The sequence below is a fragment of the Agrobacterium tumefaciens genome (genome assembly GCF_013337285.1).
Classification (GTDB): Bacteria; Pseudomonadota; Alphaproteobacteria; order Rhizobiales; family Rhizobiaceae; genus Agrobacterium; species Agrobacterium burrii.
In genome coordinates, this window is record NZ_SUPW01000003.1 from 458,797 (window position 1) to 515,958 (window position 57,162).

53 protein-coding genes and 1 tRNA gene (2 of these 54 cut by a window edge) are annotated in these 57,162 nt (G+C 59.1%); 22 read left to right on the forward strand and 32 right to left on the reverse strand.

What is annotated here, in order from left to right; genetic code table 11:
* Positions 1-147 carry the 5' end (the start) of a tyrosine-type recombinase/integrase gene (locus tag FCH38_RS12250; RefSeq protein WP_174373931.1) on the reverse strand. 846 nt of this gene lie to the left of the window's left edge, so the window shows 147 of its 993 coding nt (coding positions 1-147); its start codon is at positions 145-147; its stop codon lies off the left edge, out of view.
* Positions 148-328: 181 nt separating this feature from the next.
* Between FCH38_RS12250 and FCH38_RS12255 the strand changes: the two genes are divergently transcribed.
* The 3 genes from FCH38_RS12255 (at position 329) to FCH38_RS12265 (ending at position 3,113) form a co-directional block, all read left to right on the forward strand.
* Entirely contained in the window at positions 329-1,603 is a 1,275-nt protein-coding gene (locus FCH38_RS12255) for a PAN domain-containing protein (protein ID WP_236776600.1), read from the forward strand.
* A 15-nt stretch (positions 1,604-1,618) separates the two neighbouring features.
* Complete coding sequence (locus FCH38_RS12260; protein WP_174373932.1) at positions 1,619-2,317, forward strand: DUF6998 domain-containing protein; 699 nt, start codon at positions 1,619-1,621, stop codon at positions 2,315-2,317.
* A 256-nt stretch (positions 2,318-2,573) separates the two neighbouring features.
* The gene (locus FCH38_RS12265; protein ID WP_174000358.1) at positions 2,574-3,113 is read left to right on the forward strand and encodes a Panacea domain-containing protein; all 540 of its coding nucleotides are present in this window, start codon (positions 2,574-2,576) and stop codon (positions 3,111-3,113) included.
* 461 nt (positions 3,114-3,574) lie between these two features.
* Here the strand turns inward: FCH38_RS12265 and FCH38_RS12270 are convergent.
* The 6 genes from FCH38_RS12270 to FCH38_RS12295 form a co-directional block, all read right to left on the reverse strand.
* Positions 3,575-3,664: transfer RNA gene (locus FCH38_RS12270), tRNA-Ser, on the reverse strand.
* Positions 3,665-3,862: 198 nt separating this feature from the next.
* On the reverse strand, positions 3,863-4,744 hold the full coding sequence (locus FCH38_RS12275) for a dihydrodipicolinate synthase family protein (protein ID WP_174373933.1): 882 nt from the start codon (positions 4,742-4,744) through the stop codon (positions 3,863-3,865).
* Positions 4,741-6,384 (reverse strand): ABC transporter ATP-binding protein, encoded by a 1,644-nt coding sequence (locus FCH38_RS12280; protein ID WP_174373934.1) that lies wholly within the window; start codon positions 6,382-6,384, stop codon positions 4,741-4,743. The genes FCH38_RS12275 and FCH38_RS12280 overlap by 4 nt, the downstream gene beginning before the upstream one ends.
* Complete coding sequence (locus tag FCH38_RS12285) at positions 6,377-7,300, reverse strand: ABC transporter permease (protein WP_149899600.1); 924 nt, start codon at positions 7,298-7,300, stop codon at positions 6,377-6,379. Before FCH38_RS12285 ends, FCH38_RS12280 begins: the two co-directional genes overlap by 8 nt.
* 15 nt (positions 7,301-7,315) lie before the next feature.
* Positions 7,316-8,230 carry an ABC transporter permease gene (locus tag FCH38_RS12290; protein WP_174373935.1) on the reverse strand — a complete coding sequence of 305 codons (915 nt, stop codon included), beginning with the start codon at positions 8,228-8,230 and terminating at the stop codon, positions 7,316-7,318.
* Between the two features lie 74 nt (positions 8,231-8,304).
* Positions 8,305-9,813, reverse strand: a complete 1,509-nt coding sequence (locus FCH38_RS12295; protein ID WP_174373936.1) for an ABC transporter substrate-binding protein — start codon at positions 9,811-9,813, stop codon at positions 8,305-8,307.
* 323 nt (positions 9,814-10,136) lie between these two features.
* Here FCH38_RS12295 and FCH38_RS12300 point away from each other — a divergent pair, with 323 nt between their 5' ends.
* From FCH38_RS12300 to FCH38_RS12310, 3 genes are read left to right on the forward strand one after another with little or no spacing between them, the layout of a single operon-like run.
* Positions 10,137-11,333, forward strand: a complete 1,197-nt coding sequence (locus FCH38_RS12300; RefSeq protein WP_174373937.1) for a sialidase family protein — start codon at positions 10,137-10,139, stop codon at positions 11,331-11,333.
* Entirely contained in the window at positions 11,330-12,286 is a 957-nt protein-coding gene (gene pdxA / locus FCH38_RS12305; protein ID WP_174373938.1) for a 4-hydroxythreonine-4-phosphate dehydrogenase PdxA, read from the forward strand. The genes FCH38_RS12300 and pdxA overlap by 4 nt, the downstream gene beginning before the upstream one ends.
* Positions 12,283-13,410, forward strand: a complete 1,128-nt coding sequence (locus FCH38_RS12310) for an iron-containing alcohol dehydrogenase (protein WP_174373939.1) — start codon at positions 12,283-12,285, stop codon at positions 13,408-13,410. Before pdxA ends, FCH38_RS12310 begins: the two co-directional genes overlap by 4 nt.
* A gap of 34 nt (positions 13,411-13,444) precedes the next feature.
* Here FCH38_RS12310 and FCH38_RS12315 read toward each other — a convergent pair whose 3' ends face one another.
* The 4 genes from FCH38_RS12315 to FCH38_RS12330 form a co-directional block, all read right to left on the reverse strand.
* Complete coding sequence (locus FCH38_RS12315; RefSeq protein WP_149899745.1) at positions 13,445-14,152, reverse strand: FadR/GntR family transcriptional regulator; 708 nt, start codon at positions 14,150-14,152, stop codon at positions 13,445-13,447.
* Between the two features lie 4 nt (positions 14,153-14,156).
* Positions 14,157-15,197, reverse strand: a complete 1,041-nt coding sequence (locus FCH38_RS12320; protein WP_174373940.1) for a four-carbon acid sugar kinase family protein — start codon at positions 15,195-15,197, stop codon at positions 14,157-14,159.
* Between the two features lie 238 nt (positions 15,198-15,435).
* On the reverse strand, positions 15,436-17,679 hold the full coding sequence (locus FCH38_RS12325; RefSeq protein ID WP_174373941.1) for a polysaccharide deacetylase family protein: 2,244 nt from the start codon (positions 17,677-17,679) through the stop codon (positions 15,436-15,438).
* Between the two features lie 170 nt (positions 17,680-17,849).
* A complete protein-coding gene (locus FCH38_RS12330) occupies positions 17,850-18,239 on the reverse strand; it encodes an acyl-CoA thioesterase (RefSeq protein WP_153514322.1) in 390 nt (129 codons plus the stop codon).
* 173 nt (positions 18,240-18,412) lie between these two features.
* On the opposite strand from FCH38_RS12330, the gene FCH38_RS12335 reads away from it, so the two are divergent.
* A complete protein-coding gene (locus tag FCH38_RS12335; protein ID WP_174373942.1) occupies positions 18,413-18,607 on the forward strand; it encodes a hypothetical protein in 195 nt (64 codons plus the stop codon).
* A gap of 39 nt (positions 18,608-18,646) precedes the next feature.
* Here the strand turns inward: FCH38_RS12335 and FCH38_RS12340 are convergent, their stop codons facing one another.
* The gene (locus tag FCH38_RS12340) at positions 18,647-20,455 is read right to left on the reverse strand and encodes an ABC transporter ATP-binding protein/permease (RefSeq protein WP_174373943.1); all 1,809 of its coding nucleotides are present in this window, start codon (positions 20,453-20,455) and stop codon (positions 18,647-18,649) included.
* Positions 20,440-20,676 carry a hypothetical protein gene (locus FCH38_RS12345; RefSeq protein ID WP_174373944.1) on the reverse strand — a complete coding sequence of 79 codons (237 nt, stop codon included), beginning with the start codon at positions 20,674-20,676 and terminating at the stop codon, positions 20,440-20,442. Before FCH38_RS12345 ends, FCH38_RS12340 begins: the two co-directional genes overlap by 16 nt.
* Positions 20,677-20,747: 71 nt before the next feature.
* Here FCH38_RS12345 and FCH38_RS12350 point away from each other — a divergent pair, with 71 nt between their 5' ends.
* From FCH38_RS12350 to FCH38_RS12380, 7 genes are all read left to right on the forward strand, one after another.
* Positions 20,748-24,074, forward strand: coding sequence for a DUF2126 domain-containing protein (locus FCH38_RS12350; RefSeq protein ID WP_174373945.1), 3,327 nt, complete (start codon positions 20,748-20,750; stop codon positions 24,072-24,074).
* Position 24,075: 1 nt separating this feature from the next.
* Complete coding sequence (locus FCH38_RS12355) at positions 24,076-26,481, forward strand: circularly permuted type 2 ATP-grasp protein (RefSeq protein WP_149899612.1); 2,406 nt, start codon at positions 24,076-24,078, stop codon at positions 26,479-26,481.
* A 4-nt stretch (positions 26,482-26,485) separates the two neighbouring features.
* Positions 26,486-27,367, forward strand: a complete 882-nt coding sequence (locus tag FCH38_RS12360; protein ID WP_174373946.1) for a transglutaminase family protein — start codon at positions 26,486-26,488, stop codon at positions 27,365-27,367.
* Between the two features lie 166 nt (positions 27,368-27,533).
* A complete protein-coding gene (locus tag FCH38_RS12365) occupies positions 27,534-28,772 on the forward strand; it encodes a vWA domain-containing protein (RefSeq protein WP_153514315.1) in 1,239 nt (412 codons plus the stop codon).
* 160 nt (positions 28,773-28,932) lie between these two features.
* The gene (locus tag FCH38_RS12370) at positions 28,933-30,555 is read left to right on the forward strand and encodes an ABC-F family ATP-binding cassette domain-containing protein (RefSeq protein WP_149899615.1); all 1,623 of its coding nucleotides are present in this window, start codon (positions 28,933-28,935) and stop codon (positions 30,553-30,555) included.
* 63 nt (positions 30,556-30,618) lie between these two features.
* A complete protein-coding gene (locus FCH38_RS12375; RefSeq protein WP_174373947.1) occupies positions 30,619-31,629 on the forward strand; it encodes a 2-hydroxyacid dehydrogenase in 1,011 nt (336 codons plus the stop codon).
* Between the two features lie 136 nt (positions 31,630-31,765).
* A complete protein-coding gene (locus FCH38_RS12380) occupies positions 31,766-32,914 on the forward strand; it encodes an alpha-hydroxy acid oxidase (RefSeq protein ID WP_149899617.1) in 1,149 nt (382 codons plus the stop codon).
* Between the two features lie 27 nt (positions 32,915-32,941).
* On the opposite strand, the gene FCH38_RS12385 is transcribed toward FCH38_RS12380, so the two are convergent.
* Complete coding sequence (locus FCH38_RS12385; RefSeq protein WP_174373948.1) at positions 32,942-33,280, reverse strand: hypothetical protein; 339 nt, start codon at positions 33,278-33,280, stop codon at positions 32,942-32,944.
* 230 nt (positions 33,281-33,510) lie between these two features.
* On the opposite strand from FCH38_RS12385, the gene FCH38_RS12390 reads away from it, so the two are divergent.
* Positions 33,511-34,452 carry a bifunctional helix-turn-helix transcriptional regulator/GNAT family N-acetyltransferase gene (locus tag FCH38_RS12390; RefSeq protein ID WP_174373949.1) on the forward strand — a complete coding sequence of 314 codons (942 nt, stop codon included), beginning with the start codon at positions 33,511-33,513 and terminating at the stop codon, positions 34,450-34,452.
* Positions 34,453-34,522: 70 nt separating this feature from the next.
* On the opposite strand, the gene FCH38_RS12395 is transcribed toward FCH38_RS12390, so the two are convergent.
* The 15 genes from FCH38_RS12395 to FCH38_RS12465 all read right to left on the reverse strand — a co-directional run bounded on the left by FCH38_RS12395 (position 34,523) and on the right by FCH38_RS12465 (position 47,996).
* Entirely contained in the window at positions 34,523-35,557 is a 1,035-nt protein-coding gene (locus tag FCH38_RS12395) for an L-idonate 5-dehydrogenase (RefSeq protein ID WP_174373950.1), read from the reverse strand.
* A 65-nt stretch (positions 35,558-35,622) separates the two neighbouring features.
* Positions 35,623-36,297: a 4-carboxy-4-hydroxy-2-oxoadipate aldolase/oxaloacetate decarboxylase gene (locus tag FCH38_RS12400; RefSeq protein WP_153514310.1), complete on the reverse strand. Its 675-nt coding sequence runs from the start codon at positions 36,295-36,297 to the stop codon at positions 35,623-35,625.
* A gap of 94 nt (positions 36,298-36,391) precedes the next feature.
* On the reverse strand, positions 36,392-37,228 hold the full coding sequence (locus FCH38_RS12405; RefSeq protein WP_174373951.1) for an ABC transporter substrate-binding protein: 837 nt from the start codon (positions 37,226-37,228) through the stop codon (positions 36,392-36,394).
* Positions 37,229-37,320: 92 nt separating this feature from the next.
* Complete coding sequence (locus tag FCH38_RS12410; RefSeq protein WP_174373952.1) at positions 37,321-38,088, reverse strand: amino acid ABC transporter ATP-binding protein; 768 nt, start codon at positions 38,086-38,088, stop codon at positions 37,321-37,323.
* Entirely contained in the window at positions 38,085-38,843 is a 759-nt protein-coding gene (locus FCH38_RS12415) for an amino acid ABC transporter permease (protein ID WP_174373953.1), read from the reverse strand. The genes FCH38_RS12410 and FCH38_RS12415 overlap by 4 nt, the downstream gene beginning before the upstream one ends.
* Positions 38,840-39,547 (reverse strand): amino acid ABC transporter permease, encoded by a 708-nt coding sequence (locus tag FCH38_RS12420; RefSeq protein ID WP_149899624.1) that lies wholly within the window; start codon positions 39,545-39,547, stop codon positions 38,840-38,842. Before FCH38_RS12420 ends, FCH38_RS12415 begins: the two co-directional genes overlap by 4 nt.
* Positions 39,544-40,347, reverse strand: a complete 804-nt coding sequence (locus FCH38_RS12425; RefSeq protein WP_174373954.1) for an SDR family oxidoreductase — start codon at positions 40,345-40,347, stop codon at positions 39,544-39,546. The genes FCH38_RS12420 and FCH38_RS12425 overlap by 4 nt, the downstream gene beginning before the upstream one ends.
* 182 nt (positions 40,348-40,529) lie before the next feature.
* The gene (locus tag FCH38_RS12430) at positions 40,530-41,465 is read right to left on the reverse strand and encodes a 2-hydroxyacid dehydrogenase (RefSeq protein WP_174373955.1); all 936 of its coding nucleotides are present in this window, start codon (positions 41,463-41,465) and stop codon (positions 40,530-40,532) included.
* Between the two features lie 9 nt (positions 41,466-41,474).
* Positions 41,475-42,230: an SDR family oxidoreductase gene (locus FCH38_RS12435; protein ID WP_174373956.1), complete on the reverse strand. Its 756-nt coding sequence runs from the start codon at positions 42,228-42,230 to the stop codon at positions 41,475-41,477.
* The gene (gene denD / locus FCH38_RS12440) at positions 42,227-43,213 is read right to left on the reverse strand and encodes a D-erythronate dehydrogenase (protein WP_174373957.1); all 987 of its coding nucleotides are present in this window, start codon (positions 43,211-43,213) and stop codon (positions 42,227-42,229) included. Before denD ends, FCH38_RS12435 begins: the two co-directional genes overlap by 4 nt.
* Before the next feature lie 43 nt (positions 43,214-43,256).
* Positions 43,257-44,768: a tripartite tricarboxylate transporter permease gene (locus tag FCH38_RS12445; protein ID WP_174373958.1), complete on the reverse strand. Its 1,512-nt coding sequence runs from the start codon at positions 44,766-44,768 to the stop codon at positions 43,257-43,259.
* Entirely contained in the window at positions 44,765-45,217 is a 453-nt protein-coding gene (locus tag FCH38_RS12450) for a tripartite tricarboxylate transporter TctB family protein (protein ID WP_174373959.1), read from the reverse strand. Before FCH38_RS12450 ends, FCH38_RS12445 begins: the two co-directional genes overlap by 4 nt.
* 73 nt (positions 45,218-45,290) lie before the next feature.
* Complete coding sequence (locus FCH38_RS12455) at positions 45,291-45,959, reverse strand: 4-carboxy-4-hydroxy-2-oxoadipate aldolase/oxaloacetate decarboxylase (RefSeq protein WP_174373960.1); 669 nt, start codon at positions 45,957-45,959, stop codon at positions 45,291-45,293.
* A 101-nt stretch (positions 45,960-46,060) separates the two neighbouring features.
* Entirely contained in the window at positions 46,061-47,014 is a 954-nt protein-coding gene (locus FCH38_RS12460; RefSeq protein WP_174373961.1) for a tripartite tricarboxylate transporter substrate binding protein, read from the reverse strand.
* 94 nt (positions 47,015-47,108) lie between these two features.
* Entirely contained in the window at positions 47,109-47,996 is an 888-nt protein-coding gene (locus tag FCH38_RS12465; RefSeq protein ID WP_153514299.1) for a LysR family transcriptional regulator, read from the reverse strand.
* Positions 47,997-48,193: 197 nt separating this feature from the next.
* Between FCH38_RS12465 and FCH38_RS12470 the strand changes: the two genes are divergently transcribed.
* Positions 48,194-49,111 carry a DMT family transporter gene (locus FCH38_RS12470; protein ID WP_153514298.1) on the forward strand — a complete coding sequence of 306 codons (918 nt, stop codon included), beginning with the start codon at positions 48,194-48,196 and terminating at the stop codon, positions 49,109-49,111.
* Here FCH38_RS12470 and FCH38_RS12475 read toward each other — a convergent pair.
* The gene (locus tag FCH38_RS12475; protein ID WP_153514297.1) at positions 49,092-50,018 is read right to left on the reverse strand and encodes a DMT family transporter; all 927 of its coding nucleotides are present in this window, start codon (positions 50,016-50,018) and stop codon (positions 49,092-49,094) included. The genes FCH38_RS12470 and FCH38_RS12475 overlap by 20 nt on opposite strands.
* A 195-nt stretch (positions 50,019-50,213) precedes the next feature.
* Here FCH38_RS12475 and accB point away from each other — a divergent pair, with 195 nt between their 5' ends.
* From accB to FCH38_RS12505, 6 genes are read left to right on the forward strand one after another with little or no spacing between them, the layout of a single operon-like run.
* Positions 50,214-50,678 (forward strand): acetyl-CoA carboxylase biotin carboxyl carrier protein, encoded by a 465-nt coding sequence (gene accB / locus FCH38_RS12480; RefSeq protein WP_153514296.1) that lies wholly within the window; start codon positions 50,214-50,216, stop codon positions 50,676-50,678.
* On the forward strand, positions 50,675-52,069 hold the full coding sequence (gene accC / locus FCH38_RS12485) for an acetyl-CoA carboxylase biotin carboxylase subunit (protein ID WP_153514295.1): 1,395 nt from the start codon (positions 50,675-50,677) through the stop codon (positions 52,067-52,069). The genes accB and accC overlap by 4 nt, the downstream gene beginning before the upstream one ends.
* The gene (locus tag FCH38_RS12490) at positions 52,066-52,506 is read left to right on the forward strand and encodes a biotin/lipoyl-containing protein (RefSeq protein WP_174373962.1); all 441 of its coding nucleotides are present in this window, start codon (positions 52,066-52,068) and stop codon (positions 52,504-52,506) included. Before accC ends, FCH38_RS12490 begins: the two co-directional genes overlap by 4 nt.
* Positions 52,503-53,216 (forward strand): 5-oxoprolinase subunit PxpB, encoded by a 714-nt coding sequence (gene pxpB / locus FCH38_RS12495; RefSeq protein ID WP_174373963.1) that lies wholly within the window; start codon positions 52,503-52,505, stop codon positions 53,214-53,216. The genes FCH38_RS12490 and pxpB overlap by 4 nt, the downstream gene beginning before the upstream one ends.
* Positions 53,213-54,211, forward strand: a complete 999-nt coding sequence (locus FCH38_RS12500) for a biotin-dependent carboxyltransferase family protein (protein ID WP_153514292.1) — start codon at positions 53,213-53,215, stop codon at positions 54,209-54,211. Before pxpB ends, FCH38_RS12500 begins: the two co-directional genes overlap by 4 nt.
* Positions 54,212-54,236: 25 nt before the next feature.
* Positions 54,237-55,004 (forward strand): 5-oxoprolinase subunit PxpA, encoded by a 768-nt coding sequence (locus FCH38_RS12505; RefSeq protein ID WP_153514291.1) that lies wholly within the window; start codon positions 54,237-54,239, stop codon positions 55,002-55,004.
* Positions 55,005-55,138: 134 nt separating this feature from the next.
* Here FCH38_RS12505 and FCH38_RS12510 read toward each other — a convergent pair whose 3' ends face one another.
* Both FCH38_RS12510 and FCH38_RS12515 read right to left on the reverse strand, forming a co-directional pair.
* Positions 55,139-56,242 (reverse strand): ABC transporter ATP-binding protein, encoded by a 1,104-nt coding sequence (locus tag FCH38_RS12510; RefSeq protein ID WP_174373964.1) that lies wholly within the window; start codon positions 56,240-56,242, stop codon positions 55,139-55,141.
* Positions 56,243-56,251: 9 nt separating this feature from the next.
* Positions 56,252-57,162, reverse strand: the 3' portion of a protein-coding gene (locus tag FCH38_RS12515; protein WP_149899643.1) for an ABC transporter substrate-binding protein. Its footprint extends 166 nt past the window's final position; the window shows 911 of its 1,077 coding nt (coding positions 167-1,077); the start codon falls outside the window, past its right edge; its stop codon occupies positions 56,252-56,254.

A 57,162-nucleotide genomic window follows, 5' to 3' on the forward strand; every position in this document is an offset into this window, starting at 1 on the left:
AGCGCCGAACCTATCGACCTGTGCTTCAAGGTCGCGTGCCCACTTCTCGGCTTCGAGCTTCGTATCGAATGATTTGCAGCGAGGTTTCATCCCGCGACGACGCACCTGAGCCTGCCAGCGCCCTCTGAGTTTTCTGATAGTGGCCATGTGATCTCCAACGTTTGTTGTCGATCATGCGTAGGATGCCCCGAAGAGGGGGCCAAGGATTATCCCGGCCCAGCAATCACACGCATTAACTGCAATCAAAAATCATAGGCGATTTATGATTGAGCGCCTTGCACGCGCGGCGTCAGTATAGTTTGATATGCATGGGTAAAGGGTATTGCGTATGCGTGGATTACTTCGCTTTGTTAGCGCCAGCGTTATTTCATTGGCAACTTTTTCCGGAGCATTTGCCGGCGAGAGAACATTCGGCCCTTTTGCCGTAAGTGACGCAAATCCGGACGTGATTGCTTTGAATGGCGATATCGACGTCAACTCAGGTCTAAACTTTCGTCGCGCGCTCCAAGCAGCGCCAAATGTGAAGCTCGTTACCCTCAACAGTCCCGGTGGCAATGTCCAGATGGGCTTGCTCATTGCGGACGATATCCATCAACGCAAGCTGGCGACGTATATCGCGAAAGAAAGCAAATGCCTGTCGGCCTGTTCGTTCGTCTTTCTCGCAGGCAATGAGCGGAAGGTCGATGGAGCCTTAGGCGTTCATCAGATTTCATCCGACTCGCCGGACCTAGTTGGCGCGCAGCTGGCGATCTCGGATATTATCGAAGTTCTCAATCGCTTTGGAACACCGGTCGACGTGATGCACGTCATGTTTAAGACGCCCCCGGATGAAATGCATATATTCAGCCAAGACGAGGTGGATAAATACAAGCTCAATCGAACGGCGCAGGAACAATCAACGACGCCAACGACTATCGATGTTCCCGTTGCAGTCGCTGGCCAAGATAGCGACCAGAAACAAAGTGATGCTGATCTTCTGGGAGACGGTCGCACATCGCCGCCTGCGCCAGACTCAAAACAACAACAGGCGAAACTGTCGACCCTCGATGAGTTCACACGGCGACCCAATCGCATTGCCATCTACACTGGGCTAGACCTATTCGGTGACGACATTTCATCGCAGCGGGTCGCTGACGCTAGCGAATGTGCTCAACGTTGCCTGATTATGAATGGCCAGTGCAAAGCTTTTACATACAATGCCAATCCCAAAATCAAGAGAGGGCCGAACTGCTTCCTGAAATCGAACGAGGGACGAGCCGATGGAAATAGCGTTGCATTTTCGGGACGCTTTTTGAGCGGAGCAGAAGCAGACCCATCTGCCATCACGCTTGGAACGATCGATCCGCAGTCAGCACTGTTTGACGACGTCGATTTACCCGGTGGCGATTTATCCCGGCGTCCAGAACGTTCGGCGAAGACTCCTCTGGAATGTCGTTTAGCGTGCATCGACGAGAGGCAGTGCGTGGCCTTTACCTATATCAAGCCGAAGAAAGAATGTTGGCTGAAAGGCGCGGTCGGAACACCCATGCCGGGCAAAGGAATGGTATCCGGATTGAAAAAGCTGGAACGGTTTGCACCTGCCAAGATCATCAGCTTGGACTGAAACGGAAACAAGAGCATGCTTGCTGTAACCGACCGACCAACACTCACCCAAGTCCAGATTATCCAGTCGCTCGCTGAAGCACTTTCTTGGTTTGAGAAAGAAATCAGCTGGGGTGTTAGTTCCGGCGAGCTGAACCACCTGACGGGACGTATCGGTGAACTCTATGCCGCGATGATTACTCGCGGGCAGATGGCTCTGGACACCAACCAGCGAGGCTACGACGTAGTGTCCGCTTCGAATGAACGGATATCGGTTAAAACCATTACCAGCTCTACCCACGTCGATTTCACTCTGAATACGTTTCATCACGTGGATCGCGTGATGGTCCTCCGGGTCAACATCGATGACGACAAAGGGGTATCCGTGGAAGAGCTTTTGGACGCACCGGTAGACGCCGCTCGTCTGCTTATGCGGGGACAGGGCGGTAAGCTCGTTTATCCAATCAAACGTGGAACCAGCGAAGAACATCCCGTTGAGTCGCTCGAAATAGCCGGAAAAGCCTCTTACTCCGACTTCGAGATTGTAAAATATGAAAATGGCGCGATCCGTATTTTTCGCAACGGAGAACTGCAAAACGTCATAGTCAAAGAGACGCTACGTTCGGTCGCGGCAGAAATCGGCATCGATTTGTTTACTTCGAAAGGCGGATTGAAAAATACCCAACAGCTTGGGGCTGACGTTATTCGCGCACTGAATGCGGCACCTGCTTTTTAGGCGTGCACAAGGTTCACGGTTCTGCAAGCCGACCTTCGCCATCGGTAATGTCCAGCAATCATTGTCGATGAAGCGTAGGATGTTCTAAGAGGCGTCAGGGCTATCCCGACTCACGCTTCTCGACGACCGATTCTCAGCGAGTCAACCCTTTACCTCTAGCAAACACACAAGAATCAACCTATATTCGTTGGGAAAATCAGCGCGGGGGCTACGGTTCCGGCGCTGTCTTTGTGATTCGCAGAAGGGAGGCCCTCGCATGGTAGACATCACAGCGGAAGGTGCTCGGACTACTGCGGCAGCGGTAGCTAACGCTTTCCTCGATATTCAGACAAACGATCATTCGCAGTTTCCACTGATCGACCAGATGAAACTGCAGAAGCTCGTCTTCTACGCTCATGCTTGGTGGCTTGCGCACACAGGAAAGCCATTGTTCGGCGATGATGTCGAGGCTTGGCCATGGGGACCCGTTGTTGGTGACGTTTACGGAAACTTCAAGGAGTTCGGAAAAAATCCAATAAGAGGAAAGAGAGCACAAATTTTGGCGCGATCTGGAAATGGTCCTTTCATGAAGTTTGAGCTACCGGATCCACCTGATGCTGAGGTTCTAGCGTTCCTGCAGAATGTTTGGGAGACACACAAAGGTATGTCCGGCGTGCAATTGTCAAATGCTACCCACGCACCGGGAGAACCGTGGACAATTGTTAAAGAAAGCTACGGAACACTGGATTCAAAGCCTCGCATTCCAAATACGTTGATCCGCGATGTCTTCCGATCAAAGCTCACAAAACCAAACTGATAAGGCTGCATCTCCGGCGGAGTGGGAAGTTCCTTCTCCGCCTGCACAGATTCCTGATCAGCCGGACGCGGATACTAGAAAAGATCCCTGCTTCACTGACGGGCACGCCCCAAACCAAGTCTTTCATTTTGCCCGATGGGGATTTGCCTACGGCACGGACGACAAAGGTCATGCCGCCGCTCTGACATTGTCGTTCGCAATTCTCCTGCTCATCCTATTGATTGTCTTCCTAGGTGCTTTCCTGACAGAGAGGGAATGGCTTGCAGACATATTGAAGGTGCTTGGTAGCGCGTTCTTAATCGTCGCTGGCATTGCCGTCGGAAAATCTACGTCGAAATCGGACGAGTAACGCGAATCTCCGCTTGTGCCGAAAGTGTGGCCCTAGCCAATTCTTGCTGTGACACACAGTCCCTAATGAAATCAGGCTATCTCGGAAAAATCTTACGGCTCAGCGTAATTTATGGCGGAGAGGGTGGGATTCGAACCCACGATACCCTTGCAGGTATGCCGCATTTCGAGTGCGGTGCATTCGACCACTCTGCCACCTCTCCGCATGCGCGAACGCTTGCGTTGCGCGCTCCTCATAAACATCAATGGCCGGGCTGACAAGGGAAATTTCGCGTTTGTGTCACAAATTGTTCGTCATGGAAGAGACTGGAGAAATGCGCCGACTTTTGGCGATTTTTACAGGCATTTTTCATGTGACACGCATCGACCTCCAGCCGTGCGCGTCACATGCGGCAATGGTGTTAGAGCAATTGATAACGACGTAGGATTTCTACAATCCGGTCGTCCTGTTCCTGATCCGGCAGCAGGGCCGGCTGGCGGCTGGCGCCGACGGAGGGGTCCTGGAGGTAGAGCGAGCGTTTGATCATGGCAGGCGCGAAACCGAGTGCGTAGAGATCGGTGCGAAAGGCCGCGTAGATCGCCTGCTGGCGTTCGGCCTCGGCAATATCGCCGGCGTTGAATGCATTGAGAATACCGGCAAGCACATCCGGCATGGCGTTGCCGAGGCCTGAGATGCAGCCAGCGGCGCCGTTCTGTAACGACCACAAGACGAGGTGGTCAGGGCCGGAATAAACCTCGAAACCGGGCATCTCCTTCGCCACCTGAAGATAGGCCTCCAGTGTCTGCTGCGCGCCGCCGGAATCCTTGATGCCGGCGATATTGCCATGGGTCGCAAGTTTGCGCGCCGTTTCGGGTTCTATGTGGTTCTGGGTGCGGGCGGGAATGTCGTATAGATAGACCGGTGTTTCAACGGCGTCGGCCACCGTCGAGAAATGGCGGATCAGGCCTTCCTGCGTGCAGGCGATGAAGAAGGGCGTGATGACGGCGATGCCGTCCACGCCGATGCGGTCGAAGGCCTTGGCAAGCTGTATGGTCTCGAATGTGGCGGGCATGCCGGCATTGACGATGACTTTAGCGCGGCCAGCCACCTCGTTTACCACCTCTTCCGTCAGGCGGATTTTTTCTTCATGGGTCAGCGCGGTGAAATCGCCGTTGGTGCCGGCGCACATGATGTTGTTACCAGCCGCCACCTGGCGGCGCACTTGCGCGCGGGTCGCCTCGTAGTTGATCGTTTCGTCCTCGTTGAAACAGGTGACGAGCGCGACGAAGGCTTGTTTGGTCATGAAAGAACTCCACTTGAATTTCCGATGGCATGGTCGGCCCCTGCCGGGTTGCGCGCGGAATGCATATCGGGGTCGGGATCGAGGCTGGCTGAGAGCAGCGCGCGGGTATATTCCTCACGCGGTGCTTCGAAAACCTGCCGGACGGTGCCGAATTCCACCACCTCTCCGCGCTGCATGACCATGACGTGATCGGCAAAATCCCGAACCACCGGCAGGTCATGCGCGATGAAGATGAAGGACAGGCCCATTTCGCGGCGCAGCTTGTCCAGAAGCGCGATGACCTGCGCCTGAACCGAGACATCGAGCGCCGAGACCGCCTCGTCGCAGATGATGAGCTTCGGCTCCAGCGCCAGGGCGCGGGCAATGGCGATCCTCTGCCGCTGACCACCGGAAAACTGGTGCGGATAACGGCGAAGATGATCCGGCGAGAGGCCGACCTGCTGCAACAATTCCGCAACCCGTTCGCGCCATTTTGCTTTCGGCAATATATCCGGGTGGATCACCCAGGCTTCGGAGATCAACTGGAACACCGTCATGCGCGGATTGAGCGACTGGGTAGGGTCCTGAAACACCATCTGCAGATCGCGCCGCAGCGCAAAGAGTTCGGCAGGCGACAGCTTGAAGAGGTCCCGTCCCTTCCATAACGCACTGCCCGCATCCGGTTCGTCGAGCCGCAGCAAAATGCGGGCCAGCGTCGATTTGCCGGAGCCGCTTTCGCCGACGACGGCGATTGTTTCGCCTTCCATGAGGTCGAAGGAAACACCCTTCAACGCCTCGAATGCGCCGTAACGCTTGCGGACATCGCGCGCACTGAGCAGCGGTTCGCCGGCCGCTTTCGGCTCGTGCATGTCGCCCCTGCCGGGTGCGGCGCTGATGAGCTTGCGGGTATAGGGATGCTGCGGATTGCGGTAAACATCGCGAACGGTGCCGGCCTCCACCAGCACGCCCTTTTCCATCACCACCACCCTGTCGGCTATTTCGGCGACGACGCCGAGATCGTGGGTGATGATAAGCACGGCCATGCCGGTTTCCCGCTGCAATTCCTTGAGCAGTGAGAGCACTTCGGCCTGCACCGTCACGTCAAGCGCAGTGGTCGGTTCGTCAGCGATCAAAAGGTCGGGCCGCAGCGCCAGCGCCATGGCGATCATGACGCGCTGGCGTTGGCCACCAGAAAATTCATGCGGATATTTCTTCAATGCACTGTCGGGATCGGGAATGCCGACACGGGCGACAAGGCGCCTCGCCTCCGCTTCGGCTTCCATCTTGGCCATGCCATGGGTGGTCATGGCCTCGCGGATCTGCCAGCCGACGGTATAGACGGGGTTAAGATGGCTGAGCGGATCCTGAAAGATCATGGCGATGCGCCGGCCGTTGACCTCGCGGCGGGCTTCTGCCGGCATGGTCAGAAGGTCTTTGCCCTCAAGCAATATCTGGCCGCTGCTGATATATCCGGGCGGCATGTCGATGAGGTTCATGATGGCCGAGGACGATACCGATTTGCCCGAGCCGCTTTCGCCGAGGATCGCCAACGTTTCGCCACGGTCGATATGGTAGGAAACATCCTTCACCGCATGGACGACACCGCTTGCGGTGTGAAATTCCACGGAAAGGTTGCGCACCTCGAGAAGATGGTCAGCCATGCTTGCGGCCTTTCATTTCCAGCCGCCAGCGCTGCACCGGGTCAAGCGCGATGCGCAGCCAGTTGGACAGCAGGTTAAGCGACAGGGTGGTGAGGATGATGGCCAGTCCCGGCCAGAATGACAGCCACCAGGCATTGGTGAGGTACTGCCGCCCCTGCGAAATCATCAGACCCCAGGTGATTTCCGGCGGCTGAATGCCGATGCCGAGGAAGGACAGCGCGCTTTCCGCCAGCATCACATAGGCGAAATCGAGCGTCGCAAGCGTCGTCAGCGTCGGCAGCACCACGGGCAGAATGTGACGGAAGAGAATTCGTTTGCCCGATGCGCCCATCACCCTTGCCGCCTGCACGAACATGCGTTCGCGCACCTCCAGCACTTCCGCCCTTGTGGTGCGGATGTAAACCGGGATGCGGGTAATCGCCAGAACCAGCATCAGGTTGAGAATGGAGGAGCCAAGCAGAAAAAGCACGATGACCGCGATCAGCAGCGATGGAAAAGACATGATCACGTCCGCCAGCCGCATGATGATCTGGCCGACACGGTTGGATGAAAAACCAGCGATCAAGCCGAGCACGGTGCCGGTGACGGCGGACAGAAGCACGGCGCCGGCGGCGATCATCAGCGTATTCTGCGTGGCGGCGACGATGCGTGCCAGAAGCGAGCGCCCGAGCGCATCCGCCCCCAGCCAGAAATACCATTCGCGCTGCCAGTCGAACGGGGCAAGATTGCGCCCGCGCAGGTTCTGTTTGGTCGCCAGATCGCCAAGCCACGCCGGACCGACGAAAGCGAGTATGACGATGATGATGAGGAAGATAGCGGCACAAAGCGCGAATTTATCGGCCCACAACATGCGCAGCATGCGCGTTGCGAAGGACGGCTCATCGATGATCCGGGTATCGGCGTTCAAAAGGCTCATGGCTTGATGATCTCCTCAGTGCCGGATACGCGGATCGAGCAGCGCATAGGCAATATCGATCAGAAGGTTCATCAGGAAGATCGCCAGCGCCGTCACGAGAATGGCGGCCAGCACGACATTGAAATCACGCTGAAGAATGGAATCGATCATCAGCTTGCCAACGCCGGGAAAGCCGAAAATGGTTTCGACGATGACAGCACCGTTGAGAAGGCTTGCCGCCTGATCGCCGATGACGGTGATGACCGGCAACATGGCGTTGCGCAGCGCGTGGACAAAGATGATCGGCCCGGATTTCACGCCCTTGGCACGCGCCGTTTTGACGTAAGCCGATGACAAAGCGCCGATCATCGAGCCGCGCACCACCTGCACGATGATGCCGAAGGGGCGCACGAACAGGACCGAGATCGGCAATATCCAGTGCAGCACCGAGCCTGTGCCTGACGTCGGCAGCCAGGCGAGATTGACGGAAAAAACCACGATCGCAACGATCGCCAGCCAGAAATCCGGCACCGATGCGCCGATCAGCGAAATGGTCGAGGCCATGCGGTCGAAAAAGCCGCCGGAGCGGAAAGCCGCAAGCGAACCGACAACGATGGCAGCGGTTGTGACCAGCGACATGGTGATGACCGCAAGCCAGAGCGTCCAGACGAAAGCCTCACGCACCACATCCAGCGCAGGCCTTGCTTTTCGCAGCGATTCTCCGAGATCACCCGTCATCACATCGCCCGCATAACGCAGGAACTGCACCATCAGCGGATCGTTCAGCCCGTGCAGCGCACGAAACTGCTGCTTCAACTCTTCCGAAGCCTCCACCGGCAAAAACAGCGCCGCCGGGTCTCCCGTCAGGCGGGACAGGAAGAAAACCATCACAAGCAGGCCGATCAGGGAGATCAGACTCGCAACGGAACGTTTTCGGATGAAGCTCAGCATGGTTGCCTCCGGTTTTCAACACGGCGGCAAGGCTTTCACCCTGCCGCCGCTCATTGGCTGATAAGATGCCGGCTTTATTTGATGCCGATTTCAGAAAGCTGCAGCATCGAGTTGGTGGCGATGGTGGGCTTGAAATCCAACCGTTCGGAGACACGCGAGAAACCAACCATGTGGAACAGCAACACATCCGCCACCACGTCATCATGCAGGTAGGCGATGAGTTCAGACCAGAGCTTGGCGCGCTCGTCACCAACGGCTGCGGATGCACGTTCGATCAGGTCGTCCACCTTGGGGTCCGAGAAGCCGGACTGCGTGCCCTTGGTGGCATATTTGAAGAACATGGTGAAGGATGGATCGCCCTTGGAATTGTCGTGCATGGCGGCGACGATCTGCGGTCCGCGGCCTTCCTTGAAAGGCTTGGAATAATAGCTCTCGTGCTCGGCCACTTCCACGAATTTCAGATCGACCTTGAAGCCGACTTCCTGCAATTGCTGCTGGATCGCCTCCATGATTTCGGTGACATTCGGGAAATTCGCGGTGCGCGCAATGATGGTGATCGGCGTATCCACTTTCACGCCGGCAGCCTTGGCTTCCTCGAGCAGCTTCTTTGCGCCATCGGGGTCATAGGGGAAGACCTTGACGTCGGGGTTCCAGCCAAGCGTCGTCGGTGGAACCAGCGCCGTGGCCAGCACCGCACCTTCAGGAACCAGCGTGCCGAGGAAAGCCTGCCGGTCGATGGCAAGGTTGAGCGCGCGACGCACCCGCACATCGTTCAGCGGCGCGATATTGTGGTCAAGACGCATATAGACCGTCTCGCTGTCGAGATAAGAGAAGTCGGTCTTCGGATTGGTCGCGTCGAGCTGGGAAATGGAAGGCGAAAGATCGGCCTCGCCGGTCTGCACCATGGCGGCGCGAACCGAAGGATCGGCACGGAAAAGATAGGTCGCTTCCGTCACCTGCGGCTTCTTGCCCCAATAATCGTCACGTGCAGTCAGAACGATCTGCTGGCCCGGCGTCCAGTTGGTCAGCTTGTATGGGCCGGTGCCGACAGGCTCGCGGATGAATTCCATCTTGGTTTCTTCGGGAACGATGGTGACGAGCGACATCAGCAACGGCAAAATGGGCTGAGCCGGGTCGGTCTTGAAGTCGATGGTCTGGTCGTCAACGATCGTGGGGGTCACCGTCATACCGCCGAAATAACGGCGGGATTCGCAGGCGTTCTTGTCGCTCATGATGCGTTCGAAGCTGTGCTTCACATCCTTGGCGTCAAAGGTGGTGCCGTCGGAAAACTTCACACCCTGACGCAGATGAAAGCGCCAGCTGCCGTCGGCATTTTGCTCCCATTTCTCGGCAAGCCGTGGCTGAACGCCGTTTTTGCCGCGCACATCAAGCTCGGTCAGCGTCTCGCTTACATTTTCCATGATGATGCGGCCGATGTTGGAGCGGGTCGCCATGCAGGGCTCAAGCAGGTCAGCCTCTTCCGCCAGCACGATTTTGATCGGCCCCGACGCCGCAAGCACCGGCGATACTGCGGCGCTGAGGGAACCCAAAACAAGGGCGCCCGCAATCAATGACTTCTTCATTCCGTTCTCCTCCCAGATCAGAAAATCAGCAACATGGCGGCGTGCCGCAAGGGGCTTCTGAAAAATCCCCGTCTCCCCGCATCGAGGAGCATGGTGTGCGGATGATTGTCTCCTCCACCCGTGAACAGAGCATCGACGCTATCACATTTTTTGTCAATTTATTTTTCTTTAGCATTTTTTATTTGCATCGTAATAGTAATTTTTATCGTTATAAAACATGTATTTATTTGCATTAATCAAAAATTCAACGCTGCTGTTTTTGTTGAAATAAACTTGACAACTTTTCGAATATGTCATTTTCATCAGGCTAAGAGGAGACCATGATGACACCTGATGACATCGCTCACGCCATGACCGGAGCCGTCCACGCCACGTCAGAAAGCCGGCAGGAAGCGTTTCTGCCATCGCCGATGATCCAGAACCATGCGAGCTTCCTGCATCTCGCTGGTGACGGCGCTTTGCTCTGCGCATGGTTCGGCGGCACGCTGGAGGGAAAATCGGATATTTCGATCTTCGCATCCGTGCTGATGCCAGGCGCAAACCGGTGGGGAGCGCCGCAGCGCCTCAGCCACGATCCAGACCATTCCGAACAGAACCCGGTTCTCTTCACCGCGCCGGATGGCGCTTTGTGGCTGTTTCACACCGCCCAACCATCAGGCAATCAGGATGAATGCCGCATCCGCATGGCGCGGGTCACCCGCGATGTGGCGGCGCCGGAAAAGCTGTCCTCCGAAGAAGGGCGTTTCCTCGACCTCCCGAAAGGCTGCTTTGTCCGCGCGCCGCTGCGCATTCGTGATGATGGCGCCTGGCTGCTGCCGATCTTCCGCTGCATCCAGCGCCCCGGCCAGAAATGGAACGGCAGCCACGATACTGCGGCACTTGGCATATCCAGGGACAATGGCCTGACGTGGCAATTGCAGGAGCTGGAAGATTCGACCGGCTGTGTGCATATGAGCCCGGTTGCGGGCGGTGATGCACGCTACTCCGCCTTCTTCCGTCGCCGTCAGGCCGATTTCGTCTACCGCACGGAAAGCGCCGATGGCGGCCGCTCGTGGTCGAAACCGCAGCCAACCGACGTGCCGAACAATAATTCCTCCATCGCCGCCATCAGGCTCGGTGACGGGCGACTGGCGATGATCTGCAACCCTGTCAGCGCCGCGCAATCGAGCGACCGGCGCGCCTCGCTTTATGACGAATTGGGCGAAGATGACGGCAGGCCGGATGCCGATCCGACAGGCGGATGTGTGCCTGTCTGGGGCGTGCCGCGCGCGCCGGTTTCCATCTGCATCTCCGATGACGATGGGCGCAGCTTCCCCACCCGTATCCTGATCGAGGACGGTCCCGGCACCTGCCTGTCGAACGATTCGACGGACGGCCGCAATCTGGAAATGTCCTATCCATGGCTTCTGGAAGCGCCGGACGGTACGCTGCACGCAAGTTACACCTATCATCGCCGCGCAATCAAATATGTCCGGCTGGCGCCCGGCTGGGCCGAGGCCAGGGACGGGAGAAAAAGATGAGCAACATCATTGGCATCACCATGGGCGACCCCTGCGGCGTCGGCCCGGAAATCACCGTCCGGGCGCTTGCTGAAATGTCCGCCCCGGATCAGGCCGCGACGCGGATTTACGGCAACCTCGCCACGCTTCAGGCAGCGCGGGATGCGCTTGGCGTCGACATCGATCTCACGCAGCATGTGGTTGACCTGCCCATCGAGGGCGCGCCGCTGCCCTGGGGTACGCTGTCGCCGGTCGCTGGTGACGCCGCTTTCCGTTTCATCGAAAAGGCCGTACGCGATGCCGAAGCGGGCGAAATCGGCTGTATCGTCACCGCGCCGATCAACAAGGAGGCGCTTAACCTTGCGGGCCACCATTATGACGGCCACACCGGCATGCTGCGCAGCCTCACCGGCTCGTCGGCGGCCTATATGCTGCTTGCCTCCGAACGGCTGAAGGTCATTCACGTCTCGACCCATGTGTCCCTGCAGGAAGCCATTCGCCGGGCGACGACGGAACGGGTGCTGGCGACCATCCGCGCCGGCAATGCTCATCTGAAGCGCATCGGTTACGAGCGCCCGCGCATCGCGGTCGCCGGCATCAATCCGCATTGCGGTGAAAACGGCCTGTTCGGCACCGAGGATGACGACCAGATTGCGCCGGCGGTCGCCGCTGCGCGTGCCGAAGGCATCGAGGTGCAGGGACCGATTTCCGCCGATACCGTGTTCCACCGGGCCTATTCCGGCGCTTTCGATCTCGTCGTCGCGCAATATCACGATCAGGGCCATATCCCGATCAAGCTCGTCGCTTTCGATACCGCCGTCAATGTTTCAGTCGATCTGCCGATAGACCGAACGTCCGTCGATCACGGCACGGCTTTCGACATTGCCGGCAAGGGCATCGCCAATCACGGCAACATGAAAGAGGCCATCGCCTACGCCCGCAAGCTCGTGGCGGGCAAGAGCGCGAAAGGATGAGCACCATGTCCACAGCTCCCATTCTCATCCATCAGCCCCGCAGGCTCGCCGTTGGCGCTGGCACCATAGCGCAGGTCGGCGCGTTCGCCGGCAAAACCGCGTCAACCCTGGTGATCGCCACGCCGCTGACGGCAAAATTCGTCGACCGTTTGCAATTGCAGGGTCCATTCACGGTATTCGACGCCATTCCCGGCGAGCCGAACACGGCGACGCTCGATGCAGCACTGGCTGCGGCACGCAATGCCAAACCCGATCTCGTCATCGGCCTCGGCGGCGGTTCGGTAATGGATGTGGCAAAGCTGGTGGCGGCATTGTGGAATTCCGACCAGACGCTTGGCGATGTGGCCGGACCCAACCGGGTTGCCGGGCGCGACACCAGGCTGGTGCAGATCGCCACCACCGCCGGCACCGGCTCGGAAGCCGGCATCCGCTCGCTGATCACCGATCCCGTCAAGGGCAACAAGATCGCGGTCGAAAGCCCTTATCTGATTGCGGATTTCGCGGTTCTCGATCCGGAACTGACCTATTCCGTACCGCCTGCCGTGACGGCGGCGACGGGTGTGGACGCCATGGCCCATTGCGTGGAAGCTTTCACCAACCGCAAGGCCCACCCGATGATCGACGGTTTTGCCCGCATGGGCTTTGCACTCGTCGGCAAATATCTGGCGCGCGCCGTCCGCGATGGCACGGATACCGAAGCACGCGAAGGCATGATGCTCGCCTCCTATTATGGCGGCATCTGCCTCGGGCCGGTCAATACGGCCGCCGGTCATGCCATCGCCTATCCGCTCGGCACGCTTCTCAACCTACCGCATGGGCTGGCGAATGCCATCGTCTTTCCGCATGTTCTGGCCTTCAACCAGCCGGCGGTTTCAGCAAAGACAGCGGAAGTGGCAGGCGCGCTCGGGCTTCGGGATCATCTTTCGCCCGATGATCTTCGCAAGGCGGCGACGGATTTCTGTGCCGGGCTCGGCATTGAAATGTCGCTGGCAAGGCACGGAGCAACCGAGACTGATCTTCCCCGTTATGCCGAGGACGCACACGCCATCCGCCGTTTGATGGACAATAACCCCGTCGATATGAGCCTTGAGGACGTGCTCGGCATCTACCGCCGCGCCTTCTGAAAGAAAGTCCGGTGCGCCTTCGGGCGCATCGGCCTCAATCCGCGTGCGAAGATTCGAACAGACGCTCGCGTGATCCCGTCAGATGCTGGAGCATCAGTTCGCGGGCCGCCTCCGCATCCCCATCGGCGATAGCGTTTGCAATAGCCTCATGCTCGGCAAAAACGCGTGTCAGGCCAGAGGCTTCACGCTTCACCGACATGCCGTGGAACTTCATTCCCATCGCGATATGATCTTTCAGGGCCTCCATCGCGGTAGAGAAATAGCTGTTCCTCGCCGCCCGCGCGATGGCCAGATGGAACTGGTAGTCGGCGTCCTCACGGTGGGACTGGCGATTGGTGGCGTCGCGCATCAGTTCGAGCGCCTTTTTGATCGCCGCAAGCCTCTCACCATCGTGACGTAAAGCCGCCGCGGCAGCCGCTGCCGGTTCCAGCGTCAGCCGGAATTCATAACAATTCAGAAGATCGGCGACGTTTTCCAGCTGGCCAAAACCAAGCGGCTCACGCATACCGACAGCCCGCACGTAGCTGCCGGAGCCTCTGCGGGAATAGATAAATCCCTGCTCACGCAGCCGCCGCAGTGCTTCGCGGACAACAGGCCTCGACACTTCGAATTCCATGGCAAGTTCATGTTCGGTCGGCAGCCGTTCGTCCGGCTTATAGGCGCCGGATTTGATCGCCCGGTGCATTCTCTCGAAAATAATGTCCGGAAGTGCCTTACGCGCCGTTTCTTTCATCAGCCCCATCTGGTCAGCTCTCTCCAGCGTCGTTTACGCCAAGCATCATTTTCGCAATCTGTTTCAACGTGTCAGCTTGCCCAAAACCGCCGGACTTCGCAATGATGCATTGGTCTTCGGACCAGCCGACGCCTAAACCCGGCAGGCATTCGCCGGCAAGACGCAGCCGCGAAATGCCCATGGCGCGCAGCACGGCTTCGGCCGTCGCCCCACCCGACAAAAGCAGCCTGCCAGCACCTGCCGTGAAGCGTGGCACGACGCCTTGCGCCAACCGGTCGGAAACGACAAGCGGTGAAAGATCGTCTAATCCCTGCGTCGCCTGAACCAGCGTCAGGCCGGAACCATCATGTGCATGGGAAGGCACGACACCATTGGGCGCATCGATGACCGACACTAACCCGGTGCTTTTGAGCACTTCGATTTGCTCAACGGTAATCGGATCACGGGAACCGACGACGAATAGCCCCTTGCCGGGCGGAATGATCGCCGCCTCGGGGGCAGTCCGCGCCGTCATCTCCTCAGCCAGCGCTTCGGCAAGACCCCGCGCGCCGACCAGAAGATCGACGCCTTTAGCCTGCGCGGCAACGAGAGCCTCCCTGATGTCGGCCTGCGATCGCGTATCCGGTATCGTGCAGCGGCTGGCGTGCCCGCCCAGCTGTTCGTGGACCGGAATGGCGTCGTCAACGCCAAAACCTGATACGGCACCGCCAGTTACGACGCGTCCAAAATCCGGAATGGCGGGCGCGACAAGCGCGTGCCGATAGGAAATCGCATCCATTTCAGCCGCAATATGCCCCTTCAGCCGGGAATCGACCTTTTTGAACAGGATCCTATCCGCTGGAACCAGCGCCAATAACGACCGCGTGCGATGACCGGCTTCACCCGCATCACCGTCACGACAACCCAGGTTGACGCTGAGGACCGCAGGCGCATCCGCGAGGGCTGCGGGTACACCGTCAAGCCCGATCGCAACCTCGGTCGCCAGCCCGCGCCCGGCAAAGGGTGCGGCCGCATCGAGAGCGCCTGTCAGATCATCGGCGAAAATCAACAGCACGGGCGGAGCCTTCAAAAAAAGTTGTAATGTTTTACCTCAATAAATTTATTTATAATCAATAGATAAACAGATGTGAATAACAAAAATTATTATGCAGACTTTCGGACTTCCTAACTGGCCACAAAGAGGCCTGCCGGCCAATCGCCGAATTCAGAAATGATGAAGACAAGCGGCAAACGCGGCCCGCCCGCATGCAGTTCGGCAGGGCGGGCGAAAGATGACAAACAGGGTGTCGCCGCTAGATGAACCGAAAAGGCAGCCCTGAGATAAGCGCTTTGACAAAACGCTTTTTCTGAAAGCGCCCGTTCAGTGATACGCGGGGCAATTGCGTTGGCTTTTCAAGATTATGAGGTCCAAGAACACCGGCCTGCGTGGTGACCGCCACGGAAAATCCCGCCTCAAGCACCGCCTTTGCTTCACGCTCTGCCACGGCCTTCGTCCAGCCATAGGGATAGGAAAAAGATTGCGGCCGATGGCCGACATAAGCCTCTACCCGACGTGTCGATTCCTCGATTTCGTGAGCCAGCCGCGCGAGATCGATCTTGCGCATGTTCACATGCGTCATGGTGTGTGCGCCTAGATGCACCAGAGGATCGTCCGACAGCGCCCTGAGCTCATCCGCGTCCATCACGAGTTCACCCACGATCGCGATGGGATCGATGCCCTGTTGCCTCGCGACGCGGTCGATCCTTTCCACTGCCTCATCCTCTGAAAAGTTCTGCACGAAATTTTCAAGGCGTGTGAATGCTTCCGCCTTCTGCGAAGGCGTGGCGGATGCAACATGTTCCGGACCAGAGCCGAAATCGAAGTCAAACGATGCAGCTTTCTGCGTCAGTGCAGCTGCGGTTTCCCACCACAGGCTGCGCGTCCGCTCAACAAAACCCGGTGTGATGAAAATCGTGTAGGGAACGGCATATTTGCGGAAAACTGGCGCGGCGTGTTGGGCATTGTTGCGATAACCGTCATCAAGCGTGAAGGCACAGAACGACCGACCTTCGTTATTGTCGGCAAGCAGTGCCGGTAAATCATGCAGATGGACGGGAACGAGACCACATTCTAGCGCGGCCTGTATCGCCTCTTCCAGAAACTGCGGCGTGACGGACAATTGCACATTGGGCGCAAAAGGCGAGATAGCCTCCCCGGGGCGCACATGATGAAGCGTAAAAATCACGCCACGCCCGGCAAGGGACGGAAACGCGGCGCGGACCATCGGCAGAGAACTTAACTCCAGCCCGGCCCTTATGGCTCCGTATTTCAAGAGACGCTTTACCGGCGGCGAGAAAACCATCGCTGATTGTTTTGACTTCAGGCCAGGCAGAACCCGTTTTTTGACGACTCTCCACGCGGTGAGCGGCAGATCGATAAGACCCGGCAGGGGATCATTCAGCGCAAAGGCGGCCCAGCTGCGGATTTTGCCCAGAGACGCAAAGTAGTCTCCCATATTTGCCTTGCCGCGCCGGCTTAATGTAAAGGCGGCAACCGCATCACGGACAAGATAAGACCACGACACGCCTTGTCGCGCAGCCCGGGATTGGCCGGCGGGCACATCGTTGGCAACCTGCCATAATAACGCGCCGAGATCGACGCCCGCCGCCGAACTGAGGCCGAACCACGACCAGGGGCGCGGATTGACATCGAGAAGCTTCAGCGAACCATCCCTGCCATCGAGTTTAAATTCCACCTCGACGAGACCACTGTGACCGGCCGATTTTAATATCGTCTGGGCCGCATCGATGGCCTGGCGGTTGTCGACAACCTCGACGCAGGTGCTGGTATATCCGAAATCGACGGGATATTGGCGGGCGCGACGGGCGGTGAATTCGGCAACCGGTTCTCCGTTGTGCCACAGCGCCGCATAGGAAAACTGGCTTTCTCCACCGCCGGGAATGAGTTCCTGCACCACGACATTGCCTGCGCCGATCTCCGCGCTCGCATCCGCAAAGGCCATTTTCAACGCCTGCCGATCATCGGCGCGGATCACCTTCGCGCGGGAAATCACGGTGTCACCGCCACCCATATTCGGTTTGAGAATGACGGGAAACGTCACGTCCAGCGCATTGATGTCATCGGTCGATGTCAGCGCATAGGTCCGGGGGAAGGAGACGCCAAGCTCCGCCGCGCGTTTGTAGAGCAGCGGCTTCTCACACAACCATTGCAGGGATGGCCAATCCGGCAGGATGATTTTGTAAAGGGCGGAAAGCTCTTCGCGATGTTGCGAAACGAGCTGAACCTCGCCATCCCCGGATGGCACGAGCAGACAGCCCTTCAGATGATGCCTTTCGGCCATTTCCCGCAAAAAGGGCAACGCCCCGGCATCGTGCGGACCGGCCCAGCGGATGGTTTCCCGCACGAAGCGCGACCAGCCCGGCAACGGTGAATCATGGGTGAGATAATAGACAGGCACATTCAGGGCGCCGAGGCTGCGGGCAAGGGCAAGCGTGCCGTGAGCGCCGCCGACAATAACAACACCTGGAATGGTCAAAGCCTGATCCCCGTCCTATTCCCTACCTTGATCGCAAAAATTGATAAATAAATTGGATATTTCTAAAGTATTGAGCGGCCGACGATCGAATTGCCGGAGCCGAAGCGCTTCTTGCTCTCTGAGCTTCTTTTCGCGCTTCGGAATTTGCTTCGAACTCAACGGGAGCCGCGTCACGCCTCTTTGCGGACGGCGCGCGGCTCGCCATTATCGTCCACTGCGACCATGATGAAGACGGCTTCCGTGACCTTTTCCCGTGAATCCTGATAATGCCTTCGGGTCCAGGCCTCGATCTTGAGTGTGACGGAGGTGCGCCCGACCTTCTCTATCCGGGTATAGACGCACAATGTATCGCCGATCTTGACCGGTTTCTTGAAGACGATTTCATTCACAGCCACGGTCACGGTGCGGCCGCCGGCCACATCATTGGCGCGGACGAAAGCGGCAAGGTCCATCTGCGACATGACCCAGCCACCGAAAATGTCACCGGCCGGATTGGCGTCGGCGGGCATGGCAAGCGTTCTGAGGGTCATTTCCATATCGGCGGGCGGTTGCTGGTCCATATGTCAAATTCCTTTCACAAACCTCCCGCTGCCGGACTTAGACAACCGCGCTTCATCAGCCAATAGCCGATTTTTCGCGGCAGCCCCTCCAAAACAGCAAGGAATCACAGAGCCATCGTAAGCTTCGGTTAACCATGATGGGGCACGATTCCAAAAAACGCGAGGGCGTGCGAATGGCCTATGACTGGAGTGGGAACAACACGATACAGCAACGTTACGACCGCATCATTGTGGTGGTCGCAAGCGTTATCGCCGTTAGTCTGGCGACCGGAACAATTGCCCTGCGCTTGCAGGCGGGACCAGAGACCACAATAAATCTCGCCAAACAGCAGCGGCTCGACCTGGAAAAGTGGCATTTGCGGCTTTGATCCGCCACGATCAAACCAAAGGATGACATAACAGGCCGGCTATTGCGGATTGCCATCGCGCCTGGCGATATTTTCCTTCGGCATGGTGTGGTCGAGATGGGCCACGGCCGGGGAAAGAACCGATAGAAACGTCTCCGACCGGCCAATATAGATGATCGCCGCACCATCGATCCCGTTCAGAACCTCGGCCAGCGTATCCTGCGTCTGTTTCTCCAGCCCTTCCAGCAAATCGTCGATGACGACGAATTTCGGCTTCAGCAGAAGGGCATTGGCGACACGGATGCTGGCCTGCTCGTCCGGATCCAGTTTCTTGTCCCAGCGGATGTTTTCATCGAGGCGGGGTGCCATATCGCCAAGCCCGCATGCCGTGAGTGCCGCGACATAATCTTCCTCCGTAAACCGCTGCGGCGCGCGCGGATAGGCCAGAACTTCCCGTAGCGAACCCGTCGGCAGATAGCCGTGCTGGGCGATGAACAGCGTGTCGGATTGTTCGGGCATTTCTATTCTGCCCTGCCCCCAGGGCCAAAGGCCCGCCATGGCGGCAAATAGCAGCCGCCGGTTCACGCCCTGCTCGCCATTGATCATCAATCGCTCGCCCGGCCCGATCTCCACCTCGGCCTCGCGCAGCCTGAAGCCGCGTTCCACATCCTGCCCACCCGCATCGCGGCAGATCGTGACCGACCGAAGACGGATCTTTTCGTTCACCGCGCTCCTTTGCAGATCGATCGCAAGGCCGTGCTGTTCGACGCTGTCCATCTGGATCAAGGCGTTGCGAAACACCGAGACGCGCTGCAGTGTTGCCTTCCAGCTGGCGATCGGCCCGAAATTGTCGATGTACCAGCGAAGCGCGGTATTGACCTGGTTGAAGGCTCCGACAGCCATCATCAGCCCGCCAAAGGTGAGGTTGCCGGAAAAATAGACCGGGGCCGCGATCAGGATAGGCGCAACGACCGCCAGCCAACCATAGCCCGACGAAACCCAGGTCAGATGCGTCAGCGCCATGGCCAGCCCCCGGATCACACCGAGCACGGCATCGATATCGACCCCGATCCGCCGCCGCTCGTTTTTCTCACCGCGCGCCAAAGCGATCGCCGCCAGATTTTCGCTGGCGCGCATCAGGGAGAAACGTAGTTCGGCCTCTTTCGAATAACGTTCGGCGTTCAGCCCGACCAGACGATAGCCGACAAGGTTGCTGAGCAAAGACGCGGAACCGGCATAAAGGATGGCCGCCCAAACCATATATCCGGGAATGGGGACAAGATCGCCATTGATGGTGATGGAGAAACCCGCCGACAGGCCCCAGAGAACACCGATAAAGCTGATTAGCAGGATGGTTGCGTTCACGAGACCGATGGACAGTGCCGTGCTGCTTTCGGCAAGGTTGCGGACATCGTCGTGCAAACGCTGGTCCGGATTGATCGCGATCGTGCCGAAACCGGCAAGACGCGCGGCCCGGCCCGGCTTCAGCCATTGGTCCACCATATCCTTGGCAAGACCCTCGCGCATGTTCAGCGCCGTCATCTGATTGAGCCAGGTCTGGATGACATTGAGGAGGAGAAGAAGCCCGGCGATGATCGCGAAGACCTCAAGCTGGTGAATGAAGGCATCAAGATCGCGCCGTTCCAGCGCGTTGTAGAACGGCGCGTTCCACTCGTTGAGGCGAATCTGCCCGTAGGCTGTGAGCAATATCACTACCAACAGGGCAATCGACAGCAATATCAGCCGGTTGCGCACCGGTGACGTCCAGAAGGCATTCCCCATCATGCGCAATTGCGCAGAAAAATCGAGATCGAAACCCGCAGGGTTAGCCGCGTTCTTACGCTGGTCGTCGGTCACCGTTGTTGCCATTCATTCCATTCCGAAACGTCAGTCGGCAAAGAAAGCGGGTCGCGAATCTGCGCCTTGCGATGCCAAGCAATAACACGCCCTTCGACCTTGTCCACAATCCCGGCGAAATCCCGGCGGCGACGATTGAAAATCGCGGATAAATCTTCGTACGGACAAACATTGCGGCCTGCACCAACAATGCGGATGCCCCCGGAAATGATCCTTGCTTTCTTTTCCTGCATTGCACAAAATCCGAATAATTTCAGAGGGGCGGATAAACCGCATAGACCGGAAAACCGGGCAAGGCAGATTAATGGCGATCAAAGCGAGCATCTATCATCTGACGCATTATAAATATGACAATCCGGTTCGCCTTGGACCACAAATCATCAGATTAAAGCCCGCCTCGCATTCCCGAACCCACGTTATCAGCCATTCGCTCAAGGTTTCGCCATCCAATCATTTCGTAAACCTTCAGCAGGACCCTTACGGCAACTACCTCGCCCGCTTCGTTTTTCCCGAGCCGGCCACGGAATTCAAGATCGAGGTCGATCTTGTCGCCGATATGACGGTTTACAATCCGTTCGATTTCTTCGTCGAGGAAGAAGCGACCAAATGGCCATTCGAATATCCGCAGGAATTGCGGGACGATTTGTCCATCTACATGAAACCGGAGCCAACCGGCCCGCTGCTCGCCGCCTTCATGGCGACCGTGGACCATACGCCGGGGCAGCCGACGGTCGATATGGTGGTGGGCCTCAATGCCCGTCTGCAACAGGAAATCGGCTATGTCATCCGCATGGAACCGGGCGTCCAGACACCGGAGGAAACACTGGCTTCCGGCAAGGGATCGTGCCGTGACACCAGTTGGCTGCTCGTGCAGGTTCTGAGACATCTTGGTCTCGCCACACGTTTCGTGTCAGGATACCTCATCCAGCTGACACCCGATCTCAAGGCCCTGGACGGTCCTTCCGGCACCGAGGTGGACTTCACCGATCTGCACGCCTGGGCTGAAGTCTATATGCCGGGCGCCGGCTGGATCGGTCTCGATCCCACCTCGGGGCTTCTGACCGGTGAAAGCCATATTCCTTTGGCGGCGACACCGCATTACCGCAACGCCGCACCGATTTCCGGCGGTTATTTCGGCCATGCCAACACGGAATTCGCGTTCGACATGCAGGTCCGGCGCGTCGCCGAAACCCCACGTATCACCAAGCCCTTTTCCGATGACAGCTGGGAGAGCCTCAACGCGCTCGGTGAAAAAGTCGACCAGGTGCTGAACGCGCATGACGTCCGGTTGACCATGGGCGGCGAGCCGACTTTCGTTTCCATCGACGATTTCGAATCCGACGAATGGAACACCGGCGCGGTGGGACCGACGAAACGCGAAAAGGCCGATGCCCTGATCCGCCGCCTGCGCGAGCGTTTCGCGCCAGGCGGCTTTCTGCATTACGGGCAGGGCAAATGGTATCCGGGTGAAAGCCTGCCGCGCTGGACCTTTTCGCTCTATTGGCGAAAGGACGGTCTGCCGATCTGGCAGAAACCGGAACTGATCGCCGAAGAAGGTGTGGATGCCGGCGTTAAGACCGATGACGCACAAAAACTCCTCGGCGGCATCGCCACCCACCTCGGCATAGACAAGGAGCTGGTGCTTCCGGCTTACGAGGATCCGGCTGAATGGATCATCAAGGAAGGCAGCCTTCCGGAAAATGTCGATCCGTCCAATTCGAAACTGAAAGACCCGGAAGAGCGCAACCGTATCGCCCGTGTGTTCGAGCGCGGATTGACGACGCCAACGGGTTACATTCTGCCGGTGCAGGCGTGGAATGCCCGTGCTGGCGGAGAACGCTGGATCAGCGAGAGATGGAAGACACGGCGCGGCAAGATATTCCTTGTTCCGGGTGACAGCCCGGTCGGTTATCGACTGCCGCTCGGCACCCTTCCCCATGTGCCGCCATCTGCCTACCCCTATATCCACGAGGCCGACCCTTCGATCCCGCGAGGCCCGCTTGCCGATCCGACGCCTGCACCGGCCCGCGCCATGCCGGAAGCCTCCTTTCAGGCGGACGAAGGTACGGCTCAGGCACGTGTCGAACAGACCATTGGCGAAATCGGCGGTGCGGTGCGAACCGCCATGTCGGTGGAACCCCGCGACGGTCGGCTCTGCATTTTCATGCCGCCTGTCGAACGTATTGAGGATTATCTGGAACTGATCGCAGCGGCCGAAGCCGCAGCCGCCGATCTTGGGCTGCCCGTCCATATCGAGGGTTATGCGCCACCAAACGACGAGCGCATCAATGTCATCCGCGTCGCGCCCGATCCCGGCGTCATCGAGGTCAATGTCCATCCGGCCGCAAGCTGGAAAGACTGCGTCGACATCACCTCGGCGGTCTATGAAGAGGCGCGACAGACGCGTCTGGGCGCTGACAAGTTCATGATCGATGGCCGTCACACCGGCACCGGTGGTGGCAACCATGTGGTCGTGGGCGGGGCCAACCCGAATGACAGCCCATTCCTGCGCCGGCCCGATCTTCTGAAAAGCCTCGTTTTGCACTGGCAGCGACATCCGTCGCTTTCCTACATGTTCTCCGGCCTGTTCATCGGCCCGACAAGTCAGGCGCCACGCATCGATGAGGCCCGCCACGACAGCCTCTACGAACTTGAAATTGCGCTCGCGCAGGTGCCTGCCCCCGGCGAGGGTGCTCCACCGCTGCCTTGGCTGGTTGACCGTCTGTTCCGCAACCTGTTGACGGATGTGACGGGCAACACCCACCGCGCCGAAATCTGCATCGACAAGCTGTTTTCGCCGGATGGACCGACCGGTCGCCTCGGCCTTGTGGAGTTTCGCGGTTTCGAAATGCCGCCGAATGCCCGCATGTCGCTGGCGCAGCAATTGCTGGTGCGCGCGCTTGTCGCCCGCTTCTGGAAAAATCCGGCCGCCGGCAAATTCGTGCGCTGGGGTACAACACTTGCCGATCGTTTCATGCTACCGCATTACGTCTGGGCGGATTTTATGGACGTTCTCGCAGATCTCAGGGAAAACGGCTTCGACCTGAAACCCGAGTGGTTCACCGCCCAGCAGGAATTCCGTTTTCCCTTCTTCGGCGAAGTGGAATATGAAGGCTCCAAACTGGAGTTGCGTCAGGCGCTCGAACCCTGGCACGTCATGGGCGAACAGGGAGCCATCGGCGGCACCGTGCGGTTTGTCGATTCCTCGGTTGAACGTCTGCAGGTGCGCCTCGAAACTTCCAATCCCTCACGCTATGTCGTGGCCTGCAACGGACGCGCAGTGCCTCTGACGCCGACGGAAAATCACAGCGTTGCGGTCGCCGGTGTCCGGTTCAAGGCATGGCAGCCCTCTTCAGGCCTGCATCCCGTTTTGCCCGTCAATTCACCCTTGACCTTTGACATTTATGATACATGGTCGAGGCGATCGATCGGCGGATGCATCTACCATGTTGCTCATCCGGGCGGGCGCAATTACGAGACATTTCCCGTCAACGGCAACGAGGCCGAGGCACGCCGCCTTGCCCGTTTCGAACCATGGGGACATACGGCAGGGCAATATCCGCTTCATGCGGAAACCGTGTCGCCAGAATTTCCGCTGACGCTCGATCTGCGTCGGCCATACGGAGTTTAAATTGTCCAAAGCCCCGGCAACGGAACGCAAGACGGAAACGAGCGCGCAACCACGCGGGCTTGATTATTCCACCCTGCCGGGCGTGGCCGACGAGATGCTTGATACCGACGGCAAGGTCAGGCCGGTCTGGAAGAACCTGCTCGGCGCGCTCTCGCGCATGTCGGAACGCGAATTGCACGAGCGCTTTGCCCGCACCGACCGCTATCTGCGCGACGCGGGCGTGTTCTACCGCGATTACAGCAAGGGCAGCAGCGAACGAAACTGGCCGATCTCGCATATTCCGGTGCTGATCGATGACAGGGAATGGACGGTTCTTTCCGAAGGGCTGAAACAGCGCGCCGATCTTCTGGAGGCCATGGTTGCCGATTTTTACGGCGAAAACCGGCTGGTGAACGAAGGTTACGTGCCGCCGGCGCTGATCGCTTCCAATCCGGAATATTTACGGCCGATGGTCGGGGTAAAACCGGCAAGCGGCCATTACCTGCACTTCTGCTCATTCGAAATAGGACGCGGACCTGATGGAAACTGGTGGGTGCTGGCCGATCGGACTCAGGCGCCCTCTGGTGCTGGCTTCGCGCTGGAAAACCGGGTAGCCACCACCCGCGCGCTGTCCGATATCTATGCCGAAACCCATGTTCACCGTCTCGCCTCGTTTTTCGGCGCTTTCCGCGACACGCTACAGGCCCACAGAAAGCACCCGGACGATCGCATCGCGGTGCTGACGCCCGGCCCCGCCAACGAAACCTATTTCGAACACGCCTATATCGCCCGTTATCTCGGCTTCATGCTGCTGGAGGGCGAGGACCTGACCGTCGTCAACGGCCGCGTCATGGTTCGAACCGTGGCCGGGTTGAAGCCGATTGGTGTACTTTGGCGACGTCTCGACGCCTCCTATTCCGATCCGCTGGAACTGAACCAGCAATCCCATATCGGCACGCCCGGCATGGTGCAGGCGCTGCGCAACGAAGCGCTCACCATCGTCAACGCACTCGGCAGCGGCATTCTCGAAACGCGGGCACTGCTTGCCTTCATGCCGCGCATCTGCCGCCACCTTCTGGGCGAGGAACTGAAACTTCCCTCGATTGCGACCTGGTGGTGCGGACAGGAATCGGAACGCCGCCACGTTGCCGGCAATATCGAAGGCATGGTCATCGGCCCGGCCTATTCCCGCATGCCTTTTTTCGACGACAACGGCCAATCCGTGCTCGGCTCCTCCCTGCGCGAGACGGCAAAGGAATCGATCAGCGACTGGCTTGCCTCCGACGGCCACAGGCTGGTGGGCCAGGAAGTCGTGAAGCTTTCAACGACGCCGGCCTATATCGACAACAAGCTCGTGCCGCGCCCGATGAGCCTTCGCGTTTTTGCCGCCCGCACCCAGGACGGCTGGCAGATCATGCCCGGCGGCTTTGCACGGATCGGCAGCGGCGACGATGTGTCCGCCATCGCCATGCAATCGGGCGGCAGCGCGGCGGATGTCTGGATCGTCAGCGAAAAACCGGTGGAACGCACCTCGCTTCTGCCGGCGGAAGAAAGCTTTACCCGCAACATGCCGGGCAGCCTGCCAAGCAGGGCTGCCGACAATCTCTTCTGGCTCGGCCGTTATATCGAACGTTCTGAAGGCGCATTGCGCATCCTGCGCGCCTGGCACGGGCGTTATGCCGAGTCAGCCGATCCGCGCCAGCCCCTGCTCGCTCATGTGACGCGATATCTCGAAGCGCTTGACGTGGAGATGAACGATGCCGTGCCGGATAGCCTGCTGAACAACATCAACAGCGCGCTTTATTCCGCCAGCAATATTCGCGACCGCTTTTCGCCGGATGGATGGCTGGCGCTGAACGACCTCGCCAAGACGGCCCGCCGTTTCCACGCGAAAGTCGCGCCCGGCGACGACGCCACCCACGCCATGACGATCCTGCTGCGCAAGCTTGCCGGCTTTGCCGGTCTCGTGCACGAAAACATGTACCGCTTCACCGGCTGGCGTTTTCTGTCGATCGGCCGTTATCTCGAACGCGGGCTGCATATGACCCGGCTTCTCGGCCACATGACCGGACCGGACGCCCCGGATGGTTCCTACGACATGCTGCTAGAAATCGGCGACAGCGTCATGACCCATCGTCGCCGTTATAATGTCGCCACGGCTGGCCTGACGGTCACCGATCTTCTGGCGCTTGATCCGCTCAATCCGCGCTCGATCCTGTTTCAGCTGAACGAAATCCGCACCGAGGTGGAACAGCTGCCGAACGCTTTCGTGAACGGCCAGATGTCGCCGTTTTATCGCGAAACGATGCGCCTGCATTCCGGGCTCGCTGTCATGACGCCGGAAAACATGAACGGCGCGATCTATCGCCAGCTCGAAACCGACATGGAACATCTGTCCGATGTTCTGGCCCGCACCTATCTCGGATAACCCCATGCTTTACGATCTTTCCCTGCATATGGGTTACACCTACGACACACCGGCCCATGGCGCACGCCACATTATCCGCGTGCTGCCGCTGTCGATCCCGGGCCGGCAGAGACTAATCGCAGGTTCCATCGATGTTTCGCCCGCACCGGAAGAACGCGCCTTCTTTGACGATTTCTTTCATCAATCGGCCACGTCGGTGCATCTGCGCGCGCCGCATGAAAAGCTGGATATTCGCATGCAGGCGCGGGTGATGGTGGAAGCGCCGGCCATGACGGCGGATTTTTCACCCGAGCTTTCCCGCTTGCCGCAGGACCTTGCCAATGTCTGGTCGATCGATTTTCAGTCACCGCACCACTTCATTGGCACAAGCCCCAGAATAGGGACGGATGCGGCGATCTCAGCCTATGCGCGGGAATTGCTGAAACCAGGAATGACCATCCGCGAAATCGCGCTGGCCATGTGCAAACGCATTCACAAAGACTTCACCTACGATGGCGAGGCGACAACCGTGGATACGACACCATCTGAAGCCTTTAAATTGAAGCGCGGCGTGTGCCAGGATTTTTCGCATATCATGATCATGGCGCTGCGCAGCCTCGGCATTCCCGCCGGTTATGTCAGCGGTTTCCTGCGCACCATTCCTCCGCCGGGCAAGGAACGGCTGGAAGGCGCCGATGCCATGCATGCCTGGGTCCGCATCTGGTGCGGAGAAGCGGCCGGTTATCTGGAACTCGACCCTACCAACGATATCGTGGCCGGCAGCGACCACATCGTCGTCGGTTATGGCCGCGACTATTCGGATGTTGCACCGGTGATCGGGGTTCTGAAGAGCTACGGTAACCAGCAGATAAAACAGGCCGTGGATGTGGTCCCCGTCCAGCAATGACACAATATGTGTTATTTCAATCTTCCAACCAATTAATTCTTGAAAATACTTCGAAAACTGCACCAATTTGAACGAATTATAAAATTGTAATCTTCGCGTTAGCGGATTTTACATCCTTTGCGGGTTTCCTGCGCTCAATCGCATATTCTAATCGGTGAGCCCCATCATGACCGCCTCCGCAGATCAAAAACTGAAGCGCCGTTTCTTTGCCGATACCAGCGGTAATTTCGGCATCATGACGGCAATATTGCTGCCGATGTTGCTGGGCGTGGCCGGAGCCGGCCTGGAGCTGGCGAATGTGATGCAGGTGAAAGCCGATCTGCAAAACACGGCGGATTCCGCGGCGCTCGCTGCAGCAACCGAGGCACGTCTGAAGGAAGGCGCGCTCACAGACGAACAAATCAAGGAAATCGCCAAGGCCTTCATCGCTGCGCAGATGGAAAAGAGCCTGACTGAGGAAGAGAAAAAGGAACTGGAGAAGAACTCCCCAGTCGGCGTTTCTGCAAAGGAAGATGCACGCGGCAAGACCTATACCATCGAGACCACACTATACCGCCAGGTGCAGCTCAACCCGCTGCTGGGGTTCATCGGCGTGAAGACACTCGATATCGCGGCGACCGGTACCGCCAAGAGTACCGTCAACAAGGGCGCGCCGATATCCATGTATCTGGTGCTCGACCGCTCCGGTTCGATGTCGTTCAAGACGGACAGTGTCGACAGCACTAAAACGTCCTGCCAGAACTACACGTCCGATAACTGGGGCAAGTATCCCAATCTCGGCAAGACATCGCCCTGCTATGTCAACAAGGCCACATCGTTGAAGACCGCCGTCAGCTTTCTCGTTGCTACATTGAACAAGGCCGATCCGACCTACACCGCAAGCGGCAGCTCACAGCTCGTTCGGACGGGCGCCTCGGTTTATACACATGAGACCTATGCGGCTCAGGCCATCAGCTGGGGTACGAACAGCGTTGTCAGCTATGTCGACAAACAGATCCCGGAATTTCCATCCGGCGGTACGGATGCACGAAGCAGCCTGAATGCCGCTTACAATGCCCTTAAAAAAACGAATCCGGACGAAGCCAAGGCACATAAGACACAGGAAAGTGAATCCTTCGAGCGCTATATCGTGCTGATGACCGACGGTGAAATGACCGGAAACAGCTCCTCGTGGAGTTCCAGCATCGACCAGTCGGTGCGCACCACCTGCGAGACCGCCAAGAAAGACGGGATTAAGATTTTCAGCGTCGCCTTCATGGCGCCGGACAAGGGCAAGTCGCTGCTGCAATATTGCGCCTCCAGCCTCGACAATTATTACGCGCCCGAAAACATGGAGCAGATCGTCACCGCCTTTGGCGAAATCGCCCGCAAGGCAGCCGGTAGCATTGCCACGCTGACCAACTGACGAAAATTCGGCAGACGCAGCCGCAAAGCGTATCTCTTTTGGGGCATTTACCCCGGGGCCAATCTTCCCCGGCTTTGCATGGCTGACAAGACATGCGCGGCAGGTGACAGCGGCAGCGGCCCGTGGCATAGGAGGGCCGCTCCCATTCATAGGCCCTGTCATGATCCGCATCGAAAATATCAGCAAGTCGAACAGTCACCGTATTCTTTACATCGAGGCCTCCGCTGCGCTCAATCGTGGCGAGAAGATCGGCCTTGTCGGGCCGAACGGTTCTGGCAAGACCACGCTGTTTCGGATGATGACCGGCGAGGAGCAGCCCGATGAGGGACAGGTCGTCGTCGAAAAAGGTATGACGGTCGGTTATTTCGATCAGGATGTCGGTGAAATGTCCGGACGCTCCGCGGTCGCCGAAGTCATGGAAGGCGCAGGCCCGGTCAGTGAAGTGGCGGCGGAATTGCGGGAGCTGGAAGCCGCCATGTCCGATCCCGACCGGATGGACGAAATGGACGCCATCATCGAACGTTATGGTGAAGTGCAGGCGCGTTACGAAGAGCTGGACGGTTACGCGCTGGAGGGCCGCGCCCGTGAGGTTCTGGATGGCTTGAGCTTCAGCCAGGAAATGATGGACGGCGATGTCTCCAAACTGTCCGGCGGCTGGAAGATGCGCGTGGCGCTCGCCCGCATCCTCCTGATGCGTCCGGACGTGATGCTGCTTGACGAACCGTCGAACCATCTCGATCTCGAAAGCCTGATCTGGCTTGAGGATTTTCTGAAGAACTATGACGGCGCATTGTTGATGACTTCGCATGACCGCGAATTCATGAACCGCATCGTCACCAAGATCATCGAGATCGATGCCGGCAACCTCACCACCTATTCCGGTGACTACGGCTTTTATGAACAGCAGCGCGCGCAGAACGAAAAGCAGCAGCAGGCGCAGTTCGAGCGCCAGCAGGCCATGCTCGCCAAGGAAATCAAATTCATCGAGCGCTTCAAGGCGCGCGCCTCACATGCCTCGCAGGTGCAGAGCCGCGTCAAGAAACTTGAAAAGATCGACCGCGTCGAGCCGCCAAAACGGCGCCAGACAGTCGCTTTTGAATTCGCACCGGCCCCGAGGTCGGGCGAGGATGTCGTGGCGCTGAAGAAGGTTAACAAGGCTTATGGCAGCCGCACGATCTATGGCGAGCTGGACTTCATGGTGCGGCGCAAGGAGCGCTGGTGCATCATGGGCGTCAACGGCGCTGGAAAATCGACCTTGCTGAAGCTGGTGACCGGCACGACCGAGCCGGATTCCGGCAATGTAACACTCGGCGCCAGCGTCAAGCTCGGCTATTTCGCCCAGCACGCCATGGATGTTCTGGAAGGCGACAGCACCATTCTTGAATGGCTTGAGGAACGTTTTCCGAAAGCCGGGCAGGCGCCGCTCCGCGCGCTTTCCGGTTGTTTCGGCTTCTCCGGCGACGACGTGGAGAAACGCTGCCGTGTTCTTTCCGGCGGTGAAAAAGCCCGTCTCGTGATGGCGGCCATGTTGTTCGATCCGCCGAATTTCCTGGTACTCGACGAACCAACGAACCATCTCGATCTCGACACCAAGGAAATGCTGATCAAAGCCCTGTCGGATTATGAAGGCACGATGCTGTTCGTTTCCCACGACCGCCATTTCCTCGCCGCCCTTTCAAACCGGGTGCTTGAACTGACCCCGGATGGCATTCACCAATTTGGCGGCGGCTACACCGAATATGTCGAAAGCACCGGGCAGGAAGCACCGGGCCTTCGCAGCTGAGGCCATTTACCGGACGCCTGGTCTCCGCAACCGTAACTTTCGTACTTGATACTGGAGAAGCAGATGCGGATCGTCGTTTACAGCGCCAAGCCATATGACAGGCAGTTCCTTGATGCCGCGGTACGTCCCGGCATGCGGATACAATATTGCGAAGCGCGCCTGTCTCCTGAAACGGTGGCGTTGGCGGAGGGAGCCGATGCTATCTGCGCTTTCGTCAATGACGACCTGTCGCGGCCCGTGCTCGAAAGGCTGACGGAAATGGGCGTGCGACTCGTCGCCCTGCGCTGCGCCGGTTTCAACCAGGTCGATCTCGTGGCCGCCGAAAAGCTGGGCCTAACCATCGCCCGCGTTCCCGCCTATTCGCCCTATGCGGTTGCCGAACATACAATGGCGCTCATCCTGTCACTCAACCGCAAGATCCACCGCGCCTATAACCGCGTCCGCGAAGGCAACTTCGCCCTTGATGGCCTGCTTGGTTTCGATCTCCACGGCAAGACCATCGGCATTGTCGGCACGGGGAAGATCGGCGCGATTTTTGCGCGTATCGCAGCCGGCTTCGGCTGCCGTCTCATCGGCCACGACATTCGCCCGAATCCTGATTGCGAGGCGCTGGGCATGGCCTATGTCACGCGGGAGGAACTGTTCCGGACATCGGACATTCTTACGCTGATGTGCCCGCTCACGCCGGAAACCAGGCACCTGATCCGCAAGGAGACGCTGCCCCTTCTCAAAAAAGGCGTGATGCTCATCAACACCAGCCGCGGCGCGATCATCGACACGCAGGCCGCGATCACGGGTCTGAAAGACGGTAGGATCGGTTCTCTCGGCATCGATGTTTATGAGGAGGAGGCCGATCTCTTTTTCGAAGATCTTTCCAATGACGTGCTGCGCGACGACGTCTTTGCGCGGTTGCTGACCTTCCCCAATGTTCTGGTGACCGGCCATCAGGGGTTTTTCACGCAGGAAGCCCTCAAAAACATTGCGGACACCACGATCGGCAATATCGAAAGCTTCATCAGAACCGGCAAGGCGCTGCATGCGGTTTCCACGGAGCAGCTTGCAGGCCCCGTTTAGCGCTGCTGCCCCGACCCTGAAGATTATGCTTCGAGCCTGCGGAAATTGTCGGCAGGTCGATTGCCCGCCCCAAATCCCCAGTATAGGTTTCAAGCAATCTTTTCAGAGCTTTCAAACCGGACCGGTCGAGCGACAGATGCAACTCAAAGACTGCTATAATTTCCACGATTTTCGCCGCATGGCCAAACAGCGTCTTCCCGGGCCGATCTTCAACTACATAGATGGCGCGGCCGACGATGAAGTGACGTATCGGCGAAATACAGCCGCCTTTGAAAACTGCGACCTTGTTCCGGATGTGCTGCGCGGCGTGTCCGACGTGGACATGTCGGTGACCGTCATGGGGCAAAAGCTCTCCATGCCGGTCTATTGTTCCCCAACGGCGCTGCAGCGCCTCTTCCACCATCAAGGAGAGCGGGCGGTCGCGGCAGCGGCGGGAAAATTCGGCACGATGTTCGGCGTCTCCTCGCTCGGCACCACCAGCCTTGAAGAAGCGCGCCGGATCAGCGGTGGGCCGCAGGTCTATCAATTTTATTTCCACAAGGATCGTGGTCTCAACCGCGAGATGATGGCACGCGCCAAAAGTGCCGGCGTCGAGACGATGATGCTGACCGTGGACAGCATTACCGGCGGCAACCGCGAGCGCGACAAGCGCACCGGTTTTGCCATCCCCTTCAAGCTCAATCTCTCCGGCATCGCGCAATTCGCCATCAAGCCGGCCTGGGGCATCAATTACCTGACGCATGAGCGCTTCAGCCTGCCGCAGCTTGACGGCCACATCAAAATGGATGGCGGGGCTCTGTCCATCAGCCGCTATTTCACCGAGATGCTGGACCCTTCCATGAACTGGGATGACGTGGCGCAGATGGTGCGAGAATGGGATGGTCCTTTCTGCCTCAAAGGCGTCATGTCGGTTGACGACGCCCGGCGCGCCGTCGAGATCGGCTGCAGCGGCATCGTGCTCTCCAACCACGGCGGTCGCCAGCTCGATGGTTCCCGCAGCGCCTTCGACCAGCTGGCAGAGATCGTCGATGCGGTCGGCGACCGGATCGACGTGATGATGGATGGCGGCGTACAGCGCGGCACCCACGTTCTGAAAGCCCTGTCTCTGGGCGCAAAGGCTGTGGGGCTCGGTCGCTATTATCTTTTCCCGCTCGCGGCCGCCGGCCAGCCCGGGGTGGAAAGGGCGCTGGAAATGATGCGTATCGAAATCGAACGCGGCATGAAGCTGATGGGCTGCACCACTGTCGAGCAACTGACGCGACGAAACCTGCGGTTTCATGGCTAGCGCCGTATTGCGCATTTCCAGGCAAGGTTACAGCTTTCCGCTGTAATCACAGGCCATTTCCACGGCGTTTCGCCGATATTCCAGGAGCGCTGTGCCGATGTTCCAGATAAGCGCCAGGGATACCAGCACGCAAATGCTGCCGGAAATCAACGAGCGCTTGGCACCCGAGAGAAACAGCCAGCCGATGAAGGCATAGGCTGCAAGCGCTGGTACGGCAGGGATCAGAACCGATATAGGCCCGTCACAATCGGCCGCCTCGATGCCGATGGCGCGATACTCATTCGGCGTTGTCACAACACCGAGGACGGCGACGGGCAACATCGCAACGAGAATGGCATAACGGAAGAAGCGAGGCGTATCGGGCATATCCGCTCCATAGCCGGATAATTAAATGTCGCGACTTGTCCGTAAACTTCCGTACGGACTACTTTGAGGGTGGTCTTTTTTGAAAGCCGCCGTTCAGCCACGCCTGTCAGCGTTCCTGAACAGGAGCTTGCCCGATTTCGCAGAGAAATCCAGTATTTTACGGAATCCAAACTTGGCAGACCGTGCAGAATGTGATTATGGTTGCATGATGCAACCATAATGGATTTGGCATGCCCGAACAGTCCCTTCCCATAAATGACATCCGCTCCACCTCGCGCCGGCTTGTCCGTGAACTCGGTTTCATGGGCGGGGATTTTGCCGGCACCGATCTGCCGCCATCTGCCGTGCATGCCCTGATCGAGATCGAAACATGCCCAGGCATCACGGCGCGCGATCTGGGAAAGCTTCTGCGGCTTGAAAAATCCAGCGTCAGCCGCATGCTTCGCAAACTCATTCTGTCCGGTGATCTTATGGAGGAAGGGGACGGTGAAGATAACCGCATCAAGCGGCTCTATCTGGCCGGGCGAGGGCAGGATCGGGTCGGTGCCATTCACGCCTTCGCAAACCGGCAGGTATCGAGCGCCCTGTCACGGCTTGCCCCGGCGGATGGCCACACCATTCTGGAAGGGCTCCATCTTTACGCCGACGCGCTGGGAGGCCGGATCGATGCCGCAGCTCCCGCCATAGATATCGTCTCAGGATACAGGCCGGGTATCATCGCCCGCATAACGCAGATGCATGCTCTCTATTACGCCCGAACATCCGGCTTCGGCCAGCGTTTCGAATCCGTTGTCGCCGAAGGTCTCGCCTCCTTTTGCAACCGGCTCGAAAGACCGCAAAACGCAATATGGGCCGCAACGCGCGGACAGGAGATTATCGGCTCCGTCGCAATCGACGGCGAAGACTTGGGATCGGACATCGCGCATCTACGCTGGTTCATCGTGGATGACAGCGTGCGCGGTGGCGGTGTAGGGCGCAGGCTGCTTGCAGCCGCTCTGGCCTTCGCCGACAAAAAGGCTTTCGCAGAAACCCATCTATGGACATTCAACGGTCTTTTGGCCGCACGGCACCTTTACGAGACCCATGGTTTCGCCTGTGTCGAGGAACGTCCCGGCAGCCAATGGGGAAGCGAGGTTCTGGAACAGCGCTTTGTCCGTCCCCGGCCAGAATGATCTCTAATCTCTGTGCATGAACCGCCGCATCGAAAGTCGCCGTGCGGCCGTCTCCGGATCATAACCAGACCTATAAGAAGGCGAGCTGAACCTTCATCGATCTGCTTCTGTCACCGGCGGTTTCAAATGCTGCAACCGCCTCTTCCAATGGAAAGGTGCCTGTTAACAGCGGCTTCAGGTCTACGCGGCGCTGGTTAATGAAATCGACGGCAAGTCCGAATTCCTCGTGGAAACGGAAGGTGCCTTTCATCTCGATTTCCTTGGCGACCACCATATTCTGCGGAATGGACACATCCCCGCCGAGACCGAGCTGAACGACGGTGGAACGCGGCTTCAGCGCCTCCAGACCCGACCGGACGGCCCTTTCGTTTCCGGAGGCCTCGAATTGCACGTCGAAATAGCCCTTGTTTGCCGAATAGGCGGAGAGCGCATCCGGATCGCTGGCGACATTGATGACCCGGTCGGCGCCGATGGCGAGCGCCTTTTGCAAAACCGCATCCATGACATCGGTCGCAACGATTTCCCGTGCGCCATGGGCGCGGGCGGCGATGATGGCAAGCGCACCGATCGGCCCGCAGCCGGTGACCAGAACGCGCTTGTCGGTCAATGCGCCGGCGCGGTTGACGCCATGCAGCGTCACTGCAAAGGGTTCGGCCATCGCCGCTTCATGGATAGAGATGCCGTCCCGCACCTTGTGGCACTGATACGCCTCGGCAACGAGACGCTGCCGGAATGCGCCTTGAATATGCGGCATGGGCATCGCGGAGCCATAAAAGCGCATGTTCAGGCATTGGTTCTGCTGGCCCTTCAGGCAAAATTCGCAATGGTTGCAGGGCCGGCTCGGCGATACCGCGACGCGGTCGCCAACGACGAGACCGGAGACACCCTCCCCCAGAGCCTTGATGGTGCCCGCCACCTCATGGCCGAGGATCATCGGCTCACGCACGCGCACGGTGCCGAAGCCGCCGTGATTGTAATAATGCAGGTCGGAGCCGCAGATGCCACCCGCCTCGATGGCGACCTCAATCTGTCCGGGGCCGGGCTGCTCCGCCTCACGTTCTTCGATCCGCAGATCCTTGGCCGCGTGGATGACAACCGCTTTCATATTCGCTCCTCCCATGGGGGTTCGGCATGGCGGCTACTGCCGCCAGGCCATTTCCCTGATTTGTCTCAGATATCGACCACGAGGCCCTTGGCTTTCAGCACAGCCTCTAGCTTGCTGACCTCGACCACCGACTTGCCCTGCTTGTAAGCTTCGATGTAACCGGCCTCGGCATCTTCACGCGCCTGCGAAAGCTTGGCCGCTTCCTGCGCTTCTTCGCGTCGGACGACAACCAGCCCATCGGCATCACCGACGATGATATCGCCCGGATTGATGATTTCGCCGCCGACAATCACCTGATCGTTGACCGCGGCAATGGTCTCCTTGACCGTGCCCTTGATGCAGACGCTGAGCGAAAAGACGGGAAAGCCGAGGTCCCGCAGCTGCAGCGTGTCGCGCACACCGGTATCCGTCACCAGACCGCCGATACCTTTTGCGAGGCAGGCATTGGCGAGAACGTCGCCGAACGAACCAGCCTCTTCATATTCGCCGGCGGAAACGACGATGATGTCGCCCGGCTTGGCATAGTTGATGGCGAGCTGCAGCATGATGTTGTCGCGCGGCGCGCATTTGACCGTAAAGGCCGGGCCGCACAGCTTCATGCGATAATCGACGGGCTTGAGCCGCGAGGACAATGCACCGCGACGCCCCTGCGCCTCATGGATTGTCGCAGGAGAGAATTTGGCAAGGGCTTCAACATCCGCCTTGGCCGGACGCTGCGCGATATCTTTAATGTGGATCATGAAAACCTCCCACGTTGAAACCGTCGGCGAGAACGTCTCGCCGACCGATGATGGTGTTGAATGGATGGAATGATGACTGAAGCTGAGCCGAAGCTCAGGGGATCGGATCGAACTTCAGTTCGGAAAGAGGCACGACCTTGTCGGTGCGCGTCATCTTGTATTCGGTGTTCGGGCCAAGCCACTTGTCCCAGATGCGGTTGATCTCGCCATCCGCATCGAGCTTACGGAGAATTTCGTTGATCTTCGCGGTCAGCGCCGGATTGTCCTTGGCCATACCGATGCCGATGGGCTGGAAGAGCATCGGCTCCTCGATCATCCGCATTGGCTTACCCTTGGTCTTGGATTCGTTGACGAACTTGGTCATCGTCATGGTGTTGCCGACAATGCCGCGCGCCTTGCCCTGCTGAACGGCAAGATAGGCGGACGCCGTATCCTGGAACGTCAGCGGCTCGGACTTGTTGAGCTTGACGGAGAGTTCTGACGTCGAGCCCTTGCTGGACGCGATGCGCTGGCCGACGAAATCAGACTTCTTGGTGCCGGCATCATCGACCGGAACGATCAGCATTTCCTTAGCCAGGTAATATGGGTCGCTGAACTGAATCTGTTCGGCGCGGCTCTGGGTATAAGCGAGGTTGGCGACCGAGAGATCGACACGGCCGAGCTTGACTTCGGGAACGCGCGCTTCAACTGAAACAGGCTTGACCTCGGCCTTGACACCGAGTTCCTTGGCGATGGCGCCGCACAGATCGACGTCAAAGCCGGCCATTTCGCGTGTCTTTGGGTCCGGTGAGGCGAAAGGCGGCACGTCTGCGAATGTTGCGCAACGCAGCGTCTTGTTCGCAATGATCGTGTCGAGCTGATCGGCCTTGGCCGGAATGACTGCGGCCGAGGTGGCAAGCGCCGCGGTAAGCGTAATTGTCTTCCAGTTCATTTCAGTTCTCCCTGTTATTATAGAGGTTGGGTTGGTAATTCAGTCCGGAGCGGATTTTTTGCGAAACCGCTCATATTTGTCGCCATCTCGCCCTAGTGCCTGAGATCAGCGAGAAAACGCTGGGCACGGGGGTGTTGCGGATTTTTGAAAAACTCGTCCGGCTTGGCCGTTTCGATGATGCGCCCGGCATCGATGAACCAGATGCGGTCAGCCACTTCACGGGCAAAGCCCATTTCATGGGTGACACACAGCATAGTCATGCCTTCGGCGGCGAGGCTCTTCATGACGGCGAGCACCTCACCTACCATTTCCGGGTCGAGAGCGGAGGTCGGTTCGTCGAACAACATGACCGGCGGCTCCATGGCGAGCGCCCGCGCAATGGCGACGCGCTGCTGCTGGCCGCCAGAGAGCTGGGCCGGGTAAGAGCTGGCCTTGTCGGCCAGGCCGACACGATCAAGAAGCTTCAGCGCCTTTTCATGGGCGACAGCAGGAGCAACGCCCTTCACCCGGATAGGCGACATCGAGACATTCTCCACCACCGAAAGATGCGGGAAGAGGTTGAAGCTCTGGAAGACGAAACCCACCCGGCTGCGCAGCGCATTCAACTCCTTTGCGCGCATTTGTGCGTGGATGTTCCTGCCATCCAGCGTGATCGAGCCGCTGCTGATCTCCTCCAGACGGTTGATCGTGCGGATGAGGGTGGACTTTCCGGAGCCCGATGGCCCGCAGATGACCACGACCTCGCCACGGGTGACGTTTTCGTTGACATCCTTGAGCACCTGATAATCGCCGTAGCTTTTGCAGACCTGCGAAAGCGTGATGGTGTAGGCGTCCTGAGAGGCGGAAACTGGCGCGGTCATAGCTGCTCCGTAACGATATTGGCGGGGGCCGGTGCGTCTGCCGCAAGCTTGCCGCGCGGGCCGGCCCGCCGGCGGGCTATACGCCGCTCGAGAAGATTGGCGACATGGGTGAGCGACCAGCAGATGATGTAATAAACCAGCGCCAGAATGAGGAAGACCTGGAAAGGCTGGGTCAGGAGCTGGTTATTCACCTGGTTTGCCGCAAAGGTCAGATCCGGCACATTGATGACGTAGCCGAGGGTCGTATCCTTGATGGTGGACACGAATGTAGAAATGAGGCTCGGGATCATGTTGTAGAGCGCCTGCGGCAGGATGATGTAACGCATCGCGCTGAAATATCCGTGCCCCAGCGCCCGCGCCGCATCCATCTGCCCGGCCCCAAGCGATACGATGCCGGCGCGTACGACCTCGCTCATGAAAGCGCCCTGATAGATGACCAGCGTTGCCAGCATGGTGACGAAGCTCGGCACATCCGCCCCGGTCCATAGCGGAACGAGAAAATAGCTCCAGAGGATGAGCATCAGCAGCGGCACGCCACGGGTGAAATACACCACGGCGGTGACCGGCCAGCGCAGCAGCCGCCATTTCGACAGCCGTGCCAGCGCCATCAGGATGCTGACGGGAAAGGCGAACGCGATGCTGAGCGCCGACAGGATAAGCGTGTTGGCAAGGCCGCCCAGCGGCCCGTTGGGATATTGGCCAATCAGGAGAAGCAACCAATAATCCTGCACGATTGCGATCATGTCGTGGATCATGCCCGCGCCCTCCGCAGTGGATCGGCACGCATGGAGATATAGGCTCCAAGACCCATGATCAGCAGCGAGAAGAACAGATAAAGCACTGTCGCGACCAGGTAGACCTCAAACGTCCGGAAACTCAGATTTTCGACTTCCTTGACCGCATGGGTGAGTTCGGGTGCCCCGATCAGAACCCCGAGACTGCTGTTCTTGAACAGCGAGGTGCTGTGGTTGATCAGCGGCGGCAGCGCGTTGCGAACGCCCTGCGGCATGATGACGAAACGCATGGCCGAGACATAGCTGTGACCGAGCGCACGCGCCGCTTCCATCTGGCCGGGATTGATGGAACGCACGCCGGAGCGCAAATCTTCACTGAAATAGGCAGCCTGACAGAGGCCGAGGCCAATGATGGCGAAGATCGATTCCGCATTGTGGCTGGACAGCCAGTTCGCCAGCCCGCTTGGCAGCAGTGTGAAAACGCCGAAATACCAGAGCATCAGCTGCACCAGCGTCGGAACGTTACGGTGATAGGAAACATAGGCCGCCACCAGCGGATCACCGAAGCGGAAAGGTGACAGGCGAATGGCAAGCAGCACGATGGCCAGCGACATGGCAAGCAGCCACGAGCCGGCATAGATGATGAACGTCATCTGGATGCCATGCAAAAGCATCGAGACATAGTCCGCATTGTTCAGAATTGCCCAGAGGTCAAAACCGCTCACGCGACTTTTCCTCCGGCTCCGCCCGCCGCGGCCTGATTTTCAGCCGGCCTATTTTCAACCGTCTGGGGCTTGGCCGTCTGCAGCCCGCCCATGACCTGAAGCGTCGGGGTGATTTCCATATGGCCGATATTCATGGCCACGGGTGCGGCAATGGCGAAGGCGATCGCATCGGCGATATCGGACGCCTGCGGCAGCTCAAAACCATCGATGAAGCGCTCGCGAATGCTCGGATCATTGCCGTGCACATGCGTAAATATGTCGGTTGCAACGCGGCCGGGGCAAATTTCCGTCACCCGCACACGTTTGCCGAAAGCATCGATGCGCAGCTGGTTGGACAACATCGCCACGCCCGCCTTGCTGGCGTGATAGATGGAGTTGCCGCCGAAATTATAATTGCCGGCAATGGAAGAGATGTTGATGACGTGGCCGCGATCGCGCGTCACCATACCCGGCACCACCATGCGGCACAGATGCAGCACCGCGCGCAGGTTGACGTCGATCAGGAGATCGATATCGCTTTCATCCGCTTCCAGAAACTTCTTCGGACGATCTACACCGGCATTGTTCACGAGAACATCGAACGCGACCTCGCTGGTGAGTTTTGCAAGAGCCGGCCGGTCAGTCACATCGATGACATGCGCGAAGCAACCCGTGCGCTTCGCTAATTGCTTCAGCGCGTCCGCACTTCTGGCAACCGCATGGACTTCCAGCCCCTCACGGCAAAGCCGCTCGACGACGGCTGCGCCAATCCCGGAAGATGCGCCGGTCACGAGTGCGGTCTTGTAGTCTGAGAATGGCATGTTTGTCCCCTATCGTTGACCAAACATTAGTGAAGCTTTCATCGCTTGCCTAAGACCGATTTTTTTTGGAGTAATAAGCAACTTGTATGGATGACGGATGCGAGCGCTACTTTCGACGCTGCATCAGTCCCGCCGGCGAAAAAGCACAACCGCGCCGTCACCGCCCGAACCGGCGAAATCACCTAAACGACCGGCGTCGGCAAGTCTCTCCCCGCAAAATGCGCGTCCAGATTGGCGAGAACCAACGCGCCCATTTCCAGCCGTGTCTCATGGGTGGCGGCGCCGATATGCGGCGCGAGGACCACATTGCGCATGCCGAAGAGTGCCTCGGGAACCTGCGGTTCGTTCTCGAAGACATCGAGTGCCGCACCTTTCAGCCCACCCCCCATGAGAATATCGACAAGCGCCTTTTCATCGACAAGCGACCCTCTGGCGACATTGACGAGAACCCCGTCCGGCCCAAGGGCCTCCAGCACCTCTCGGTTGATGGCGTGTTTCGTCTCCGGCGTCGCCGCAGCCGCGACAATCAGGACGTCGCAGGCACTCGCAAGCGATACCGCCGTCGAATGATATTCATAAGCCACATCCTGTTTTTGCCGACTGAAATAAGAAATTTCCGTATTAAAGGCTTCCAGCCGCGCGGCGATGGCCCGGCCTATGCGGCCGAGCCCGTAAATGCCGTAACGCCGCCGCGAGGCCTTGTTGCCGAGCGGCATCTCGCCTCTTTTCCATGCGCCGGAGCGGACATGGTGATCGGCGCTGACGAGTTGGCGTAGCAGCATGACGGAGAGGCCGATAGCGAGATCGGCAACATCTTCGGTCAACACATCCGGCGTGTTCGTTACCCTGAAACCACGTGCGCGGGCCTGATCGAGATCGACCTTGTCGAAGCCGACACCGTTTATCGCGACGATTTCAAGAGCCGGCAGGCAGGCGGCGAGTTCAGGGGCAACGCCGATATGGCCGCCGGTGACGACAGCCTTTATCGACGCCGCCTCCGCCTGCAAAAACGCCTGCTTGTCGGATATTTCGTGCCAGCGATGGACCCGGAAACGCTTTTGCAGCTCCGCCTCGATTTGCGGCTGGAGCGGATAGGTTTGCAGAAGATCGGGCTTCATACGCGCTCCTTACCCGCGACCGACGAAAGGCATGCCGCTCGCCATCACGGTCATGGTCAGCACATTCGCCTCCAGCGGCAGCGAGGCCATATGCACCACGGCTCTGGCGACAATGCCGGCATCGATGGTCGGCTCAATGGCGGTGCTGCCATCAGCCTGCAGCACGCCGGTGGCCATGGCGCGGGTCATCTCAGTGCTGGCGTTGCCTATATCGATCTGCCCGCAGGCGATGTTGAACGCCCGACCGTCCAGAGCGGCCGACTTTGTAAGACCGGTAATCGCATGTTTGGTCGCGGTATAAGGCGCGGACCGCGGCCGCGGCGTGGTGGCCGAAATCGAGCCATTATTGATGATGCGCCCGCCCTGTGGCGACTGCGCCTTCATCTGACGAAACGCCGCCTGCGTGCAGAGGAAAGCGCCGGTGAGGTTCGCTCCCACCACGGCATTCCAGGTTTCGAACGGTACATCTTCGATATGGACCGCCGGCGCCGACATGCCGGCATTGTTGACGAGAAGGTCAAGACGGCCAAAACGCCCGATGACATCGGCAAACAGCTGTTCGACATCGGCCGGAACGGAAATATCAGCCGCGACGGCCAGAACACGGTCTCCATGCTCTCGCCATTCGGCAGCGGCGGCATCGAGAACCTCCCGTCGCCGACCCGTGATCGCGACAGTGTATCCCTCTCCCAGAAGGGCTGAGGCAATCGCCTTGCCGACGCCTGTTCCTCCGCCCGTGACGAGCGCGATCTTTGCCTTAGTCATAATGCTTTCCCCTCCAGCTCATCCTCCACATGCGCCTGAATGATTTCGGCAAAGGACGTTTCCGCCCGGAAGCCGAGCGACAAAGCAAGCTGCGGATCATAATCCTCCGCCCAGCCGTCGACGATCCGGATGATCCGCTCATCGGGAATACGCTTGATAAGCGCCACAGCCTTTTCCCCGGCAAAGGCACGCAGAGCCTCGATCTCGTCGGCCACCGTGGCCGAAAGCCCTGGCATGATGAGATTGCGGCGAACGCCAAGCCCGGAGAGGTCGACGGTTGCGGCACGAAGTAGGAAGGCGACGGCCGAGCGCGGGCTGGCGAACCAGTGCCGTACGGTATCGGCAACGGGCAGCACCGCTTCCTGACCTACCAGCGGTTCGCGCAGGATATTGGAGAAGAAGCCGGAAGCCGCCGCATTCGGTTTGCCGGGGCGGATGCAGATGGTGGGCAGGCGGATGCTGACGCCATCAAAGAAACCACGACGACTATAGTCTGAAAGCAATAGCTCCACGATCGCCTTTTGTGTGCCGTAGCTGGTCAGCGGAGCCGTCAGGAACTCATCACCGATCACTTTGGGGAAAGGCGAGCCGAACACGGCGAGCGACGAGCAGAACACCACGCGCGGCCGATATCCGTCCTTCTGATGTTCCAGACGAATGGCTTCGAACAGCGAGCGTCCGCCATCGAGGTTGATGCGATAACCTTTCTCGAAATCGGCCTCCGCTTCGCCCGAAACCACGGCGGCGAGGTTGAAGATCACATCCGGTCGCTTGGCGATCAGCTTTTCGGCTACGCCGGCATTTGACAGATCACTGCGCTCAATGGTCACCGTGCCGCCGAAGCCTTTCGGTGCAACCGGCTCGAAAACATCTGTCAGCGTCATTTCGGTGATCTTCTCACCACCAAGCATTCCGTCCGCAGCAAGGCGCTGCGTCAATTTGCGGCCGATCATTCCCGCCGCGCCGATTATCAGAATATGCATTATCTCACCTTTGCTTGGCCGGCGGTGCCGGCTCGATTGATTGTCAGTCGTCGTCACCCTGAAACACCACCTCGCGACGGCGCATGATCGCCGGCATCGCCATCATGATGACGACAATGGCGGACAAAGCGAGCAGGGTGGCGCTGATCGGATGGGTGATGAATGTCGCAAAACTGCCCTGCGAGATCAGCAACCCAAGGCGCATGTTCTGTTCCAGAAGCGGACCGAGCACGAAACCCAGCACCAGAGGTGCCGGCTCGCAGCCGATCTTGCGCAGAAAGAAGCCGACGATGCCGAAGACCGCGCAGAACAGGACATCGACGACGCTGTAGGACAGGCCATAGGCTCCGATGGCGCAGAACATCAAAATGGCGGGGCACAAAAAGCGGTAGGGAATACCGAGAAGGCGAACCCAGATGCCGATCAGCGGCAGGTTCAACACCAGGAGCAGCAGATTGCCGACCCACATGCTGGCGATCAGCCCCCAGAAGAGATCGGGCCGCGACTGCATGACTTCAGGTCCCGGCGTGATGCCCTGGATCATCATTGCCCCAACCATCAGCGCCATCAATCCATTCGCGGGAATGCCGAGCGTCAGAAGCGGAATGAAGGAAGTCTGCGCGCCGGCATTATTGGCGCTTTCCGGCCCCGCCAGCCCTTCGATCGCGCCCTTGCCGAAACGGGAGGGATCCTTGGCGATCTTGCGCTCCAGCGCGTAGCTGGCGAAAGAACTCATGATCGCCCCGCCGCCGGGCAGCACGCCAAGGAAGGAGCCGAGCGCTGTGCCGCGCAACACGGCCGGAAAGGCCTGTTTGAAATCCTGCCGGGTCGGCATCAGCGATCCGGTCTTTGCTGCCCCTGCATCACGCTCCACGCCCTGCTGAAGGTTGAAGAGAATTTCGCTGACGCCGAGCAGCCCGATGGCCAGCACGACGAAGTCGATGCCGTCGAACAGTTCCGCCATGCCGAAGGTAAACCGTTGCTCCCCGGATGTCGGATCGATGCCAACGAGGCTGAGCGCAATACCGAAGGCGACCATGCCGACCGCCTTGATCGGCGATCCGCTCGACAGGAAGACGGCAAATAGCAGCCCGAAGATCACCAGACTGAAATAATCGGCCGGCCCGAAGGCAAGCGCAACGGCCGAAAGCGGCTTTGCGACAACCACGATCAAGACAGTCGCCACTGTGCCGGCAAAAAACGAGCCGAGCGCCGCCGTGGCCAGCGCCACACCCGCCCTGCCTTGGCGCGCCATGGCATAACCATCGATGCAGGTAACGACGGACGAGGATTCGCCCGGCAGATTGACGAGGATCGCCGTGGTCGAGCCGCCATATTGCGCGCCATAAAAAATGCCCGCGAGCATGATCAGCGCCGCCGTATCCGGCATCGTATAGGTGATCGGCAAAAGCAGCGCGACGGTGGCGGAAGGGCCGATGCCCGGCAGGATGCCGATCATCGTACCAAGCGTGACACCCAGCAGGCAGTAGAAAAGGTTTACCGGCGTGACGGCCACACCGAACCCGAGGATGATATTGGAAAAAAGATCAGTCATGGCAGCAGCGGTATCCTCTGTCCGAGGCCGACAACGAAAATGAGGATGCAGGCGAGGATGAGCACTGCGGAAAGCAGCAGGACCTCAACCGGCCTGATCCTGCCATAGGCGATGCAGGCGAGCACGATCAGCACGAAGGCAGCGGCAATGAAGCCCAATGGCTCGATCAGCAGCGCGAAACCGGCAATGCCGGCCACCGCCAGAAACGGGCGTATTTTCGGCGCCACCCACGCTTCGGACGGTGTCTTTCCCAGCAAATCCTGCAAAAGCAGTACGATGCCCAGCGCGAACATTAATCCCGCGATGACCGTCGGCATATAGCCCGGACCAGGCTGGAAATTGGTGCCCATGCTCAGCGGCCGCGCACCATAATAAAGCCCGGCGGCGGCAACCAGAAAGAAAGCCCCGGACAGAATATTCGCAGTCAGTTTCGAGCCGTGTTCGGCCATGATTATCTCCCCTCCTCATCGAGGAATACGCCGCGCCTCCCAACACGGCGTATTCACATGTCGAAACACTGGCTCAATCGGCCCAGACACATCCCTTCGAACGCATCATTTCGTAGCGATCCTCGATATCCATCCTGCCCTGACGGTGCAGTTCCATCATGTGGTTCTCGTGGTCGTCGCGCTCCCGGCAAGCCTTGACGAGTTTCGGGATATCGTTCTCGCGAACGACGACAACGCCGTCATCATCGCCGCAGACGATATCGCCGGGGCTGATCAGTTCGCCGCCCACCACAACCGGATGGTTGATGGTGCCGAGCGTGTCCTTGGAGGTGCCCTTCATGCAAAGCCCGAGAGAAAACACCGGGAAACCGATCTCGCGCAGCCCCTTGCCGTCACGCACGGCGGCGCTGACCACAAAGCCGACAATGCCTTTACCGATGCAGGCGGCAGCCAGCACATCGCCAAAGCCGCCCTGATTGGGATTGTCACCGCCGTCAATGACAAGCACATCGCCGGGCTTTGCGAGATTGATGGCTTCGAAAATCATCAGATTGTCGCCGATATGGCATTTCGCGGTGATCGCAGGACCGCAGATTTTCAGGCCCGGCTTGATCGGCTTGATGCGATAATCGAGCGCGCCAAGCTTGCCCTGCGCCTCATGAATGGTGGCGGGGCTGAACTTGCTGATCGCCTCGATATCGGCTTTGGAAGGGCGCTGGAAATTGCGGATGACATGGGCCATTGGCCGGGTTCCTTTCAACAGTGGGTCGTACCTGGGCCACACGCAGGCCCAAGCGTCATTTTGGTTAGGGTGAGAGAAACGGTCGGGTCCTTGCCGGCCGCTTATTTTGTCCAGGGCTTGCTTTTCCAGAGCTCGGCCAGATTGGCATTGCCCTTCTTGAGCGCCTCGGCAAATTCGGCCTGGGTCAGCGGCAGCGTCGTCAGTTCGCGCTTCTTGGCGTCGGCAAGATAATCCGGGTCCTTCAGCGCCTTCTGGAAGGCATCGACCAGCTTGGCCTCCACCTCCGCTGGCAGGTCTTTCGGCGCACCGAAACCCGCAAGCAGGCTGAACTGAATATCGTAGCCGGCTTCCTTGAAGGTCGGCACATCAGGCGAGAGCGGCGAGCGCTCGGTGCCCGAGGTCGCCAGTACACGAAGTGCACCGGAACGATTGTCGGCAAAAACCTCGTTGAGGTTCATGAAACCGAGCGTGACGTGGTTGCCGAGCATGGCGAGCCTTGCCGGTCCGCCGCCGTTGAAGGGAACGAAGTTGAGCTTCACGCCCGCCGCGTCTTCAAACAGCAGGGCGGTGATCTGGCTCGGATGGCCGATGCCGGTCACGCCAACCACGACCGGGTTCGCCTTGGCGGCCTCAACGAATTCCCTGGCGGTCTTGATCGGCGACACCTTGTTGACGGTCAGCGCCAGATCGCCACCGATCTGGTTTGCGAGCGGCGTGAAGGCGTCCTCCTTGTAGGTGGCATTGCCCTGCACGATCGGCGAATACATGGACGGAAAATTCAGCGCACCGATGGTGTAACCATCAGGCTTGGCATTGGCGATATAGGTCGCGCCGATCAGCCCGCCAGCACCTTCGCGGTTTTCCACCACGACCGACGTGCCGAGATATTTTTCAAGATAGGGCACCAGCGCCCGCGACTGGATATCGGTGCCGCCGCCGGCCGGATAACCGATGACCAGCGTCACCGGCCGCTCCGGATATTCCGCCGCCGCCCCTCCCGCAGCAAGGATTCCCGCCGCTGCCAGCACGCCAAACAGAGATGTCTTCAAACGCATATCTTTTCCTCCCCGATACGCTTTCACCGGGGAGGCTAGGAAGAAGCCATCAACAACACAAATACCGAGTTTTTAAATTACCCATACAAATCTTTTATGGGTTGAGCGAAGGCTCGCGCCTTGCGACCGATTGCAACAGGCCTCGAAACAGCCTGAAGGTGCGCTCATCCACCTCCCTGCCCTTCAGCAGATGGATGGAGCGATAGATAACCGGATCGGTGATATGCGCGGCCTGAAGCTGGCCGGCCTCCTGTTCCTGCTGAACCGAATTCCATGACAGGATCGTCGCACCGATGCCGGCGCTGACGGCGCGTTTGATGGTATCCTGCCCGTCGATCTCCATCGTCACATTCAGATGAATACCGGCGCGGGCGGCAGCCTCGTCTATCGATACGCGCAGCGGATTATCCTTTGGCGGCAGAATGAGGTCTAGCTTTGCCGCCGCCTCAAGCGGCATCGACCGGCCGAGTGGCCTTGAGGACACGGCAAACAGGCTCTCCTTGACGATAAGGTCGTCAACCTTTTCTTCCGCACCGACCAGCGCGACCGCCATATCCACCTTGCCGAGACGGATGAGGCGCAGCGATTCATCATTGCGCGCCTCTATCAGCCGCAGCGAGACCTTGGGCATCGAAGTAGCGACTTCGCTGATGATGCTTGGTGCAAAGGCCGTCGCCCAGGAAGGGATGAGGCTCAGCCGGATCACCCGCTCATCCAGATAGGCCATGGCGCGGATTTCCGCTTCCGCCTGCCTCACCTTCTCGGTGATCTCGCGTGCATGGGCGAGAAGCACTTCACCCTTCTCCGTCGCCTTCACGCCGCGCGCCAGCCGGTGCAGAACGGGAAAACCCACCAGCCGCTCCAGTTCCGCGATGTGGTGACTAAGCGCCGGCTGGGCGATCCCCAATTGCCGCGCCGCCGCCGACATGGAGCCGCAATCGGCAATCGCGACCAGATATCGCAGCCTGCGCAAATCCAACATGCCCGCTTCCACTCCCGCCGCTTCGAGATGTGATCATGACACCAAATCGCCATCACGACCTAGGGCAAAAAGCCCTTTTTCGCGAAAGGTGGGCAATGGGCCAAGTGATGGGGTAAGACAAGATTCTTATGACAGCCGGCTAAGGCTTTTCTCGACCCTCCCGCCATGACACGGTCCTGGCTGTGATGGGGAGCGGGATGGATCCTAAGACCGGTATTTTGCTCAAGCTGACGGCCATGCTGGCATTCACAGTCATGTCCGCCTGCGTAAAGGGTTTGGAGGGAGCGATCCCGGTCGGCGAAGTCGTTTTCTGCCGGGGATTTTTTGCCCTTATTCCCCTCTGTCTCTGGTTCATCGCTTCGTCCGAGCGGATAACCATACCGGCCGCCAAAAACATCGGCAGCCTGCTTGCGGGTAGCTCCGCCGGGCTGGGCGGCATGTTCTTCGGCTTTCTGGCGCTGGCCTATCTGCCGCTGGTGAATGTCACCGTGCTGAGCTACACAACGCCGCTTTTCACCATCATGCTGGCGGCGCTGCTTTTGCGTGAAAAAGTGCGGATTTACCGCTGGTCCGCCGTGCTCACTGGCTTCATCGGCGTCTTTGTCACCTTATCACCCAATCTGGTCTTTGATGCCGCATCAGGTCCCGCCCAGATCGACGGCGTTGCGATGATCGGAACCGCACTGGCGCTGACCGGCGCGCTTTGCGCCGCCTTTTCGTCCATCGCCGTCCGCCACCTGAACAGCATCGAAAAGCCGTCGCGTATCGTGCTCATCTATACGCTAACGGGCGTGGTCGCCGGCTCCACCACGATCATATTCGGATGGAAGGTGCCGGATTTTCATCAGTTCCTGCTGCTCGCCGGCAGCGGTCTCGCTGGCGGCATTGGCCAGATCACCATGACGCTCAGCCTGCGGCATGCCCAGGCCTCGCTGCTGGCGCCTTTCGACTATACGACGATGATATGGGCGATCGCGCTGGGCTATCTCTTCATGGCCGAGGTGCCAACCGGCGCGACGATCGCGGGGGCGCTGACGGTCATTGCCGCCGGATTGTTCGCCATGTGGCGCGAAAACCGGCTGGCGAAACAGTCCTTCAGGGAGCCGACAGCGTAAGCTCATCGGTGACACGCTTTTTATGCAGCCGCCTTTCCCGCCATAACGTGAACAAGCCGGCAGCAACCACGATCGACGCTCCCATGATGGTGGTGAGCGCCGGCACCTGATCCATGAAGGTGTAACCGATCAACAGTGCCCAGATCATCGTCGTATAATCGAACGGCGCCAACAGCGACGCTTCCGCATAACGCAGGCTGAGCGTTACCAATATCTGCGCGGTTCCGCCTATGAGACCGGTGCCGATCAGCAGGATCCATTGCCACGCGGTCGGTATTTTCCAGCCCATACCGATGCTCGCAAAGCCGATGACGGTGGTGAGCAGGGTGAAATAGAAGATGATCGCGCCGGTATTTTCCGTCTGCGTCAGATGCCGGATCTGGATCATCGATATTGCGGAGAAAAAAGCGGCAGCCAGTCCAAAAAGACCACCCAGCATGGCGACGCCCGTGCCCGCGGCGATATCGGAAACATCCACGGAAAAATGTGGCGACAGGATCAGCACGATGCCGCACAGCCCGAAGACCACGGCCGTCCAGCGATACACCCTGACGACTTCCTTCAAAAGCAACACCGCCAGAATGACGGTGAAGAGCGGCGTGGCATAGCTGATCGCGGTCGCATCGGCGAGGGGAATATAGGCCAGCGCCAGATAGCTGAAAACCATGCCGCCGGTGCCGGAAAAACTCCTCACCAGATGCCCGCCAATGTGGCTTGTGGCCACCTGTCTCCGAAAACCGCCCTGCGAAACCATCCACAGACAGAGCGGCAGCATCGCCACCGCCGACCTGAAAAAGACGACCTGCCCGATGGGTATCTCGCCCTTGAGGCCGCTGATACAGGCGCCCATCAGCACCAGGGCAAGTGCTGCAGAGATTTTGAGGAGAATGCCTTTGCGGGGTTCCATGGTTCGTTCCTTCGGACGTCTTTGAACCGTTTCACCACGCAAAGGCGGGATATCAAACCGCAAAGCAGTGTCCATAGAAACTTCGTCTGACCCCATCAATGCTGCCCACATGGTAGCTATTGCTGATGGGCAGGCTGCGGATTCCGCTCCGTTTGCCCGCCGCCGTGGGGACACAAAAAGACGTTGGAAACCAATATGGATCTGGAAAAGATCAAGAAACTGATCGAGTTTGTCGGCTCTTCACGAGTGTCCGAATTGACCGTGAGCCAGGAGGGAACCACGGTCCGGATCACTCGTGAAAACAGCGCCGTTTCGCCGCACGCGGCATCATCGCAGCCCCGGGCTGTTCCGGCAGCGGAAACGGCATCCGAGACACCGCGTGCCGAAGAACAGGCACCGACCCACGCAACAGCCGCCCCGGCACCATCCGGCATCGTCGCTGCGCCTTCATTCGGTCTATTCCATCGCGCCCCAAGCCCCGGCACGCCGCCTTTCGTGGAAGCCGGAGATGAGGTCAGCCATGGACAGGAACTCTTCATCATAGAGGCGATGAAAGTGTTCAGCACCGTGAGAGCCGAACGCAGCGGCAGGATCGCCAGATTTATCGCCAATGACGGCGAGGATGTCGAACTCGGACAGCCGGTGCTGGAGTTCGAATGATGGATGCGTCACTCCCAAAGGCGACAGCCGAACAAAGAGCATTCGACAGCGTCCTTATCGCCAATCGCGGCGAGATCGCACTGCGGGTGCAGCGCGCCTGCCGCGAACTCGGATTGAAGACCATCATGGTCTATTCGGAAGCCGATAAGGATGCGGATTATCTGAAGGCGGCCGATACCGCCATCTGCATCGGCCCCGCCTCTCCCGGTCAGAGCTATCTCAACGCGCCGGCCATACTGCTCGCGATGGAGCTGACCGGCGCTGGCGCAGTTCACCCCGGTTATGGTTTTCTGTCCGAAAGAGCGTCTTTTTCGGAAGCCGTGGAGGCGGCGGGAGCGGTCTTCATCGGCCCGCGTGCCGACTCCATCCGCATCATGGGTGACAAGATCGCGGCGAAGCGGGCGATGATGGAGGCCGGCGTGCCCTGCGTTCCCGGCCCCGATTCCGCCCTGCCGGATGACGCCGTGGAGGTTGCGAAAATCGCCGCCGAAATCGGTTATCCCGTCATCGTCAAGGCGGCCGGCGGCGGTGGTGGGCGCGGCATGCGCGTCGTGCGCGAGGCTTCCGCCCTTCAGGACGCCGTGCTCGTCACCCGCGAGGAGGCAAGCCGGGCTTTCGGCACGCCGGAACTCTATATCGAGAAATTCCTCGAACATCCGCGCCATGTTGAAATCCAGGTTTTATGCGATGGCCAGGGCGGTGGCGTCTCGGTGGGTCTGCGCGACTGCTCCATGCAGCGCCGCCACCAGAAGGTCGTTGAGGAAGGCCCGGCCATTGGTATCCCGCCTGATGTCGCGGCTTTCGTCGGCAATCGCTGCGTCGAAGCCTGCCGCCAGATCGGTTATCGCGGCGTCGGCACTTTCGAGTTTCTTTATGAAAACGGCGAATTCTACTTCATCGAAATGAATACCCGCCTGCAGGTCGAACATCCCGTCACGGAAATGACCTCGAGCGTGGATCTGGTGCGCCAGCAGCTTCTCGTCGCTCTCGGTCATCCGCTGGAGATTTCGCAGGAGGACATCGTCTGCGAAGGCCATTCGATCGAGTGCCGCATCAATGCAGAAGACCCGTACAGTTTCATACCCTGTCCCGGCCTGATAACGACCCTTCACCTGCCGGGCGGCCCCGGCGTGCGGGTCGATACCCATGTGACGGCGGGTTATCGGGTTTCGGCCCATTACGATTCGCTGATCGCCAAGCTCATCGTCCACGCGCCGACGCGCGAACAGGCGATCCTGCGCATGCGCCGTGCGCTTGGCGAAATGCGCATCGAAGGCGTCTCCACCAACCTGCCGCTGCACCGGGAAATATTGCAGGACCCGGCCTTCTCCGAAGGCGGCACGGATATCCATTACCTAGAACATTGGCTTGCAGTGCGGAGTGCCCAGTGAAGCGACAGCCTGTTTCCATATCCCGCTACAGCGAGCCCGGCACGATTGCCGAACTTGCCGCTCACCTCGAGCGCAACAACGTCTCCGCCATCGAGATCGAGACCTCCGATGGGTCACTGAAGATCGTTGCCATGGCAGGCGGTCAGGCCTCTGCCGAACAGCGGCCCATTGGCGCGACCAAAGCGCCGATAAAGACGGGAAATATTCTCGCCCGCGCTCCGATGGCCGGCATCTTCACACCCGCCCATCCGCAGCGCCCCGACCGGGCGGTTCAGTTGGGACAGTCCGTAGCCAAAGGCGAGATCGTCGCATTCGTGACGACAGGCCTCCTGATCGTTCCGGTCATCGCCGAAAAAGCCGGTACTGTCAGCGAAATCGTGGCGGAAGCCGGGGCGCTTGTCGGCTATGGCTCCACCCTTCTCAAGACCGAAACATGATGGTGACGTCGATGAGCAACCTCCCGCTGAAAACGCCCCACCTCACCCCCGCTCATCTTGGCCTGCCGAAAATCTCGATGATCGGCAACAGGACCTTTCTAATCGAAGCGCCCGGCGAGCTGGACCTTCCCGCCCAGCGGCACATCTGGGCGCTGGCGCGTGCGCTGAAAGATCGCCCCGAGGTACTGGAACTCATACCCGGCATGACCAATCTCCTGATCGTGCTGCACGGCACGCCTGAAGATGCCGGGCATCTGCAGGACGAGCTTCTCGACCTCTGGCAAAGGACTGCGGAACTCGATCTTCTCGGCAAGACCATCGAGGTGCCGACGACCTATGGCGGCGAGCACGCCATCGACCTTGCAGCGATCTGCGATTATTCCGGCCTGCCGGACAGGGAGGTCGTGCGCCTGCACTTCGAGCGGACCTATACGGTTTTCGCCGTCGGCAGCGCGCCCGGTTTCGGTTATCTCGGCGGTCTTGATCCGCGCATTTTCATGCCGCGCAAGAAAGTCCCGTCGCTGCGCATGCTGAAAGGCATGGTGACGATCGGCGGCATGCAGTCCGGCATCTCGGTTCTGACCGGGCCGAACGGCTGGAACTCGCTGGGTTTCACCGAAATCTCCATGTTCGACGCCACAGCCGAGCAGCCGGCTGTGCTGGCGCCCGGCGACCGGGTTCGCTTCCTTCCCGAAAGGATCGAACTATGATCCATGTTCTTGCCTGCGGACCCTTGAATACCGTGCAGGATCTCGGCCGCGTGGGTTATCGAAATATCGGCATCACCGCCACGGGCGCAATGGACCCGATTGCGCTGAGGGTCGGCAATCTTCTCGCCGGCAATGGCGAAGAGGCCGCTGCGATTGAAATCCAGACCTTTCCGTTCCGCATCGAATTCGAAGAGGCGCTGACCTTCGCCGTGACCGGCGCGGATTGCGCCGCACGACTCGATGGCGCGGATTTGCCGCCTTACTGGTGTGTGCGGGCCGAGAAGGGTCAAATCCTCGAGCTTTCGACCCCGCTGAAAAATGCGCGTGCCTATCTCTGCCTTCAGGGCGGTATCGACGTTCCCGTGGTGATGGGATCGCGCAGCACCTCGCTTCGCGGCTCCTTCGGCGGTCACGAGGGGCGGCATCTTGCCACCGGCGACAGGCTGCCCGTTCTGCCCTCCGACTCACTCGCTCTGTCTGCAAGCGGTCTTGGCCTTATGCCGCTTGCCGAGGCGATGCCGGACATGTTTCCGGTATCCGACACGGGCGAATTGCTGCTAAGAGCCATTCCAGCCGCCGAACATGATCTTTTCGGCGAAGGGGCGGAACGTTTCTGGTCGGAACCCTGGAAAATCACCTCGCAGAGTGACCGCACCGGCTACCGGCTGGCCGGCACGCCACTGACGCTTTCGGCTCCCGTCGAGCTGCGTTCCTATGGTGTCATTCCGGGCGTGGTTCAGGTGCCGCCGGGCGGCGAGCCCATCATCCAGATGAGTGACGCCAACACGGCCGGCGGTTATCCCAAGATGGCGGGTATCATCGACAGCGATCTATGGCGTCTCGGCCAGGCCCGCATCGGCAGCCGCATCCGCTTCGTGCAGGCGACGGTGCGTGAGGCGCTGGAAGTCGAACAGGCGATCGGCGCCTATTTCGCGGATATCCGCAAGACCCTGCCGCTGGTCACCGCTGCACTCGCCACGCTGACAAAACGATAATCCGGAAGAACAAGGAGAGCGAACCATGAAGATCGATGTTAATTCCGATATGGGCGAAGGTTTCGGCGTCTATAAGGTTTGCGACGACGAGAAGCTTATGGAAGTCGTCTCTTCGGCGAATATCGCCTGCGGCTTCCATGCCGGCGATCCGGAAATGATGGCGCGCATGGTGCGTCTTGCCAAACAGAACGGTGTCGGCGTTGGTGCCCATCCCGGCCTTGCCGACCGTCTCGGCTTCGGCCGCCGCGAAATTCCCGTCGATGCGGAGGAAATGGAGCAGCAGGTTCTCTACCAGCTCGGCGCGCTTTCGGCGATTGCGAAGGCGCAGGATGTCGCGCTCTCCCATATCAGCTTCCATGCCGCCATGGGCAACATGATCAACCGCGATCCACCCCTTGCAGAGCGCATCATGAAAAAGATCAGGGCGGTCGATCCTGATCTCATCGTCTTTTCGATGCCGGACATGCTGATCGAAAAAGCGGCGTTGGATTGCGGACTGAAGGTGCTAAACCTCTTTCTCGCCGACCGGGCCTATGATGTGAAAGGCCAGCTCGTGCCGCGCAAGCTGCCCAATTCCGTCATCAAGGAAGAGGCGAAGGTGCGTGAACGGGTGCGCCAGTTTCTGGAAAAGGGCACTGTCACAACGATCGAAGGTGAGATCATTCCCGTTCGCGCCCGGTCGATCCTCGTTCACAGCGATACGCCCGGCTCGTTGGAGCTTGCGCGCACGGTGCGCAGCGAAGTGGAAGCCTGCGGCGGCAGCGTCGTGCCGGCGTGCGAAGTGGTCGACTGAGGGCGATCCGCTTTCGTCTTCATCATTGCTACTCAAACACATACTGCACCGCGCATCATGTCTGGAGCGCGGTGCCGTCACATTCAAGTCTTCTTCATCGGCCGGACCGCTGAATCGATCCGGCCGATAAAGTATCAATTCAGCTGGATCACGTGATTGCTGTCGCTCGTCCAGCTCAACCTCACCCGGTCGCCGGCCGCACTGACGGCATTGGTGAAACCCTCCATCTGGGTCTGCCGGTAGGCGATCATCGGCTCGCCATTATCCAGCCGCAGATAGTAGTGAAGCATGAAGCCGCGATAGACGACCTGCTCTACCCGCGCCGTCGTGGAATTGCTGGTGTTCTCACCTGCATCGGCCGCAAGCGGCGAAACCGAAACGGCCTCGGGGCGAACCGTGACGACGACCTTTTCGCCCTGAACCGCACCCATGTCATCCACATCGAGCCGCACACCGGAGCCGGTCACAAGCCGTGCGGCGCGGCCGTTGCGTTCCTTGACGCTTGCCTCGAAGAAGTTCGAGGCGCCGATGAAACCCGCGACGAAACGCGTCAGCGGCTTCTGGTAGATTTCGCCGGCAGGCGCGATCTGCTCGAGATTGCCATCCCGCATCACGGCGATCTGGTCCGCCATGGTTAAGGCCTCGTCCTGATCATGGGTCACCATTATGGTGGTAAGGCCAAGCCGCTGCTGCAGGCTGCGGATTTCAACCTGCATGCTTTCCCTCAGGCCCTTGTCGAGTGCGCCGAGCGGCTCGTCGAGAAGCAACATCGAAGGTTCGATCACCAGCGCGCGCGCCAGCGCCACACGCTGCTGCTGACCACCGGAAAGCTGCGCCGGCAGCCGGTCGCCGAAGGCATGCAGCTGAACGAGATCGAGCGCCTGCTTCACGCGCTCCTCCCGATCAGCCTTGGAAACGCCCCGCATCTCCAGACCGAAGGCGACGTTTTCGGCGACGGTCATGTGGGGAAACAGGGCGTAGTTCTGGAAGAGCATGCCGACATTACGGCGATGAACCGGGGTGCGCGTGGTCGGCTTGCCGCCGACCACGATTTCACCCGAAGTGGGATCGACAAGCCCCGCAATCATGCGCAGGCAGGTCGTTTTCCCGCATCCGCTCGGACCGAGAAGCGCGAGAATCTCCCCTGCCTTGACGGTCAGCGAAACATCATCGACGGCAACGACCTGATCGCTGTAGTGTTTGGTCAGTCTTTCCAGGCGGACTTCGACGGATTTCATCAGCGTTCCTCAGCCGTTAAAGGTCTGGTTGTATTTTTCGAGCCATTGCGCGCGACGCGGAATGATATATTTCCAGTCCGGCGTGAACAGGTTCAGGGATTCCATCTTGGCTTCCGGATAAGCGAGGAACTTCGCCGTTTCCTCGCTAAACTCGATGCCCTTGACGGAAGGTGCGCTGAGGGTGGCTTCCGACAACATCTTCTGCACGCCCGGATCGAGGATGCGGTTGATATAGGCAAGCGCTAGATCGCGGTGCGGCCCGCCCTTCACCAGCGCGATGGAATTGATGCCGGTGAACGCGCCTTCCTTCGGGAAGGTCATATCCAGCGGCACGCCCTTCTTGGTGTGCGGATAAACCGCCTTGGAATATTCGATACCGCCAAAATCCGCCTGGCCCTGCGCCACCATCATCGTCTGCGCTTCCGCATCATAGATTGAGAGCACATTCGGCTTCAGCTCGGCAAGTTTCGCCCAGCCCGCATCCGTATCGTATTGCGCATCTTTCAGCGGTTTGCCGGTTGCAAGGGCAGCGGCCACCATCAGCATCAGCACGCTCTGGGTGTTCTTCGGCGTATTGAGCAGCATGCGGCGGACATATTTCTTGTCGAACATCTGTTCGTAGCTTTCGAACGGCTTGCCCGTCGTCGGATTGTAGAACAGGCCGGCAATAGAGATCGCAAAACCGACGCCGAAATTGTCTTCGAAAAGATAGCGCGAATAGACGTTCTTGAGATTGGGGATTTCGTCGATCGGCAATTGCTCGATCAGGCCTTCCTCCTTGGCCTGGGGAACGCCGACATCGTCCATCGACATCACGCTATATTGCGGATTTTCGCGGGTGGCGCGCAGCGTGGCGATGTTGGCAAGCGTTGCGCCTTCAGTCGTCAGCACCCGGCACTTATATTCCTTTTCGAAGGCCG

Excerpts from the sequence above, each read along its gene's own strand:
- FCH38_RS12500 (WP_153514292.1), top strand. The coding sequence starts at position 53,213 with ATGATCCATGTTCTTGCCTGCGGACCCTTGAATACCGTGCAGGATCTC.
- FCH38_RS12405 (WP_174373951.1), bottom strand. The coding sequence starts at position 37,228 with ATGAACTGGAAGACAATTACGCTTACCGCGGCGCTTGCCACCTCGGCC.
- FCH38_RS12330 (WP_153514322.1), bottom strand. The coding sequence starts at position 18,239 with ATGGACCAGCAACCGCCCGCCGATATGGAAATGACCCTCAGAACGCTT.
- FCH38_RS12415 (WP_174373953.1), bottom strand. The coding sequence starts at position 38,843 with ATGATCCACGACATGATCGCAATCGTGCAGGATTATTGGTTGCTTCTC.
- FCH38_RS12260 (WP_174373932.1), top strand. The coding sequence starts at position 1,619 with ATGCTTGCTGTAACCGACCGACCAACACTCACCCAAGTCCAGATTATC.
- FCH38_RS12335 (WP_174373942.1), top strand. The coding sequence starts at position 18,413 with ATGGCCTATGACTGGAGTGGGAACAACACGATACAGCAACGTTACGAC.
- FCH38_RS12505 (WP_153514291.1), top strand. The coding sequence starts at position 54,237 with ATGAAGATCGATGTTAATTCCGATATGGGCGAAGGTTTCGGCGTCTAT.
- accB (WP_153514296.1), top strand. The coding sequence starts at position 50,214 with ATGGATCTGGAAAAGATCAAGAAACTGATCGAGTTTGTCGGCTCTTCA.
- FCH38_RS12510 (WP_174373964.1), bottom strand. The coding sequence starts at position 56,242 with ATGAAATCCGTCGAAGTCCGCCTGGAAAGACTGACCAAACACTACAGC.
- FCH38_RS12360 (WP_174373946.1), top strand. The coding sequence starts at position 26,486 with ATGCTTTACGATCTTTCCCTGCATATGGGTTACACCTACGACACACCG.
- FCH38_RS12345 (WP_174373944.1), bottom strand. The coding sequence starts at position 20,676 with ATGCAGGAAAAGAAAGCAAGGATCATTTCCGGGGGCATCCGCATTGTT.
- FCH38_RS12455 (WP_174373960.1), bottom strand. The coding sequence starts at position 45,959 with ATGGCCCATGTCATCCGCAATTTCCAGCGCCCTTCCAAAGCCGATATC.
- pxpB (WP_174373963.1), top strand. The coding sequence starts at position 52,503 with ATGATGGTGACGTCGATGAGCAACCTCCCGCTGAAAACGCCCCACCTC.
- FCH38_RS12430 (WP_174373955.1), bottom strand. The coding sequence starts at position 41,465 with ATGAAGCCCGATCTTCTGCAAACCTATCCGCTCCAGCCGCAAATCGAG.
- FCH38_RS12410 (WP_174373952.1), bottom strand. The coding sequence starts at position 38,088 with ATGACCGCGCCAGTTTCCGCCTCTCAGGACGCCTACACCATCACGCTT.
- FCH38_RS12470 (WP_153514298.1), top strand. The coding sequence starts at position 48,194 with ATGGATCCTAAGACCGGTATTTTGCTCAAGCTGACGGCCATGCTGGCA.
- accC (WP_153514295.1), top strand. The coding sequence starts at position 50,675 with ATGATGGATGCGTCACTCCCAAAGGCGACAGCCGAACAAAGAGCATTC.
- FCH38_RS12450 (WP_174373959.1), bottom strand. The coding sequence starts at position 45,217 with ATGGCCGAACACGGCTCGAAACTGACTGCGAATATTCTGTCCGGGGCT.
- FCH38_RS12340 (WP_174373943.1), bottom strand. The coding sequence starts at position 20,455 with ATGGCAACAACGGTGACCGACGACCAGCGTAAGAACGCGGCTAACCCT.
- FCH38_RS12285 (WP_149899600.1), bottom strand. The coding sequence starts at position 7,300 with ATGAGCCTTTTGAACGCCGATACCCGGATCATCGATGAGCCGTCCTTC.
- FCH38_RS12400 (WP_153514310.1), bottom strand. The coding sequence starts at position 36,297 with ATGATCCACATTAAAGATATCGCGCAGCGTCCGGCCAAGGCGGATGTT.
- FCH38_RS12390 (WP_174373949.1), top strand. The coding sequence starts at position 33,511 with ATGCCCGAACAGTCCCTTCCCATAAATGACATCCGCTCCACCTCGCGC.
- FCH38_RS12465 (WP_153514299.1), bottom strand. The coding sequence starts at position 47,996 with ATGTTGGATTTGCGCAGGCTGCGATATCTGGTCGCGATTGCCGATTGC.
- FCH38_RS12395 (WP_174373950.1), bottom strand. The coding sequence starts at position 35,557 with ATGAAAGCGGTTGTCATCCACGCGGCCAAGGATCTGCGGATCGAAGAA.
- FCH38_RS12350 (WP_174373945.1), top strand. The coding sequence starts at position 20,748 with ATGGCGATCAAAGCGAGCATCTATCATCTGACGCATTATAAATATGAC.
- FCH38_RS12295 (WP_174373936.1), bottom strand. The coding sequence starts at position 9,813 with ATGAAGAAGTCATTGATTGCGGGCGCCCTTGTTTTGGGTTCCCTCAGC.
- pdxA (WP_174373938.1), top strand. The coding sequence starts at position 11,330 with ATGAGCAACATCATTGGCATCACCATGGGCGACCCCTGCGGCGTCGGC.
- FCH38_RS12375 (WP_174373947.1), top strand. The coding sequence starts at position 30,619 with ATGCGGATCGTCGTTTACAGCGCCAAGCCATATGACAGGCAGTTCCTT.
- FCH38_RS12380 (WP_149899617.1), top strand. The coding sequence starts at position 31,766 with ATGCAACTCAAAGACTGCTATAATTTCCACGATTTTCGCCGCATGGCC.
- FCH38_RS12365 (WP_153514315.1), top strand. The coding sequence starts at position 27,534 with ATGACCGCCTCCGCAGATCAAAAACTGAAGCGCCGTTTCTTTGCCGAT.
- FCH38_RS12435 (WP_174373956.1), bottom strand. The coding sequence starts at position 42,230 with ATGACTAAGGCAAAGATCGCGCTCGTCACGGGCGGAGGAACAGGCGTC.
- FCH38_RS12310 (WP_174373939.1), top strand. The coding sequence starts at position 12,283 with ATGAGCACCATGTCCACAGCTCCCATTCTCATCCATCAGCCCCGCAGG.
- denD (WP_174373957.1), bottom strand. The coding sequence starts at position 43,213 with ATGCATATTCTGATAATCGGCGCGGCGGGAATGATCGGCCGCAAATTG.
- FCH38_RS12385 (WP_174373948.1), bottom strand. The coding sequence starts at position 33,280 with ATGCCCGATACGCCTCGCTTCTTCCGTTATGCCATTCTCGTTGCGATG.
- FCH38_RS12300 (WP_174373937.1), top strand. The coding sequence starts at position 10,137 with ATGACACCTGATGACATCGCTCACGCCATGACCGGAGCCGTCCACGCC.
- FCH38_RS12255 (WP_236776600.1), top strand. The coding sequence starts at position 329 with ATGCGTGGATTACTTCGCTTTGTTAGCGCCAGCGTTATTTCATTGGCA.
- FCH38_RS12315 (WP_149899745.1), bottom strand. The coding sequence starts at position 14,152 with ATGGGGCTGATGAAAGAAACGGCGCGTAAGGCACTTCCGGACATTATT.
- FCH38_RS12425 (WP_174373954.1), bottom strand. The coding sequence starts at position 40,347 with ATGCCATTCTCAGACTACAAGACCGCACTCGTGACCGGCGCATCTTCC.
- FCH38_RS12445 (WP_174373958.1), bottom strand. The coding sequence starts at position 44,768 with ATGACTGATCTTTTTTCCAATATCATCCTCGGGTTCGGTGTGGCCGTC.
- FCH38_RS12460 (WP_174373961.1), bottom strand. The coding sequence starts at position 47,014 with ATGCGTTTGAAGACATCTCTGTTTGGCGTGCTGGCAGCGGCGGGAATC.
- FCH38_RS12290 (WP_174373935.1), bottom strand. The coding sequence starts at position 8,230 with ATGCTGAGCTTCATCCGAAAACGTTCCGTTGCGAGTCTGATCTCCCTG.
- FCH38_RS12280 (WP_174373934.1), bottom strand. The coding sequence starts at position 6,384 with ATGGCTGACCATCTTCTCGAGGTGCGCAACCTTTCCGTGGAATTTCAC.
- FCH38_RS12265 (WP_174000358.1), top strand. The coding sequence starts at position 2,574 with ATGGTAGACATCACAGCGGAAGGTGCTCGGACTACTGCGGCAGCGGTA.
- FCH38_RS12275 (WP_174373933.1), bottom strand. The coding sequence starts at position 4,744 with ATGACCAAACAAGCCTTCGTCGCGCTCGTCACCTGTTTCAACGAGGAC.
- FCH38_RS12370 (WP_149899615.1), top strand. The coding sequence starts at position 28,933 with ATGATCCGCATCGAAAATATCAGCAAGTCGAACAGTCACCGTATTCTT.
- FCH38_RS12475 (WP_153514297.1), bottom strand. The coding sequence starts at position 50,018 with ATGGAACCCCGCAAAGGCATTCTCCTCAAAATCTCTGCAGCACTTGCC.